Annotated in this window: 42 protein-coding genes and 13 tRNA genes; 23 read left to right on the top strand and 32 right to left on the bottom strand. The window is 46.7% G+C overall.

What is annotated here, in order from left to right:
• Positions 1-236: 236 nt before the first annotated feature.
• Together KV201_RS19720 and KV201_RS19715 are read right to left on the bottom strand one after the other, a co-directional pair.
• The gene (locus tag KV201_RS19720) at positions 237-2,387 is read right to left on the bottom strand and encodes a M3 family metallopeptidase (protein ID WP_226060309.1); all 2,151 of its coding nucleotides are present in this window, start codon (positions 2,385-2,387) and stop codon (positions 237-239) included.
• 201 nt (positions 2,388-2,588) lie between these two features.
• Positions 2,589-4,694, bottom strand: a complete 2,106-nt coding sequence (locus KV201_RS19715) for a cytochrome C (protein WP_226060308.1) — start codon at positions 4,692-4,694, stop codon at positions 2,589-2,591.
• A 542-nt stretch (positions 4,695-5,236) separates the two neighbouring features.
• Here KV201_RS19715 and KV201_RS19710 point away from each other — a divergent pair.
• From KV201_RS19710 to KV201_RS19700, 3 genes are all read left to right on the top strand, one after another.
• On the top strand, positions 5,237-5,815 hold the full coding sequence (locus tag KV201_RS19710; protein ID WP_006082333.1) for a thymidine kinase: 579 nt from the start codon (positions 5,237-5,239) through the stop codon (positions 5,813-5,815).
• Positions 5,816-6,242: 427 nt separating this feature from the next.
• Complete coding sequence (locus tag KV201_RS19705) at positions 6,243-9,320, top strand: transglycosylase domain-containing protein (protein ID WP_226060306.1); 3,078 nt, start codon at positions 6,243-6,245, stop codon at positions 9,318-9,320.
• 819 nt (positions 9,321-10,139) lie between these two features.
• Complete coding sequence (locus KV201_RS19700; RefSeq protein ID WP_226060304.1) at positions 10,140-10,712, top strand: hypothetical protein; 573 nt, start codon at positions 10,140-10,142, stop codon at positions 10,710-10,712.
• Between the two features lie 324 nt (positions 10,713-11,036).
• Here the strand turns inward: KV201_RS19700 and KV201_RS19695 are convergent, their stop codons facing one another.
• The 13 genes from KV201_RS19695 to KV201_RS19635 form a co-directional block, all read right to left on the bottom strand.
• Positions 11,037-12,257, bottom strand: a complete 1,221-nt coding sequence (locus KV201_RS19695) for a PQQ-dependent sugar dehydrogenase (RefSeq protein ID WP_226060302.1) — start codon at positions 12,255-12,257, stop codon at positions 11,037-11,039.
• 187 nt (positions 12,258-12,444) lie between these two features.
• Positions 12,445-13,203 (bottom strand): sulfite exporter TauE/SafE family protein, encoded by a 759-nt coding sequence (locus KV201_RS19690; RefSeq protein WP_226060300.1) that lies wholly within the window; start codon positions 13,201-13,203, stop codon positions 12,445-12,447.
• A gap of 237 nt (positions 13,204-13,440) precedes the next feature.
• Positions 13,441-13,758, bottom strand: coding sequence for a cytoplasmic protein (locus KV201_RS19685; RefSeq protein WP_226060299.1), 318 nt, complete (start codon positions 13,756-13,758; stop codon positions 13,441-13,443).
• A 38-nt stretch (positions 13,759-13,796) separates the two neighbouring features.
• A complete protein-coding gene (locus tag KV201_RS19680) occupies positions 13,797-14,399 on the bottom strand; it encodes a DJ-1/PfpI family protein (protein WP_006082327.1) in 603 nt (200 codons plus the stop codon).
• Positions 14,400-14,487: 88 nt separating this feature from the next.
• Complete coding sequence (locus tag KV201_RS19675; protein ID WP_006082326.1) at positions 14,488-14,868, bottom strand: hypothetical protein; 381 nt, start codon at positions 14,866-14,868, stop codon at positions 14,488-14,490.
• A 364-nt stretch (positions 14,869-15,232) separates the two neighbouring features.
• On the bottom strand, positions 15,233-15,889 hold the full coding sequence (locus KV201_RS19670; protein WP_006082325.1) for a 3-oxoacid CoA-transferase subunit B: 657 nt from the start codon (positions 15,887-15,889) through the stop codon (positions 15,233-15,235).
• A gap of 127 nt (positions 15,890-16,016) precedes the next feature.
• The gene (locus tag KV201_RS19665; RefSeq protein WP_006082324.1) at positions 16,017-16,721 is read right to left on the bottom strand and encodes a CoA transferase subunit A; all 705 of its coding nucleotides are present in this window, start codon (positions 16,719-16,721) and stop codon (positions 16,017-16,019) included.
• 84 nt (positions 16,722-16,805) lie between these two features.
• Positions 16,806-17,729, bottom strand: a complete 924-nt coding sequence (locus KV201_RS19660; protein ID WP_226060298.1) for a hydroxymethylglutaryl-CoA lyase — start codon at positions 17,727-17,729, stop codon at positions 16,806-16,808.
• 1 nt (position 17,730) lies between these two features.
• Positions 17,731-19,773, bottom strand: coding sequence for an acetyl/propionyl/methylcrotonyl-CoA carboxylase subunit alpha (locus KV201_RS19655; RefSeq protein WP_226060296.1), 2,043 nt, complete (start codon positions 19,771-19,773; stop codon positions 17,731-17,733).
• Positions 19,773-20,633 carry an enoyl-CoA hydratase-related protein gene (locus KV201_RS19650; RefSeq protein ID WP_226060294.1) on the bottom strand — a complete coding sequence of 287 codons (861 nt, stop codon included), beginning with the start codon at positions 20,631-20,633 and terminating at the stop codon, positions 19,773-19,775. The genes KV201_RS19655 and KV201_RS19650 overlap by 1 nt, the downstream gene beginning before the upstream one ends.
• A 43-nt stretch (positions 20,634-20,676) precedes the next feature.
• Positions 20,677-22,284, bottom strand: a complete 1,608-nt coding sequence (locus KV201_RS19645; RefSeq protein ID WP_226060293.1) for a carboxyl transferase domain-containing protein — start codon at positions 22,282-22,284, stop codon at positions 20,677-20,679.
• A gap of 116 nt (positions 22,285-22,400) precedes the next feature.
• The gene (locus KV201_RS19640) at positions 22,401-23,570 is read right to left on the bottom strand and encodes an isovaleryl-CoA dehydrogenase (protein WP_011847234.1); all 1,170 of its coding nucleotides are present in this window, start codon (positions 23,568-23,570) and stop codon (positions 22,401-22,403) included.
• Positions 23,571-23,751: 181 nt separating this feature from the next.
• Positions 23,752-24,159: a MerR family DNA-binding transcriptional regulator gene (locus tag KV201_RS19635; RefSeq protein WP_006082318.1), complete on the bottom strand. Its 408-nt coding sequence runs from the start codon at positions 24,157-24,159 to the stop codon at positions 23,752-23,754.
• A gap of 290 nt (positions 24,160-24,449) precedes the next feature.
• On the opposite strand from KV201_RS19635, the gene KV201_RS19630 reads away from it, so the two are divergent.
• The 3 genes from KV201_RS19630 to gndA all read left to right on the top strand — a co-directional run bounded on the left by KV201_RS19630 (position 24,450) and on the right by gndA (position 28,819).
• Complete coding sequence (locus tag KV201_RS19630; protein WP_226060291.1) at positions 24,450-26,408, top strand: propionyl-CoA synthetase; 1,959 nt, start codon at positions 24,450-24,452, stop codon at positions 26,406-26,408.
• A 362-nt stretch (positions 26,409-26,770) separates the two neighbouring features.
• Positions 26,771-27,085: a quaternary ammonium compound efflux SMR transporter SugE gene (sugE, locus tag KV201_RS19625; protein ID WP_226060289.1), complete on the top strand. Its 315-nt coding sequence runs from the start codon at positions 26,771-26,773 to the stop codon at positions 27,083-27,085.
• 207 nt (positions 27,086-27,292) lie between these two features.
• Positions 27,293-28,819, top strand: a complete 1,527-nt coding sequence (gene gndA, locus KV201_RS19620) for an NADP-dependent phosphogluconate dehydrogenase (RefSeq protein WP_226060288.1) — start codon at positions 27,293-27,295, stop codon at positions 28,817-28,819.
• A gap of 144 nt (positions 28,820-28,963) precedes the next feature.
• On the opposite strand, the gene KV201_RS19615 is transcribed toward gndA, so the two are convergent.
• Complete coding sequence (locus tag KV201_RS19615; RefSeq protein WP_226060287.1) at positions 28,964-29,863, bottom strand: LysR family transcriptional regulator; 900 nt, start codon at positions 29,861-29,863, stop codon at positions 28,964-28,966.
• A 162-nt stretch (positions 29,864-30,025) separates the two neighbouring features.
• Here KV201_RS19615 and KV201_RS19610 point away from each other — a divergent pair, with 162 nt between their 5' ends.
• Together KV201_RS19610 and KV201_RS19605 are read left to right on the top strand one after the other, a co-directional pair.
• The gene (locus KV201_RS19610; protein ID WP_226060286.1) at positions 30,026-30,508 is read left to right on the top strand and encodes a DoxX family protein; all 483 of its coding nucleotides are present in this window, start codon (positions 30,026-30,028) and stop codon (positions 30,506-30,508) included.
• A 61-nt stretch (positions 30,509-30,569) separates the two neighbouring features.
• Complete coding sequence (locus tag KV201_RS19605) at positions 30,570-31,385, top strand: class III extradiol ring-cleavage dioxygenase (RefSeq protein ID WP_226060285.1); 816 nt, start codon at positions 30,570-30,572, stop codon at positions 31,383-31,385.
• Between the two features lie 175 nt (positions 31,386-31,560).
• On the opposite strand, the gene KV201_RS19600 is transcribed toward KV201_RS19605, so the two are convergent.
• Entirely contained in the window at positions 31,561-32,436 is an 876-nt protein-coding gene (locus KV201_RS19600) for a 1,4-dihydroxy-2-naphthoate polyprenyltransferase (RefSeq protein ID WP_226060284.1), read from the bottom strand.
• Positions 32,437-32,802: 366 nt separating this feature from the next.
• Here KV201_RS19600 and KV201_RS19595 point away from each other — a divergent pair, with 366 nt between their 5' ends.
• The 4 genes from KV201_RS19595 to KV201_RS19580 all read left to right on the top strand — a co-directional run bounded on the left by KV201_RS19595 (position 32,803) and on the right by KV201_RS19580 (position 39,873).
• On the top strand, positions 32,803-33,741 hold the full coding sequence (locus tag KV201_RS19595) for an SDR family NAD(P)-dependent oxidoreductase (protein ID WP_226060283.1): 939 nt from the start codon (positions 32,803-32,805) through the stop codon (positions 33,739-33,741).
• A 240-nt stretch (positions 33,742-33,981) separates the two neighbouring features.
• A complete protein-coding gene (gene tesB, locus KV201_RS19590) occupies positions 33,982-34,848 on the top strand; it encodes an acyl-CoA thioesterase II (RefSeq protein ID WP_226060282.1) in 867 nt (288 codons plus the stop codon).
• Between the two features lies 1 nt (position 34,849).
• The gene (locus KV201_RS19585) at positions 34,850-35,251 is read left to right on the top strand and encodes a YbaY family lipoprotein (protein ID WP_006082308.1); all 402 of its coding nucleotides are present in this window, start codon (positions 34,850-34,852) and stop codon (positions 35,249-35,251) included.
• 725 nt (positions 35,252-35,976) lie between these two features.
• Positions 35,977-39,873, top strand: coding sequence for a S8 family serine peptidase (locus tag KV201_RS19580; protein ID WP_226060280.1), 3,897 nt, complete (start codon positions 35,977-35,979; stop codon positions 39,871-39,873).
• A 97-nt stretch (positions 39,874-39,970) separates the two neighbouring features.
• On the opposite strand, the gene KV201_RS19575 is transcribed toward KV201_RS19580, so the two are convergent.
• On the bottom strand, positions 39,971-40,852 hold the full coding sequence (locus KV201_RS19575) for a LysR family transcriptional regulator (RefSeq protein ID WP_226060278.1): 882 nt from the start codon (positions 40,850-40,852) through the stop codon (positions 39,971-39,973).
• A 152-nt stretch (positions 40,853-41,004) separates the two neighbouring features.
• On the opposite strand from KV201_RS19575, the gene KV201_RS19570 reads away from it, so the two are divergent.
• Together KV201_RS19570 and KV201_RS19565 are read left to right on the top strand one after the other, a co-directional pair.
• Positions 41,005-42,252 carry an MFS transporter gene (locus KV201_RS19570; protein ID WP_226060276.1) on the top strand — a complete coding sequence of 416 codons (1,248 nt, stop codon included), beginning with the start codon at positions 41,005-41,007 and terminating at the stop codon, positions 42,250-42,252.
• Between the two features lie 90 nt (positions 42,253-42,342).
• On the top strand, positions 42,343-42,483 hold the full coding sequence (locus tag KV201_RS19565; protein WP_226060275.1) for a hypothetical protein: 141 nt from the start codon (positions 42,343-42,345) through the stop codon (positions 42,481-42,483).
• Positions 42,484-42,542: 59 nt separating this feature from the next.
• Here the strand turns inward: KV201_RS19565 and KV201_RS19560 are convergent, their stop codons facing one another.
• A complete protein-coding gene (locus tag KV201_RS19560; RefSeq protein ID WP_226060274.1) occupies positions 42,543-43,481 on the bottom strand; it encodes a LysR family transcriptional regulator in 939 nt (312 codons plus the stop codon).
• 96 nt (positions 43,482-43,577) lie between these two features.
• Here KV201_RS19560 and KV201_RS19555 point away from each other — a divergent pair, with 96 nt between their 5' ends.
• Together KV201_RS19555 and KV201_RS19550 are read left to right on the top strand one after the other, a co-directional pair.
• Entirely contained in the window at positions 43,578-44,012 is a 435-nt protein-coding gene (locus tag KV201_RS19555) for a DMT family transporter (RefSeq protein ID WP_006082301.1), read from the top strand.
• A 9-nt stretch (positions 44,013-44,021) separates the two neighbouring features.
• Positions 44,022-44,471 (top strand): DMT family transporter, encoded by a 450-nt coding sequence (locus KV201_RS19550; protein ID WP_012197363.1) that lies wholly within the window; start codon positions 44,022-44,024, stop codon positions 44,469-44,471.
• Between the two features lie 81 nt (positions 44,472-44,552).
• On the opposite strand, the gene KV201_RS19545 is transcribed toward KV201_RS19550, so the two are convergent.
• From KV201_RS19545 to KV201_RS19485, 13 genes are all read right to left on the bottom strand, one after another.
• On the bottom strand, positions 44,553-45,932 hold the full coding sequence (locus KV201_RS19545) for a sigma-54 dependent transcriptional regulator (protein ID WP_006082299.1): 1,380 nt from the start codon (positions 45,930-45,932) through the stop codon (positions 44,553-44,555).
• A 4-nt stretch (positions 45,933-45,936) separates the two neighbouring features.
• The gene (locus tag KV201_RS19540; RefSeq protein ID WP_226060273.1) at positions 45,937-47,733 is read right to left on the bottom strand and encodes an ATP-binding protein; all 1,797 of its coding nucleotides are present in this window, start codon (positions 47,731-47,733) and stop codon (positions 45,937-45,939) included.
• A gap of 129 nt (positions 47,734-47,862) precedes the next feature.
• On the bottom strand, positions 47,863-49,260 hold the full coding sequence (locus KV201_RS19535) for a TRAP transporter large permease (RefSeq protein ID WP_006082297.1): 1,398 nt from the start codon (positions 49,258-49,260) through the stop codon (positions 47,863-47,865).
• A complete protein-coding gene (locus KV201_RS19530) occupies positions 49,260-49,916 on the bottom strand; it encodes a TRAP transporter small permease (protein WP_006082296.1) in 657 nt (218 codons plus the stop codon). Before KV201_RS19530 ends, KV201_RS19535 begins: the two co-directional genes overlap by 1 nt.
• Before the next feature lie 59 nt (positions 49,917-49,975).
• Positions 49,976-50,995 (bottom strand): TRAP transporter substrate-binding protein, encoded by a 1,020-nt coding sequence (locus KV201_RS19525; RefSeq protein ID WP_071939600.1) that lies wholly within the window; start codon positions 50,993-50,995, stop codon positions 49,976-49,978.
• Between the two features lie 466 nt (positions 50,996-51,461).
• Positions 51,462-51,692: a hypothetical protein gene (locus KV201_RS19520; protein WP_006082294.1), complete on the bottom strand. Its 231-nt coding sequence runs from the start codon at positions 51,690-51,692 to the stop codon at positions 51,462-51,464.
• Between the two features lie 171 nt (positions 51,693-51,863).
• Positions 51,864-51,939, bottom strand: a tRNA-Val gene (locus KV201_RS19515).
• Between the two features lie 28 nt (positions 51,940-51,967).
• Positions 51,968-52,043: transfer RNA gene (locus KV201_RS19510), tRNA-Val, on the bottom strand.
• Between the two features lie 28 nt (positions 52,044-52,071).
• Positions 52,072-52,147: transfer RNA gene (locus tag KV201_RS19505), tRNA-Val, on the bottom strand.
• Positions 52,148-52,175: 28 nt separating this feature from the next.
• Positions 52,176-52,251, bottom strand: a tRNA-Val gene (locus KV201_RS19500).
• 48 nt (positions 52,252-52,299) lie between these two features.
• Positions 52,300-52,375: transfer RNA gene (locus tag KV201_RS19495), tRNA-Val, on the bottom strand.
• Between the two features lie 39 nt (positions 52,376-52,414).
• Positions 52,415-52,490: transfer RNA gene (locus KV201_RS19490), tRNA-Val, on the bottom strand.
• A gap of 74 nt (positions 52,491-52,564) precedes the next feature.
• Positions 52,565-52,640, bottom strand: a tRNA-Val gene (locus KV201_RS19485).
• Between the two features lie 615 nt (positions 52,641-53,255).
• Here KV201_RS19485 and gltX point away from each other — a divergent pair.
• The 7 genes from gltX (at position 53,256) to KV201_RS19450 (ending at position 55,846) form a co-directional block, all read left to right on the top strand.
• Positions 53,256-54,665 carry a glutamate--tRNA ligase gene (gltX, locus tag KV201_RS19480; RefSeq protein ID WP_063884724.1) on the top strand — a complete coding sequence of 470 codons (1,410 nt, stop codon included), beginning with the start codon at positions 53,256-53,258 and terminating at the stop codon, positions 54,663-54,665.
• Between the two features lie 104 nt (positions 54,666-54,769).
• Positions 54,770-54,845, top strand: a tRNA-Ala gene (locus KV201_RS19475).
• A gap of 134 nt (positions 54,846-54,979) precedes the next feature.
• Positions 54,980-55,055 (top strand) — tRNA-Glu (locus tag KV201_RS19470).
• 131 nt (positions 55,056-55,186) lie between these two features.
• Positions 55,187-55,262 (top strand) — tRNA-Glu (locus KV201_RS19465).
• Between the two features lie 104 nt (positions 55,263-55,366).
• Positions 55,367-55,442, top strand: a tRNA-Ala gene (locus tag KV201_RS19460).
• A gap of 134 nt (positions 55,443-55,576) precedes the next feature.
• Positions 55,577-55,652: transfer RNA gene (locus KV201_RS19455), tRNA-Glu, on the top strand.
• Between the two features lie 118 nt (positions 55,653-55,770).
• Positions 55,771-55,846: transfer RNA gene (locus KV201_RS19450), tRNA-Glu, on the top strand.
• The last annotated feature ends 6 nt before the right edge of the window (positions 55,847-55,852 follow it).

Here is a 55,852-nt window from a genome sequence, read left to right as displayed (position 1 = left end):
GCGAGCGAGTGCTTCTGAGAGTTGCATAAAAAAATCCGATGACATGAGGTCATCGGATTTTGATCTTTTCAGCGAGATCGTCAAGCGATCTGTCTTAACTGATCGGCATTAAGCATTATGCTGGCTGATTTTTTTGGTTAACGCTCTATCTCTATCTCTATCTCTATCTTTAACCTAATCGCATTAAGGCTATCAGTACTTAACTTAGGCTACTTGCCGCTTAGGTTTTTTGTAGCTTAGAGTGCTTGGTCTAGCCCGCGGCGTTTAAGCAATCCTTGTGTGGTTGGCTCTTGTCCGCGGAAGTTTTTGTAGGCTTCCATTGGCGCAATACTGTTGCCCACTTCACGAATGGTTTTGCGGTACTTCATGCCGATTTCACGATTGAGCCCGCCTTGAGTTTGCACATAGGCAAAGGCATCCGCCGCTAAAATCTCACTCCACATATACGCGTAATAACTTGCCGAGTAACCACCGGGGAAGGCGTGGGCAAAGTAGGTCGATTTATAGCGTGGCGGCACGGCGCTGATGTTTAAGCCGTGCTTTTTCAGGGCATTGGCTTCAAAGGTGGCCACATCTTGCAGTGGTGCATCTGGGCTTAATGAATGCCACTCCATATCCACTAATGCGGCGGCCATGTATTCCAGGGTGTCAAAGCCTTGGTTGAAGCTGCCAGATTTCAGCAGTTTTTGCAGCAGTTCGTCGGGAATCGGTTTGCCGGTTTCATAGTGTTTGGCGTAGTTGGCCAACACTTTGGGATGAGCCGCCCAGTCTTCTTCGAAGGTTGATGGGAATTCGACAAAGTCGCGGGAAACCGAAGTGCCCGCCAGACTTGGATATGTCACTTTGGAGAACATGCCGTGGGTGCCGTGGCCCATTTCATGGAACATAGTAGTGACTTCGTTATAGCTGACGAAGGTCGGTTGTCCCTCTGGCGCCTTCTTAATGTTCATTACGTTGACGACCACAGGTTTAGTACCTTCAAGGAAGGATTGACCGACGAACGAACTCATCCAAGCGCCGCCACGTTTACCTTCACGGGCAAAATAGTCGGCGTAGAAAATGGCCATGCTTGAGCCATCGGCATCAAACATTTCGTAGGCTTTCACATCGGGATGATAAACCGGTAAATCTGGGCGAGGTGTTAGGGTGACGCCATAGAGTTCTTTGAGTGTGTAGAACACGCCATCTTCGAGGACGCGGTTAAACTCAAAGTATGGGCGAATGCTATTACCATCAAGGGCGTATTTTTCTTGGCGGACTTTCTCGGCGTAGAATTCCCAGTCCCATGGCGCCAGTTCAAATTTGCCGCCAGTCTTGTCGATCATGGCTTGAATATCGGCCGCTTCTTTCTCTGTATTTGCGACTACGGCTGGCACCATAGAGCCAAACATGCTGTAAACCGCTTCTGGTGTTTTGGCCATTTGCGGCGCTAGGCGATAACTCGCCCAGTTTTCATAACCTAATAGCGTGGCGCGCTCAGCGCGCAGTTGTGCTAAACGAGACACTAGCGACGCCGTTTCGTTTTCACCACTTAAGCCACGGTTAGCCGAGGCTTCCCAAATGCGTTGGCGCAGTTCACGGTTTTCCAGTGACGCCAATACGGGCTGACGAGTGGTGTTGGTGATATTGATCAGATACTTGCCATCATGACCTGCAGCTTTAGCATCGTTTGCGGCCGAAGTGATGTCGCTGTCAGTTAATCCTGCAAGCTCATTCTTTGATTCTACGATAACGGCGATTTCTTTGGTTAAGCGCAGTAAACGTTGGGAGAACTCGTTGGTCAGTGTTGATTGTTCTTCATTTAATGCGCGGATTTTCACTTTTTGTTCGTCGGTGAGTTTTGCGCCCGCCATGATAAAGCGTTGATGATAGACCTCAACCAAACGCACAGCTTCTGGGGTTAAACCTAGGTTGGTGCGATCGTTATAAATGGCTTCGATACGGGCAAATAGCGCTGGGTTTAAGTTAATGTTGTCCGAGTGGGCCGCCATTTTGGGCGCCATTTCACCTTGAATTTTACGCAGCTCTGGATTGCTGTTCGAACCCGCTAAATTATAAAACACACTCGATGCACGGCTGAGCAGGGCGCCACTTTTCTCCATAGCCACAATCGTGTTATCGAAGGTCGCCGCTGCGGGATTATTCGCAATCGCGAGGATTTCTTGATAGTGCTCGGCCATGCCTTGCTCTAGGGCAGGCGTAAAATGCTCATTCTTGATGAGGCTAAAGTCGGGCGCTTGATATTGCAGACTACTGACTTGAAACAAGGGGTTTTGGGCTTGTACCGACATGGCGTTAGGGGCTTTGCTTTCTGTGTTGCTACAACCTGCCATAAATCCGGCGGTGAGTGTGGCGCCGATGGCGATGGCAATAAAACGTTTACGCATAATTGAGTGACTTCCTTTGAATTGTTGTTTTTTTAGGACTGTAACGTTAGTAACTTAAATGGGACTGAAAATGGCTTGTATGGGGCTGTATCTAAATAAAAAGGAGTCCCGTGTTGATGAGACTCCTTGGCGATTTCCTTGCAGGGAAAATCGGTACCGCTTTTTACTGACTATTTAATCATGCGATGATGAAATGACTAATTAGCGAGTAAACTTGTGGTATTTATCAATACCAGAGCTTCTACCTGTGTTATGACATACTGCACAGGATTCAGTCGTTGGTTGTTTAAACCAATCTGCCACGCTAGGAACGCTGATCTCACCACCGTTGCTCACCATGTGCGCTTTCGCTGAATCAATCGTATGGCAGGCATAGCAGTTTGCAGAAACAGGGCTGGTCATTTTGTTACCTGGCTCAAGAATGTATTGATTTGGAATGTTATCTAAATCAATCGCTTTTTCGTGACAGGCAACGCAGCTAGTAGAGGCTTCAATCGCACCTGCACCGTTAGCCGCATTCGCTTGAGTTCCATCCGCTTTCATCTCACCGACTTTAGCGCCATTACCCCAGTGCCAGCTGTGAACCATAGGGCCAAAACCTGCGCCTAAGGCGGCTGATGTCCGCGCCATGCCGTTGTCATGGCAAGCAATACAGCCATTACCGCCGTCATCGAAGGCCCCATTTTTGTGGAATGCAGTGGCATCGTTATGACAAGTAGTACAGCTGTTAGCGCTCACTATCTCACGACGCTCGAAGCCAGAGACTTTTTGAGTCGTGACTGGGTTAACGACGTCTGAGTAGGCGGTAAAGGATACGCCCATAGAACCGTCATAACCTGTCGCTCTTAGGCTGCCATTACTTTGATAACGTTGATTGCCATCATATTCCATCCAACCTGCGGTACTGAATGTCACGCGGGCAGAGTAAACATAGTTAGCATTCACTGCGCTGATATCCGTCAGTAAGTGACAGATATTCTTAGTGCCGTCGGTGTTGTAACCATAGTAATAGTTAGTACGGTTACCTGGGCGGCCCACTAAACTGCCATTGTCATAGGCGTGCAGATAGGCACTGGCATAGACCAGCGGTTTCTTGGCATCAAACACCAGCGGATCTGAGTAGTTGAAGTTATCTTTGATACTAAAGATATTGCCATCAACATCCTTTACAGTAAGTGTTGTACACCAGCCTGGGGCGGCGACTGCGGCGGCAGCACCTGTTGGCGCATAGTGATCTGTTTTCGTTGATATATCATCGACTTTAACTGGGGCCGCTAATGTCACTTTGTACTTAGCGCGAATAGCTTGGCGTTCAGTAATACCAGACTTACCTTCATGCATAGTACGGACATCGGCACCATTACTTGGGATAATGACGCCTGGCACACCACCGCTATCATGGCAATCGATACAACCGGGTCCTGCAACGTTGATGTTAGTTGGAGCTTCAACGTGACAAGATGTACAGTTTTGTACTGAAAAGTCTTTAGTAAAATCTTGGTGATTAACATGACCAATCTTAGACAGGGTGTTAGTCGCATAGCCACCTACAGAGAAACCTTCCGCATTGACAGCGCCGCGACTCACGGAGCCGTGACACGCTAAACAGCCTTCTACGAAGGTGACTTCACCGTCCATACCGGTTGCAACATAGCTTGCATGGCGGCGAGGACTGGTTGCGTAATCGACGTGACACGAATAGCAACTATCGGTTGTGGTGGAATGAGTGCCTTCGGGTTTATTGACAACTAAGGGGGCTGAACGTGCGATACCTGTTGCGCTATTGCCGCCAACGCGTAACCACACAATACCTTCAGTGCTGGGATTTACCCCTAACATTGGGGCCACAAAAGTGTAGTGACCGTCGCCTAAAGAGGTCAGTGTGGCGCCTTCTGTCGCTTGAGTTGCCGCGCCACCAATATGCACATTGTCTGCAACGCCATTAAGATCACTTTCGGTACGGTTATTGATGAAACCTTTATCGGTTAACGCCGCGACTTTAGCCTCTGCGTTTTGCAGCCCGTTGATTAAATTATTATTCTCATCGGTAATTTCAAATTCGTAACTGATACTGCCTTCGCCAAAGCTGTAGTTGATCACTTTGACTTTCGTCAGCGTCGAGCTGGTGACTGGTGGCGGTGTTCCAGGTTCCCCGGGTGTGCCAGGCGTACCTGGGGTTCCCGGAATACCGGGCGTTCCTGGTGCGCCATCGACACCATCTTTGCCATCATCGCCACAACCAACAAGGGCACCAGTTAGTGCTAAAGCCACTAAGTATGCCAGTTTTCTAGAGGTGAAAATTCTCATCATTATCTCCATTTGATCCAATATGCGCATAAAGGACGGAGTGGAGCACTAAAGTTTGCAGGGTAGATTAGTGCTTTGACCGTTAGCTTTAATTTGCAAGCTATCGAATACTTTCTTTTTTTAAATTGAGCACGTTTTGTCTCGAATGAAATACTACTGTTAACGTTATGTTTGTTTTTTGAGCACAACCCCATTAACACCTAATACTTTGGAGGTAGATCTCACTTTTGAAATTTAGCTTTATTCACTATTTCCTTATAAAACAATATTTAAGGTTCAGTTAAGCTTACGTTAACAAAATTTAATCATTTGGCTGTTGGTGATGGTTTTTATCGTGGAGAGCATTAAATAAAGTGGGCTAGAGATGTTTAACTCGACGATGGGTGAGTAAAACGCTGGTTAAGTCGGCGCCGATGCAGAATTTCATGATAAAAGCTTAGTGGCTGCTAGTGTTCTGATGTGAAGCGCAATGTTAGACTAGCGCCCAATTTGGCTCTGGTGGCAGACGCGTAAGCGTTAACGTTTTTTAAAGGGTATAAGTCTTGGCTCAATTGTATTTTTATTATTCGTCGATGAACGCGGGTAAATCCACTTCCCTATTACAGTCATCCTATAACTACCGAGAACGCGGTATGAATACCTTGGTGATGACAGCCTCCATAGATGACAGATATGGCAAAGGTAAAGTGGCTTCGCGTATCGGCATTGAAACCGAAGCACAGGTTTTTAGTAGCCAAGATGATCTGACTCAGATGATTAGCGATGTGCATCAAGCCACGCCATTAAGTTGTGTGTTGGTGGATGAGTGCCAGTTTTTGAGTAAAGAACAGGTAAAGCAGCTGACGCATGTGGTCGATAATATTGATATTCCCGTACTCTGCTATGGCCTAAGGACCGATTTCCAAGGTGAACTCTTTAGCGGCAGTCATTATTTATTAGCGTGGGCCGATAAGTTGGTTGAGCTGAAAACCATTTGCCATTGTGGCCGCAAAGCCAACATGGTGGTGCGCCTCGACGGTGACGGCAAAGTGATGCGCGAGGGCGAGCAAGTGGCGATTGGCGGTAATGAAAGCTATGAGTCCGTTTGCCGTAAACATTTTCGTGAGTTTATCTGGGATTAGTCTTTGCTAACTGGGTATTGTTGGCGGCTAAATATTTTTTGTGTGGCTTATGGGCTCGTTCTGTTTCTCGGTCACAGTGTTTATGAGCCACATTGCTGCTGAGTCACAGTGTCGGCGAGCTTAATCGTTGAAAATACCTGTGTATCAACAAATTAAGACTTGGCGAAATTTACTCTTTGCTTAAAAATAGTATAAGTGGCCAGCTTAACATTAGCGTGAGTGATTGGCGGTTGTGGATTATGGATACCACTCTTTTGGGTGAAACATGGTTTGAGAAAGTGTGGATATACTATTCCACTATATAGAACGGATAGCTAAGGCCGAATGAACGTAATGGTTAATGAGTTGATGTCTTGCTTTACTGAGTGGCAACGGATTTGCTGAGTTGCATGAAAGATATTTATTTTAGTGTTTTTTTGGAGCTGTTTTGCCTAATTCCCCGTCAGAGATGAAGTTCGAAAATTATCGTCCTCGTCCACCACAACCCGAACCTAAGGTGAAGGTTAAGACTCCGCGTAAAGCCAGATCAAAGGGCAGAGTCTGGTTCTTATTTTTTATTTTGATTTGCTGTATCGCATTATTGATTGGCCTTGAAGTGAAAACCTCGTTTTATCAAGCCAAATACATCAATCAATATGCTAAGACGCTCACCTATGAATTAGAAAACTCACCGAGCACAGCGGTGATTTATCCAAGTTATGGCCCCTTTGATGAGCGCCATGGTTATAGTAAGTTACCCCAGTATATCGACCGATTAATGCAACGGAATTTTCAGGTGACGCAGCAAGTGGCGTTTTCGCCTGCCTTGCAGGAATACGCGCAGCTGGGATTTTTCCCGCCTTATCACGAAAAGGCGCAATCTGGCTTAACGCTGCTCGATTGTCGCAATACCGATTTGTACGAGTTCGCCTATCCCAAACGGGTTTATCAGGACGACGATAAGATCCCCAATGAAATCGTTAATACCTTATTATTTATTGAAAACCGCGAGTTATGGACCACGGAAGATAAACTCAATCCCGTGATCGACTGGCCACGTTTTGTGGTGGCGGGGATGAGCCAAATTGCAGAGATGGTCGGCATGAATGTGTCTACCGCCGGTGGCAGTACGCTGGCGACTCAGATTGAAAAATTCCGCCATTCTTCCCAAGGCTTAACCTTAAGCATCAAGGATAAGTTATTACAAATTGGCTCGGCCAGTGTGCGCGTGTACCAGCAAGGTGAGAATACCGAACCCGCTCGTAAGCGCATCGTCCAAGATTATTTAAACACTGTGCCATTATCCTCGGCGCCAAATCATGGTGAAGTGCATGGTATTGGTGATGGGCTGTGGGCTTGGTTTGGCACCGATTTCGATACCGCAAACAAGCTGTTAGCATCGCCACAAATCAAGGGTAATGCCGCCAAGCGTGGACAAGTATTCCGCCAAGTGGTCGCGCTGATGATTGCCCAGCGTCGCCCTTCATACTATTTATTGCAAGGTCATGAAGATCTTGAAAATTTAGTCGATAGCCATATCCGCTTACTCGGCCAATATTACCTTATTGACCGTGGTCTGCGTGATGCCGCACTCGCGCAGAAATTGCAGTTTAGGGTCACAAAGCCGCAACGAAATACGCAATCGGGCGCCGATAAGGGCGTGAATACAGTGCGTATTCGTACTGCGGGCATGTTAAATGTGGGGCTCTACGATTTAGACAGGCTCGACTTGACGGTCAACAGTAGCTTACACAGTGATTTACAGCAGCAAGTGAGTCACTACTTACGCAGCCTGGCGCAAGTGTCGACCGCTGAGCAAGTGGGTTTATTGGGTGAGCGTTTACTCGAGCCAAGCCAACTGCAAAACGTGCTGTATAGCTTTACGCTTTACGAGCGTACCGACACCGCCAACCGAGTTCGTGTGCAGACCGACAGTACCGACCAACCCTTTGATATTAACGAAGGCAGTAAGTTGGAACTGGGCTCAACTGCTAAATTACGGGTGATGGCGACCTACTTAGAAATCATCGCTGAGATCCACGAAAAATATTCGAAAAAACATGGTATTGAACTGGAATCTATCATTATCGAACCTAGGGACCACTTAACCCGCTGGGCGATTGATTACTTGATTGTGAATCCTGACAGACGTTTAGATCGCATGTTAGATGCGGCGCTACAGCGGGAATATTCTGCCTCAACCAGTGAGCAGTTCTTTACCGGTGGTGGTTTGCATGTGTTTAATAACTTTAAAAAATCGGAAGATGTTAAGACTCCGACACTTTATCAAGCTTTGCAGGATTCGATTAACTTGCCGTTTGTGCGCCTCATGCGCGACATAGTCAATTACAGCAGCAGTATGCAAAATGAGGGCAATATGGCCCAGTTGCTGCGTAACGATAAAGATCCGCGCCGCGACGAATACCTGCGGGTATTTGCCGATAGAGAGGGCAATACCTTCGTCACTAAGTTTTATCGCAAGTATAAAAAAGTGGCCGCGAATGAGCGTTTTGGGATGTTCTTCGACGGTTTATCCCAGTCGGAGCAACAATTAACGTCGGCGTATCGCTACCTCTTACCCGATGAACCTATGTCGGCATTTAAGGCTTTTCTGCAGCAAAGATTGCCGCAGGTGAGTTATACCGATGGTCGTATTAAGAGCTTATATAACAAGTACGGCCCTGATAAATATAACCTGCCGGATCAAGGTTATATCGCACGGGTGCATCCGTTGGAATTGTGGGTGCTGGATTATCTTAATCACAATCCCGAGGCGAATTTGAACGATGTGAAACAGGCGAGTGAAGCACAGCGCCAAGAGGTTTATCGTTGGTTGTTTAGGACGCGACATAAAAACGCCCGTGACGTTCGAGTGCAAGTGATGCTTGAAGTGGAAGCCTTCCTCGACATACATCAGCGTTGGGCGCGTTTAGGTTACCCCTTTGATGCTATGGTGCCATCCTTAGGTTCGGCGCTCGGCAGCTCGGGTGATAGACCTGCGGCTTTAGCCGAACTCATGGGCATTATTCAGAATGATGGCTATCGTTTGCCTACCGTGCGTATCAATCAGCTGCATTTTGCCGCGGATACACCATACGAAGTGACGCTGGAGAATCAGAACACCCAAGGTGAGCGAGTCATGCGCCATGAAGTCGCGCAAGCCCTAAAAGCTGCACTGGCGAACGTAGTGCAAAACGGTACTGCCCGTCGTTTGAAGGGCATTTTTACCGATGCAAAAGGCGAGATGTTAGCCATAGGCGGGAAAACCGGCACCGGTGATAACCGTATCGTGACTCAAATGCAGCAAGGTAAAAAAGTGGCGACGACTGCCATGAACCGCACCGCGACCTTCGTGTTTTATCTGGGGGATAAATACTTCGGCACTTTAACTGCCTTCGTGCCCGGCAGTAAATCCGATGATTTTAGTTTTACTTCGGCGCTGCCATTACAAGTGATGAAAGGCATGATGCCTATTCTGTCTCCCTATGTGAAAACAGAGCAGGGGATGTGCGTGGTAAACGAATAAAGGCAGGAGGTTAGTGCCGCGCTAACAACTGCAAGTTAGCAAAGCTCGTTAATAACAAAGAGTGTTCCTGATGAACACTCTTTGTCGTTTTAAGGCTTAAATTCTCTACCGATTCTTGTAGGAGAATTATAACGTCTCATACCAAACGATAAAGATTTATTATGAATAATTAAATTGTCCGCCTAAATAGCAGTAATTTGGGCTGATTAAAGGCATTTTTTGACTCGAAAATGCCCCAAAGCAAGGCCACTGAGTTACGCAGCATTAATTGTCATTGTTTCCCCAGTGACTCGCCATAAACTCGTCCCTGAGGGCTCTACTAAAACATCCATGTTTTAGAAGGTCACTGGTGCAACAATGCCAATCTTAACTAACACTTCTGCTGTTCGTTCAGCTAAAAGCTATTGCTCCAAAGCGAGTTAAAAAGTTGTCGATGGAGCAGTAACGAACGGACTTTCTGTCCTAGAAATTTTCATCGTTATACCCGTGTGATGTAATTCACTACTACCCATCAAAAAACTGGATAATTATATAGTCGTATTCAAATCATAAGGATTTTGAACGATTTGTATCCTTTATTTGTGCGCGTTTTCTCATTTTTGTTTAAATAAATAGCTTTAAAATTAATGGCTTATACTTTTCATTAAGTAGATACTAGGTTTGAAAAACGCGCATGTGCGTTTTTCTAGGTGGCGTATTTGAAGTAAAGCTGATAACTTCTTTGCAATACAATCAGTTAACAATGCGTGTTTTCACTGGTCTAACGTGATAAACAGCGCAGCGCATAAATACTAAGACGTTAGCTTCATGGATAAATCGATGCTTTTAGAAAAATTGCAGAATTCGTTAAGAGATGCATTTCAAGAATGTATAAGTTCAAATTATTCTAAGCCTAGATTATTTCATGCAGCTAGAAGTAAAGCTTGGGTGAAAAATATCGCAGCATCATTTAGAGAAGAATATGTTCAAACTGAATACAGAGTTTTTTCAGCAGATTATTCTGATAATAGAAGCGAATTTAAATTAAATGAATTGCTTTTTGATATTAGTGTTGTGAATGTTAAATCTATACCTTCTGCGTCAAACAAGAAGCAGCTAATCTATGTGAATAAAATGGAATGGGCTATTGAAAGTGAATTTCAAAGAAGCGATAGTCGCGCTTCTATAATCGATTTTAGTAAATTCGCCATGGCTCGATCAGAAAATAAGCTATTGATACTCTCTCAAAGTAAAAGTATAAAAAATTGGGCGTTATCAATACTGAGTGGTGCTGTACCGGAAGATGGTGATAATTACTTCTTAGCATTTGTACCTCATCCTGAAAGTTGGGATGAAGACATGAAAGTGGAACTATATTCTCATGGTAAAGATGGCTGGGAAGCAAGAAGCTAACAAGGCAAGGCACAAGACCTCCGGCGTGTGCTCGCGGCGTTACCCATAAAAATTTTAATTCGAAACTTACTAATTCGAGCTAAAAGGCTAACTCGAAAATGTCCCAAAATGAGTTATCTTGAGTATGAAACTTTAATTACTTAATTACTTAATTACTGTTCGATTTATGCACCTAAGCGCAGATGAGTATGATGCTTTATTTTGCCACGTATTCAATCTGACGGTTTAGAATCAAGCACATGTGACGATTCAGTATAGAACTTTATTCCTCTCCCACCATTGAGCTTGTTGCATTGGTTAAAAGGCTGTGGTTAAAGCGAGTGCTTAATATTGCTGCGGTGAGATCTGGTAAATTTTTGATTTCGCTTCATCGGTCACAAGATAAATCAACCCATCAGGCCCTTGCACGACTGAGCGTAATCTTTGCCCCAATTCATTTTTTAGCAGCCGTTCTTCTTTAATAATCTTGTCGCCATCAAGCACTAAACGTACTAGCGTTTTTTCCTTTAGGCTGGCGAGTAAAATATTATTTTTCCACTGCGGAAATTTATCGCCTGTGTAAAACATAAAGCCCGCCGTGGCAATAGAGGGAACCCATTTGTAGACGGGTTGCTCCATTCCAGCCTTGTGGGTGCCTTCGCCGATTTTGCCGCCGCCGTAATTCTCACCATAGGTAATCACAGGCCAGCCATAGTTTTTGCCCGCCTCATCAATGTTGAGTTCATCGCCGCCCTGCGGTCCATGCTCGCCAGTCCATAATACTTTGCTGGTGGGATTAATGGCCGCGCCTTGCATATTGCGATGACCAATAGACCAGGTCTCGGGTAAAGCGCCCGCCGTATTGATGAAGGGGTTATCCTTAGGCACTGAGCCATCGGCATTAATCCGCACCACTTTGCCTAAATGATTGTCTAATGTTTGGGCGCTATCTTTTTCGCTGTAACGATCGCCAAGTGTGATAAATAAAGTGCCGTCAGGCGCCCACACCAAACGAGATCCAAAATGGTGGCCGCTGTTGATTTTGGGTTGCTGACTAAAAACGCGGCTGAGATTTTTAAGCTTGTTGCCATTGAGAGTAGCAAAACTCACCGCTGTGCTATTGAGATCGCTTGCATCACCTTCAGCGGGTTCTGAATAACTGAAATAGATTTTTTTGCTGCTGGCAAAATCTGGCGCAAGCACCACATCAAGTAAACCACCTTGACCTTTGGCATATAGCGGTGGCAAACCCGTTAAGGGTTCGCCCACTTTACCTACGGCGCTGACAATGCGCATTCTGCCGGCGCGTTCAGTCACGAGCATGCTGCCGTCGGGTAAAAATGCCATACCCCAGACATTTTCTAACCCTTGGGCTATGGTTTTTACCTGAATGTTACCCGTTTCCGTTTTGACGCTAATGCTTGTTGCGCTAGTGTTTTGCGCGTAAATAGCGGGTGAGCTTGCAACAAGACACAGGGCAAGACTTAAGGTACTGAGCTTCAAGGCCTTTAGCTTCAAGCTGCATAGTTTCTTCAAGCTGCATAGTTTAAAGGTGATCCGTTTCATCGCTATCCTTAGTCACAGTGCTTTCCTAAATGATGGCTCAGAGTAACAAGCCAGCAACCTAAGGGCAATTTATCGATGTGACCTTGTATCGAAACTCACAGTCTTGTTCTATTGAGTCCAAGAACTGCGCGTTGGCTAATGCATTCAAAGGCTAACGTATTAAAACCTTGCTTCACGCATAAACAGCTCAGCGCATGAAAAAGCCTAAAGCCATCGCTAAACCGACAATCACAATAAAGCCGCGCAGCAAGGGCTGTGAAATACGATAGGCCAGCGCCGCGCCCACATAGCCGCCGATAATCGCCATCACAGCAAGCAGCAACAGATATTGCCCATCGATAACATTGCCCGCGGCATAAACCACAACGGCGATGGCGGTGAGCAGAGCAGAAATGAGATTTTTAAGACCGTTCATCCCATGCAGATTGGTTTGCCCCATCAGCCCAAAACTTGCGAGCAGTATAATGCCTAAGCCACCATTAAAATAACCACCATAGATACACACTACCGACAGTATTATCAGTGCTGTCATCCGACTTAACATTGGCGTTGAGGTGTTTTCGCCTTGCTCAGCGATTCTTCGTTTGAGCAACCAAGGGCCAATGATAAAGGCCGCGGTGGCCAGTAAAATTAGCCACGGGATCAGTTTTGCGAAGACTTGCTCGCTGGTGGTCAGCAAAATGCCTGCGCCAATACTGCCGCCAATAAGGGCAATCAAGATCAGATGCTTAAGGCTAAGACTCGCCGGATATTCGATATCTTTTCTAAAACGCCAAGCACTGGCGATATACCCGGGCAGCAGCGCGGCTGTCCCCGTTGCATTCGCCGCAATCGGTGGAACCCCGACAAACACTAACGCCAAAAGGGTAATAAAGCTGCCACCACCGGCAACCGCATTGAGCATGCCGCCTAAAAAGCCAGCGAGTGCAATAATAAGCCAGTCCATAGATACCGCTCCTTTGGGCAATGAGAGAGTTAAACAGAGTGCTAAGAATGAGTCTGTTCTCGTGAGTCAATCGAAGTACGTCACCCTAACAGGATGATTTCGATATTGAAAGTCGAGCAATGATTCGTTACATAATCGAAAGTCGCGTAATAGAAAGTCGCGTAATGGATAGTCACATACAGCTATTCGTAAATGTGAACACACAGAATGAGTGAACAGGCTTTTACTTGCTTAGTGCTAGGGGACTTGATCCCAAACACCAGACATAAAAATAACTGCAGCTATGGCTTCACTTTGCTCGGTAAAGACATCTTCTCCCCAACAGTTTTGCCCACGTTCTTGATAGTAAACTTCAAAGGTACTGAGCATAGGTGTTCGAATGCAATACCAACCATCGAAGGTATTCTGGGCAAAATGCACCCAATGCCGCGCATCGGCAGTTTGGATTTGCTGTACGAGTATTTCATTCTGAGCCAGTAAAGCCGCAAGTTCACTCTGGGTGGTGATCTGGTGCTCGGCTTTTACTGCCCCGAGAAGATTTTTCAGTCTAATCACGCAGTCCCTTGCTTCTGGCTGCGAACCTGAACCACTCGCTAGCGAATTGCAGCTGCTATTGATGATTGGATCAGCGTCTCATAAATATCAGCTTGGCCTGCAGGAATAAGCTGCCTGTGTATTTCGCGGCGTTTTGCACTGTCGAATAAGCGCTCAGCGACCCAGCCGGTTAAATAGAGTGAGGACAGGCAGCCACCCGCGGTGGCAATATTGCCATTGATAACCAGAGCACAGTCTTCTACATCCACGCCCATGGCCACTAATGCGGGTTTTGCATCGGGGTGAGTCGTTGCCGAGAGATTGTCGAGTAGCCCTAATTTGGCAAAGAAGAATGACCCCGCGCAGATACTGCCAAGCAATTGCCGTGTGGGATCTAATTTAAGGGCAGACATAAACTCAGTATCTTCGAGCGCGGCTGGCACGCCTTTGTAGCCACTGCTAAATAACACCACGTCGGCATCAGTGACTTCGGCCACATGACCATCGGTTGCAACCGTCATCCCCAAACTCGACCTGTGGCTAGGCTTTGTCCCGAGTACTTTTACTGTCCAATCGGTTTTTGTACGGCCGAGAATATCGCGCATTAAGAAGAAATCGATATCGGTAAATTCATCAAATATCACAATCGCAATCTGGTACATAAGCTTTCCTCTGGCTTTGTGCTGATAGTTGTTTTAGATACGCTTCTCGAATTGTGTAATTTATACAATTATTTGGCGATTTTTAGGGTTAAGGCTTTTTCGATTTTGCGGGTAAGTGATGCCAATTAACTGCGTATCGATATAGGGCTAAACACTGCGGAATGGTCAGCATTAGGATGATCACATAGCCGATATTTGAGCTTATATCTGGTGGATTTGTCGTATTACTGGCCCAATTGATGCCTACATACATCAAGCTCCATACGCAGAATATGGGGAAGAATCGTTGCCACACTTTTTGTGAGAAAAACCGCAATTTATAGACTTGGCCTTGAAGGCCAATTAATCCCTGCAACATCACCAGCCAATTGATAACATCGTACCAAGCGACAGTGGACATCATAGCCGCGCGGTAATTCATGATTAATTGCAGTACACAAAACCAGAAATAGATCCTCCATACCCGCATACCGCTCTCCGTGTTACCCATACCTTAAACTTTTATCGCTATGAACGGTTTGCGAACGACAAATAAGGTATTCGTTCTGCATCCTTATCACGATTTGCAATGAGCCATAGCCTACAACTTGCCGCGTATTATCGCTTTTTAAAGAGGTAATTTGCTCAAATCTAACGAGTTAATCAGGTAATTCATACTAATGAATGAGTGGTGCCATTGACTTGGATTAGCTCTCAAGTCGCAGCGCTAGCTAATTGCTAGATAAACAAAAAGCCCAGAATTATCTTCTGGGCTTTTAAGGTATAAAACTTAGTGCATCAAACTGGAGCATTGATGTTAAGAAGCAAACTTAAACTCTTAGGTTAGAGAACGCTTAAAACACCATTTCGGGTACATGCTCAGGTACGATTAACTTACCGGCGGTTTTGCTGACGATTTCTTCTACGCTGACGCCTGGGGCGCGCTCTAAAAGATGGAAAGCGCCATCTTTGATTTCGATAAAGGCTAAATCTGTGACAACGCGTTTAATGCAGCCGTAACCAGTTAGCGGCAATTCGCACACGGGTAGCAGCTTAGAATTACCGTATTTATCGGCGTGCATCATAGTCACGATAATGTTTTCAGCGCCGGCGACTAAATCCATCGCGCCGCCCATGCCTTTGATGAGTTTGCCGGGGATCATCCATGAGGCGATTGAGCCGTTCACATCGACTTCAAAGGCGCCGAGTACGGTTAAATCCACATGGCCGCCACGGATCATGGCAAAGCTTTCCGCCGATGAGAAAAACGACGCGCCTTTGACTGCGGTAACGGTTTGTTTACCCGCGTTGATTAAATCGGGATCTATGGTGTCTTCGGTAGGGAATTCGCCCATGCCGAGTAGGCCGTTTTCCGATTGCAACATCACTTCCATGCCGCTGGGAATATAGTTAGCGACCAGTGTTGGAATACCTATGCCGAGGTTGACGTAGTAGCCATCTTTTAATTCTTTGGCGACGCGCTGAGCCAGTTGTTCTCTTGATAATGCCATGATATCTATCCTTTCTATTTGGCTTTGACGCTTTGGCCTTTACTCTTAGGTTTTTACCCTTAGTTTTTACTTTAGGGAGCTAAGTGCCAATTGCGTTAACTGTGTTTCAAGGTTTTGCCAGCGCCTTTTATTTCGCGGCTTTTACCGTGCGCTGCTCGATACGTTTCTCGAACGTGCCTTGAATAACGCGGTCAACATAGATGCCCGGCGTGTGGATATGATCTGGGTCTAGCTCGCCTGGCTCAACAATAAACTCGGCTTCAACCACAGTGATTTTGCCCGCGGTCGCCATCATAGGGTTAAAGTTGGCGGCGGTTTTACGGAACACCAAATTACCCATGGTATCGGCTTTCCATGCGCGCACTAAGGCAAAATCTGCGGTCAGCGACTCTTCTAACACGTAATGGCGGCCTTTGATTTCGCGGGTTTCTTTGCCATCAGCTACCGGCGTGCCGTAACCCGTTGCAGTGAAAAATGCCGGAATACCTGCGCCACCTGCGCGGATTTTTTCCGCTAATGTGCCTTGTGGCGTTAAAATTACGTTCAGTTCGCCAGAGAGCATTTGTTGCTCGAAAGTGGCATTTTCGCCCACGTAAGAGGCGATCATAGTGGCGATTTGGCGATGTTTTAACAGTAAGCCAAGGCCAAAGTCGTCAACGCCAGCGTTGTTTGATATCGCCGTTAAACCGTTAACGCCCATCTTAACCATTTGATTGATTAAGCCTTCGGGAATGCCGCACAGGCCAAAGCCGCCGACCATAATGGTCATGTCGTTTGATAAGCCGTTTAACGCTTCTTCATAGCTGCTGACGACTTTATTGAGTCCTGCCATTGTGATGTCCTTTTATGCTGTATAAAACGCGCGGGAAATAACGCGCGTTTTCAATAACGGTTGTTGTCGTTAATTATTGTTGTTCTATTTTGCTAACAGGGCCGTGGCCACTTTCGAGCCGTTGTTGCGATTCAACTGCGTGCTAATGACTTGTCCTGCTAAAGCGAGTTTTTGTAAATCGATACCCGTTTCGAATCCCATGCCGTGCAGCATATACACTAAGTCTTCGGTGGCAAGATTGCCCGACGCGCCTTTGGCATAGGGGCAGCCGCCAAGACCCGCAACCGAGGAGTCAAACACCCGCACACCTAAGTCTAAGCAGGCCAAAATGTTAGCTAATGCTTGGCCATAGGTGTCGTGAAAGTGTAGCGCCAGTTTGTCCATAGGCACATGTTCAGCCACTGTTTGCAGCATTCTACGGGCTTTTTGCGGCGTGCCGACACCGATAGTGTCGCCGAGCGATATTTCGTAACAGCCCATTTTGTAAAGGATTTCAGACACGCGAGCCACTTCACTGACCGCTATCTCACCTTCGTAGGGGCAGCCGAGCACGCAGGACACATAACCGCGCACCGGAATATTGTGCGCTTTTGCTAATTCCATCAAAGGGATAAAGCGTTCAATCGACTCTTCAATCGAGCAGTTGATATTGCGTTGACTAAAGCTTTGTGAGGCGGCGCCAAATATCGCTACTTCGGAAGCTTTTGCATCCAGTGCCAGTTCAAAGCCTTTGACGTTGGGCGTGAGCGCGCTATACACCACGCCGCTTTGACGCTGTATTTGCTTGAGCACATCGGCAGAGTCGGCCATTTGTGGCACCCATTTAGGTGATACAAAACTGCCCGCTTCGATGCGTTTAAGCCCTGCATCTGCCAGCGATTCAATCAAGGCGATTTTAGCTGCCGTCGGCACGGCGACTTCGTTTTGTAGGCCGTCGCGCGCGCCCATCTCGAAGATGCTGACCCTGTCTTTGGCGTCCGCTGCTTGGCTTAGATTGACTAAAGACATCTTAGGCTTCCTTGGTCGCGGTTGGCTCGTCTGTCTCTAACGGCTCAACGTTAAGCAAGGTTGCGCCATCGGTCACCAGCTCGCCCGCCTTAAAGTAGAATTCACTGACTATGCCATCAAAGGGCGCTTCTATGGTGTATTCCATCTTCATGGCTTCCATCACTAGCAAACCTTGGCCCGTTTTCACTTGTGTGCCGACATCGACTAAATGGGTCACTACCGTGCCGTTCATGGGGGCTTTTAACTTGTCAGCATTGCTGGCTTGTTCTTCGACCACTAGCGTTTGCACTGCTTTGAAGTGGTAACTGCCAGAGGATAAAAACAGCGTAAAGTCATCACCTTGTGCGCTAACCGGCACTTTACTCTTATGGCCGTTGATTTCGGCGAGCAGTAAGTCTTGTTTCAGTTCGCCATTGAGCAACCAATCTTGGCCGTGCAGTGGCAACTGATACATGCCGCCTAAATCGAGCATCACCAACTGCTGTAATTCATGGGCGTCATCAAGCAGTGCAATATTGTGTTGGCTACAACTGTTGAGTCTAAAGCCGCTCACTTGACCCCAAGGTGAGTAAGGATCGGCGCTGTTGATCGCTTGCGCTTTGGCGGCTTCTTTACGGGCAAGTACTTGATACAGCGCGGCAAAGGCGAGTGCAGTGTCGGCTTCGCTTGAAGCTGTACCAATCAGGGTATCGCCATAACGGCCAATAAAGTCAGTGCTAAAGTCGGCATTGGCAAACGCTGGGTGCTCGGCAATGTTCGCCAAAAACTCAATGTTGTGCTTAAGGCCGCTGATTTGATACGACTCTAAGGCATGCACTAAACGTTGCAGGGCGCGCGGGCGCGATTCATCCCAAACAATAAGCTTGGCAATCATAGGATCGTAGAAGTTACTGATCACATCGTTTTCGCGAATACCCGAATCGATACGCACATATTTACTTTGCTCGGGTTCACGCAAAAAGTTGAGCTTACCGCTGGCGGGTAAAAACTCATTTTGCGGATCTTCGGCGTAAATACGTACTTCAAAAGAATGGCCGTGAATACGCACTTCATCTTGCTTAAGGGGCAGTGGCTGACCGCTGGCGACCAGTAATTGCCATTTCACTAAATCTTGGCCTGTGACCATTTCGGTGACGGGATGCTCAACCTGCAGACGGGTGTTCATCTCCATGAAATAGAAGCTATTGTCCGTATCTAACAGAAACTCTACCGTCCCCGCGCCAACATAATCTATAGCTTTAGCTGCCGCGACGGCCGCATAACCCATTTGGGCGCGCAGTGCATCACTTAAGCCCGGTGCCGGCGCCTCTTCGACCACTTTTTGGTGGCGACGTTGAATCGAGCAATCGCGATCCGATAAGTAAATCGCGTTGCCAAAGGTGTCGGCAAACACTTGTACTTCGACGTGGCGTGGTTGGCGTAAATAACGCTCCATCAATAACTTATCGTTACCAAAAGAAGAGGCCGCTTCACGACGCGCCGAGTTAACGGCTTCCATGATTTCGCCTTCATTCTCGACGATACGCATGCCTTTACCGCCGCCACCATAAGCCGCTTTAATCAGCATAGGGAAGCCGATTTTCAGTGCCTCCGCTTTTAAGGTCGCATCGGTTTGGTCATCGCCGTGGTAACCCGGCACTAACGGCACATTTGCCGCCGTCATAATAGATTTGGCGGCGCTTTTACTGCCCATGGCATCGATAGCATCGCTACCTGGGCCAACAAAGACGATGCCTGCGGCTTCACATTTACGGGCAAAGTCGGCGTTTTCAGATAAGAAACCGTACCCAGGGTGAATGGCTTGGGCGCCGGCTTTTTTGGCGATATCGATAATCAAATCGCCCTTTAAATAGGAGTCTGCCGGCGCACTGCCACCTAGATAGAAAGATTCGTCGGCCATGGCGACATGGCGCGCTTCTTTATCGGCATCGGAATATAGGGCAACGGTGCGAACACCCATGGCATGGGCGGTTTTGATGATGCGACAGGCGATTTCACCGCGGTTAGCAATCAATAGCTTGGTAAACATTTGCTTGGTTAACATCAAAGGGCTCCTTGGGTATCACTTGGCTTTTGCGTGGGAGTTGAGAGCGCTTGTTGCCAGTTAGGCAGACGTTTCTCAAAAAAGGCGTTTAAGCCTTCTTGGCCCTCGGTTGATACCCGAATGCGGGCGATACGCTCGCTAGTGTAATCAATGGTGTTTTGGTCTATCACGCCATCTTCAAGATGCGACAGCAGTGTTTTTGCCCATGCCATACCTTGCGGACTATTGGCCAGCAGCGCGCCAATCATTGGCTTTGCGGCGGCATCTAAGTCATCGCTGATCTCATGAATGACATTAAGCTTTAATGCGGTGTCGGCACTAAAACGCTCAGCCGTTAACATGTAGCGGCGCGATGCACGGTTACCCATAGCGCGGGCAACGTAAGGGCTAATTACCGCAGGAATTAATCCGAGTTTCACTTCGCTCAAGCAAAAACTGGCGCGCGTCGTTGCGATAGCGATATCGCTGGCGCAAATCAGCCCCAGTGCGCCGCCAAAGGCTGCGCCTTGCACTAATGCAATAGTGGGTTTTGGAAAGGTATCTAAATCCTGCATCAGTTTTGCTAAGGCTTTGGCATCATTTAGATTTTGCTCAAAGTCCATTTTGGCTTGTTTGCGCATCCAATTGAGATCGGCGCCGGCGCTGAAGTTTTTGCCGTTCGCTTTGAGTACCAGCACTTGGCATTGCTTGTGCTCAGCAAAATAGCTAAGGACGCTAATCATCTCGCTAATCATCACTTCATCGAAGGCGTTGTGTACTTCTGCGCGATCAAGGATTAACTCGGCAACGCCGTTATTGAGTGCGTAGCTCACGTGCTGCAAGTTGCTTAATTCCTGTGGCGTTATTGGTAAATTTGTCATAGTTGTTTCCCTATCTTATTGATTTGTTGTGTATACGTATGGTTTACATACGGAACACACCAAAGCGGGTGTCTTCGATAGGGGCGTTTAACGCCGCTGATAGGGCAAGGCCGACCACATCGCGGGTTTGCGCTGGGTCAATAATGCCGTCATCCCATAAACGGGCGCTGGCATGATACGGATGACCTTCTTTGTCGTACTGGGCGACAATCGGCGCTTTAAAGGCTTTCTCATCCTCTAATGACCAATCTTCGCCTTTACGGGCCAAACCGTCGCGGCGCACTGTGGCGAGAACGCCAGCCGCTTGCTCGCCGCCCATCACAGAAATACGGGCGTTAGGCCACATCCACATCATGGTCGGTTCGAACGCGCGGCCACACATGCCGTAGTTACCCGCGCCATAGCTGCCGCCGATAATCACAGTAAATTTAGGCACATTGGCACAAGAAACCGCGGTTACCATCTTAGCGCCATGTTTAGCTATGCCTTCGTGTTCGTACTTTTTACCCACCATAAAGCCGGTGATGTTTTGCAGGAACAGCAGCGGAATTTTGCGCTGGCAGCACAGTTCAATAAAGTGCGCGCCTTTTTGCGCCGACTCTGAGAACAAAATGCCGTTGTTGGCGACAATGCCGACTGGGTAGCCGTGAATACGGGCAAAACCGCACACTAAGGTTGCGCCATAGTTGGCTTTAAACTCATCAAAATCAGAATCATCGACGATACGGGCGATCACTTCTTTGACATCAAAAGGCTTTTTAAGATCGGTGCCGACAATGCCGTACAGTTCGCTAATATCGAATTTTGGTGGCTTGACAGGGCTCAGCAGTGATTTGATTTCTTTTTGATGATTCAGGCGTGATACCGCGCGGCGCGCAAGCTCTAACGCGTGCTCATCGTTTTGGGCTAAATGGTCCGCCACGCCGGAAATTTTGGTGTGCACGTCGGCGCCGCCTAACTCTTCGGCGCTGACTTCTTCGCCTGTGGCCGCTTTGACTAATGGCGGGCCGGCTAAGAAGATAGTGCCTTGATCTTTTACGATAATGGATTCATCCGCCATGGCGGGCACATAAGCACCACCTGCGGTACATAAGCCCATCACCACAGCGATTTGCGGTATGCCCTTAGCGGACATTTGCGCTTGGTTGTAAAAGATACGGCCGAAATGGTCGCGGTCGGGGAAAACTTCATCTTGGCGGGGCAGGTTAGCGCCGCCCGAGTCGACTAAATAGATGCAAGGCAAGTGACAACGGCTGGCAATATCTTGGGCGCGAAGGTGTTTTTTAACGGTAATCGGGTAATAAGTGCCGCCTTTAACTGTCGCGTCGTTGGCGATGATCATGCATTCCACGCCACTCACACGGCCGATACCGGCGATAATGCCTGCTGCGGGCACTTCTTCGTCGTAGACTTCAAACGCGGCAAATTGCGACAGTTCTAAAAAGGGTGAACCTGCATCGAGCAGCTTTTCAACCCGTTGACGTGGCAGCAATTTACCGCGGGATAGATGGCGCTCTAACGCCACAGGGCCGCCGCCGAGTTCGATTTTATTGAGTTTAGTTTTAAGATCGGCCACTAGGGCGGCCATATCGTCGGATTTTGCTTTAAATTCATCGCTACGGGCGTTGATACGACTGCTTATTTGCGTCACTTTGATTGTCCTTATAAAGCGGAAACTCGGTATCACCTTGCTCGAATGGGTGGCGCAAACTGTAAATTACAGTGAGGGGCTACCCATTCACTTGTGAGAGATTATTTGAACGCGCGTTATTTCGACTCATTGAACAGTTCGCGGCCAATCAGCATGCGGCGAATTTCTGAGGTGCCCGCGCCGATTTCATACAGCTTGGCATCACGCAGTAAACGGCCGGTGGCGTATTCGTTCACATAACCATTACCGCCCAGCAGTTGGATTGCATCCAGTGCCATTTTAGTGGCGAGTTCTGCGCTATAAAGAATGGCGCCTGCGGCGTCTTTACGGGTGGTTTCACCGCGATCGCAGGATTTTGCCACCGCATACACGTAGGATTTGGCGGCATTCATGCCGGTATACATGTCGGCTAATTTGCCCTGTACCAGTTGGAATTCACCAATCGATTTACCAAATTGCTCACGCTCGTGGATGTAAGGCACAACGATATCCATGCAGGCGTTCATGATCCCCAGCGGGCCGCCAGATAGCACGACGCGCTCGTAATCTAGGCCGCTCATCAGCACTTTAACGCCGTTGTTGAGGCCACCTAAAATGTTTTCTTCTGGCACTTCCACATCTTCAAACACCAGTTCGCAGGTGTTAGAGCCGCGCATGCCGAGTTTGTCGAGCTTTTGCGCTTGGCTAAAACCTTTCGAATCACGTTCAACGATAAAGGCGGTAATACCGTGTGCACCTTTGGTTAAGTCAGTTTTGGCGTAAATCACATAGGTGTGTGCATCGGGGCCGTTGGTGATCCACATCTTGTTACCGTTTAAGATGAAACGGTCGCCTTCTTTACGGGCGTGTAACTTCATTGATACTACGTCAGAACCTGCGTTTGGCTCACTCATGGCGAGTGCGCCAATATGTTCACCGCTCACCAGTTTGGGCAGATACTTGGCTTTTTGCGCAGCATTACCGTTACGGTTGATTTGATTCACACACAGGTTTGAGTGGGCGCCGTAGCTTAGGCCGATAGAGGCCGATGCACGGGAGATTTCTTCCATCGCCACGACGTGGGCAAGGTAGCCCATGTTCGCGCCGCCGTACTCTTCAGCTACGGTCACGCCGAGCAGTCCCATACTCCCCAGCACAGGCCAAAGTTCATTGGGAAAGGCGTTGTCGTGGTCCACTTTCGCGGCAATCGGGGCGATTTCGTGAGTGGCAAAATCTTGCACCGCATCGCGCAGCATGTCGACGTCTTCGCCTAGGCCAAAATTCAGACTTGTGTAGAGAGAGTTCATTGCTTGTGTCCTTTCAGATGTTCTAATTTCAGATGATTAAACTCTGATGTTTAAATTTATAGTTTTTATGATTTTTAGGTGCTTGAGTCTTTTAAATCTTGTATTTAATCCTAGTGCTAACATCCTGCGTCTTGAGATGCGCGAGCCAATCATATTGACTTGATCTTGTTGCCACTGGGATTTAGGCTTTTGCCGTTTTGTTATCTTCTAAGGCTAAGCGGCATTGCTGCTCGGCGGAATTGAGTTCCATCAACACGACTTTAATGTCGTCCATTTGCTGCTGTAGGGCGGATTTCTTTTCTTCCACTAGCGCCAGCATGGTATTGAGCTGTGAGGTGCTGCTCTTGTCGGCATCGTATAATTCGAACAGGCGACGGGTTTCTGCCAACGAAAAGCCCAAGCGTTTACCGCGAAGAATGAGCTTGAGGCGCACTCTGTCTTTGAGGCTATAAATACGGGTTTGGCCGCGGCGTTTAGGCTTAAGTAAACCTTGGTCTTCGTAAAAACGAATACTACGAGTAGTGATATCAAACTCTTTTGAGAGATCACTGATCGAGTAAGTCGTTTGTGGTGTGTTCGTTGCGCTCATTCATGCACCCTAAATAATCAGTTTTAAGCAAGATATATGAAGTTTACGTAAAGGTAAAGATTTGGCTTTTATTCTGTTGGCAAAAAAGTGTCAATCCCAATTGCCATCAGCCTGTGCAGCGAGATTAAAACGAGTGCTTTAAATTAGTGTTCTCACATAAAACCACAAATCTTTTCTGGTTATAGGCTAACGTCTAATAGTGGGCTTGATGCCCCCCTGTTAATAATGGTTGTTGGAAGGGGTAGTTATTGCGGCTGACGATTTTAGCCGCAGTCCTGATTGGAGGACATATGTTGACCGAACAGCAAAATGCATCTGTAGCGCAAGCCGCAAATCAAAAACAGAACCAACAAAAACATCAAGCGTTGCACCAAGCATCCTTGCTTAATAAAGCCGAATTCTGGGGAGAAGCGGCGAAGACGCTCGATTGGATTAAACCTGCGCACACCGTGCTCGATGAGTCGCAGGCACCGTTTTATCACTGGTTTACCGATGGTGAGATGAACACTTGTTATAACGCCGTTGATCGCCATGTGTTGGCCGGACGCGGTGATCAAGTGGCGATCCAATATGTGAGCCCAGTGACAGACACTGAATACGGCATTAGCTATGCGGAGTTACAGGCTCAAGTGAGCCGACTCGCGGGCTTTATGCAATCTATTGGGATAGTGAAGGGCGACCGTGTGGTGATTTATATGCCTATGGTGCCGGAAACCGCCTTCGCTATGCTGGCATGTGCTCGCATAGGTGCGATTCATTCTGTGGTTTTTGGTGGTTTTGCCGCCAATGAACTCGCGACTCGGATTAACGATGCTAAGCCTAAATTGGTACTGTCGGCATCCTGCGGCATTGAGCCCTCGGGCGTCATTCCTTATAAGCCTTTGTTAGATAAAGCATTGGAACATGCTGTTCATCAGGTGGAGTATTGCCTGATTTTAAATCGCAGCCAGTATCAAGCCGATTTGCAGGAGGGCCGTGACTTAGATTGGCAAGCCGCATTAGCGACTGCACCTAAGGCCGATTGTGTTTCTCTTAAGGCCACTGATCCCTTGTATGTGCTTTATACCTCAGGCACCACGGGTCAGCCTAAAGGTGTGGTGCGCGATAATGGCGGCCATGCAGTGGCACTGGCTTGGTCGATGCAACATATTTACGATATTCAAGCGGGCGATGTGTTTTGGGCCGCGTCTGATGTGGGCTGGGTTGTGGGTCACTCTTACATTGTGTACGGACCGCTGCTGGTGGGCGCTACAACCTTAATGTATGAAGGCAAACCTGTTGGTACGCCCGATCCCGGTTCTTTTTGGCGCACGATTGCCAAATATAAGGTTAAAAGTTTTTTCACCGCGCCGACAGCCATTCGGGCAATCAAGCGTGAAGATCCTGATGGTGAGTATCTACAAGGTGTTGATTTAGCTTGTCTTAAAAATGTGTTTTTGGCAGGTGAACGTTGCGATCCCGACACTTTAGTTTGGGCACACACTAAACTCGCTAAACCTGTCATTGATCACTGGTGGCAAACCGAAACGGGTTGGCCAGTCGCGGCAAATTTGATGGGCACTGCGCCCGTCGACATTAAGCCAGGCTCGCCCGCTTTACCTGTGCCTGGCTATGCGGTTGAAGTGGTGGATGAATTGGGTGAGCAAGTTGCGCCCAATACCTCGGGGAATGTGGTGATCAAGCTGCCTTTGCCGCCGGGAACCTTGACGACACTGTGGCAAAATGATCAACGCTATCAAGATAGTTACTTGTCTATGTATCCAGGTTATTACTTAACTGGAGATGCAGGTTATACCGATGAAGACGGTTATCTCTACATTATGAGTCGTATCGATGACATCATAAATGTGGCGGGGCACAGGTTATCGACTGGACGTTTTGAAGAAGTCTTGTGTCAACATCCTGATGTGGCCGAAGCGGCTGTGATTGGTGTGGATGATCAGCTTAAAGGTCAGGTGCCTTTAGGATTAGTGGTGCTGAAAAAGGGCGTGACGATCAGTGATGAAGAGCTGCATAAACAGCTCATTACTCTAGTTCGTCAAGAGATTGGTCCCGTCGCCTCCTTTAGGTTAGTGAGTGCGATTCAAAAATTGCCCAAAACGCGCTCTGGTAAGATTTTACGTGGTACTATGCGAAAAATTGCCGATAATCAGCAATATACCGCACCAGCGACCATAGAAGATCCACAGACCTTAGAGCTAGTGCGCACCGCGCTCACTCGCATGGGTTATGCCGATGCCTTAATCTAAGCTTGCGTTTAGTGAATGGGGATTTCATGTAGGAAATTCCCATTCTAAAAATCGCTTGCTGTTGCGAATTGAAACAAATATCCCCGCTAAATTTGAACAATAGTCCATTATGATTTGCTATTCTTGCCGCGTATTTATTGAATGTTTTTGCTACTTAATTGCATTATTTTGAGTCGTTTATATGCGGGAATTGAGCATTAGCAATTGTTTAATTCATTCAACTAAAACCACCACTAAAAGCAATGTGTATCTATGGATATTTTAGATACACATCACTGACTACTTTATATTCTCACCGGCTTAGGGACGACCCTAAACATGCCTTAATTTGGTAGGGGACGACCCCTAATTAGGAGTTCACTATGAGTTGGTTCTTATTAGTCCTTGCGGGTTTATTCGAAATTGGTTGGGCCATAGGGCTTAAATATACCGAAGGTTTCACGCGTTTGTGGCCAAGTATCTTTACAGTGGCGTCGATGGCCGTGAGTGTTGTGCTACTAGGACTCGCGGTTAAGCAGCTGCCTATCGGTACGGCTTACGGCGTGTGGGTCGGTATTGGCGCTATGGGCACCGCTATCGCGGGAATTATCCTGTTAGGAGAAGGAGTTAGCTTACTTAAAGTTGCCAGTTTGATACTGATATTACTGGGCGTTTTAGGGCTTAAACTCGCAAACTAAGTTGTCGATAAACGTGCCAATACAAGTATCACTTGGGCTAAGTCCTAACTAACCCGTTTCGCAATACGGGATTGGCAATCTCACTGTAATCGAGATTGCCAATCGTATACATCGCCTTTTCTCTCTGGTAATTAAGTTACAAAGATCGGTATAATTACCCCTCAAAATTGGTTAGCTCTAACCTCTGTGACCCGTGGGAATTATATAATGCAAAACCACAGCAATCTTAATGATATCGGCGTAATTGGCCTTGGCGTTATGGGTAAAAACCTCGCGCTAAACATCGCGGATAACCAATATCACGTCAGCGCATTTGACCTCGATCCTGTTAAAGTTAATGGTGTTATACAGCAAGAAAAACAGGAACGCGCTGGACTCGAACCTCGCATTCTTGGCTGTGCTAATCTTACCGAAATGTTAGCCAGTCTCACAAAACCCCGCATTCTTGTGCTTTCTGTTCCCGCGGGCGCACCCGTCGATGGTGTCTGTAGTGCTTTGATTTCTGCCGGAATTGAGTCCGATGATATCGTTATCGATACTGGTAACAGCCTATGGACTGACACTGTTGAGCGTGAAGCGCGCTACAAAGGTCAGTTTGTATTTTTTAGCTCTGCGGTTTCGGGCGGTGAAGTCGGTGCGCGTTTCGGTCCATCACTTATGCCAAGCGGCGATATCGATGCATGGCATCACGTTGCACCTATTTGGAAAGCCATTGCCGCTAAGGTTGATGCGAGTACAGGTTTACCCATAGAGCGCTTTGAGCCGGGTAATCCAGTGACAGAAGGCGAGCCATGCACGACTTATATTGGTCCTGCGGGTTCTGGCCATTACGTGAAGATGGTGCACAACGGTATTGAATATGCTGATATGCAGTTGATTTGCGAAGCCTATCAAATGCTGCATGACGGTTTAGGCATGAGCGCTGCAGAAGTGGGCGATGTGTTTGAACGCTGGAACAAAGGCAGCTTAAACAGCTATTTGATGGGGATCAGTGCCGAAGTCTTAAAACAGGCCGATCCATTAACGGGTAAACCGTTGGTGGAAATGATCTTAGATAAAGCGGGCCAAAAAGGCACGGGTTTGTGGACGGCCGTAAGCAGTTTACAAATTGGTTGTCCGGCACCGACGATTGCTGAAGCTGTATATGCTCGCGCCGTAAGTACCCAAAAATCCTTACGTTTACAACTTAGCCAGAAATTGGCTGGGCCAAATGCACCAGCTATCGATGATGCGCAAAAAGCGCAGTTGATTGAAGCTTTAGAAAGCGCGTTATATTGCGCGAAAGTGTGTTGTTACGCGCAAGGCTTCCAGTTGATGGCGATGACGGCCCATGAGCAAAAATGGCAGTTAAACTTTGCTGAAATTGCAAAAATTTGGCGTGCGGGTTGTATTATTCGCGCGACGTTCTTGCAATCAATCACTCAAGCCTATGAAGACAATGCCGAGCTTAGCAATCTGTTGATGGCGGACAGTTTTGCGTCAGCCTTATCTGAAAAGCAAGGCCTATGGCGCACTGCGGTAGCGACAGCGGTAATGCAAGGCATTCCAGCGCCGTGTATTAGCTCAGCACTGGCGTATTACGACAGTTATCGCTGCGAAACATTACCTGCGAACTTGCTCCAAGGTCAGCGTGACTTTTTCGGCTCTCATACCTTTGAGCGTATCGATACGCCAGCTGGCGAGAAATATCACTTAGATTGGAGCGCCAAAGAGCGCACCTTAGCTAAGGTTTAATCTAAGGTTCTGCCTGCTAACAAAATGAAAAAACGCCCCTTGATAAGGAGCGTTTTTGTTTATGGGCGATGATTATATAACGGCTTATGAATTTTTGACTTCAATTCATTTTAAGTCACTAAGCTAAATCTTAAGCTTGAATTCCTAAGCATTCAGCTCAGATGCAAAAGCGATCAGCTTTTGCCAGAGTGCTTGGGCGACAGGGCCCAAAGGTGAGTGAGGTTTTCGCATCACATAGTAATCGAGTTGAATGTTGTTTTGTCTTTCGCGTAGATCCAGTGCGATTAATGCACCTTGTTTGAGTGAATCTTCAATCATATAGTGCGGCAGTTTGCCCCAGCCCATGCCACTTTGAATAAGCATTTTCTTGGTATAAAAATCATTAACATACCAACGTCGTTGCCCCGCCTGTACCCCAAACTCAATATTCGCAGTGCCTGAGCCCGTATCTTGGATCACGATTTGATATTCGTTAACGAGCTCTCGTGCGTAGCTCAGTGTCGGATGACGCTCAAGCATGCGCGGCGCGGCGACATCGAGCAGGCTACCGGAAAAAAGATAGGCTAATTCTAAATGGCTCGAACGTATGGGTTCAATTCCGCCCGCAGAGATGATGATTTCAGCTTTATCTTGATTCAACGCTTCGAGTGCACCAGTTAAAAATTCTTGTTTGAGAATAATTTGGGTATAGGGGAACTCATTTTGAGTCAGTTCTAAAATCGGTAGAATTCGAGCGAGATTGAAAGAAGCTTCAAAAGCTAAGGTGATACTCGCTTCGTTGCCTTTGGCTAAATGTTTCGCGACTTGCTTCATTTCCTGCGCTTCATTGAGTACCCGCTGGGTATGTTGCAGCAGTTTTCGGCCTTGCTCTGTGATGGCGAGTCGATAACCTTCACGGTTAAATAAGATGAGGTCGAGTTGAGATTCTAACTGTTTGATACTTTGACTAATGGCGGGTTGGGTTTTATGTAGCTTGTCACTGGCGGCTTTGAGTGAGCCCGCCTCAGCCACGGTTTTAAACATCAGCAGTTGGTCTAAGGTCACTGGGATTGCTCGCAAGTAATAAATTATTAGTTTATGAGATATTAGATTTTATTCCATATTTATTTATCTTTTATCGGCTCATAATCTACTCCATTCTCGCTCGTCGTCTGCGCATTTATGCCCAAGACTGACGGCAATATTAAGATCAATGGGGTGTGTGCGATGCGATTTTCAAACTTATGTGGTGCTAAGGGCTCAAGTATCAATGGCTTAGTTGCTGAGGCCGATTCGCAGAAGCTATTCCTTTGTGCCAATACACTCAATCGCGCCGCCGCAACCGTCACACTGGCGATGAGCATAGTGTTTTTTATCTCGGGATTTGCCAAGTTATTTGGCGTGCCTATGTTCCATGTTCCGTTTACTTTGATGAATCTTCCCACCGGATTTGGCTATTTTATTGGTTTGATGGAAGTGATTGGCGCCCTTGGATTGTGTCTACGTGACTACCGAGTGCTATCGGCGAGCGGTTTGCTGGCGATTATGATGGGGGCGATTTATTTCCACTTTAACTATGAAGCGGCGATTAATGCACTGCCTGCATTGAGTTTATCGGCTGGACTCTTTCTAGTTATCAAACTGGATGAAATTATTGAGCGTTTAGTGCAATTTCAGCGGCAGTTGGCGCTAAGTCGCTCCGCATTTTAAGTGATAAAAATAGAGTCTGAAGTCAGTCGTACCGATATAAGTTAATCAACAAGAGAAAGCCATGATGCAAGTTAAAGCGAGTCGTATGCCTGTGCTATTTGTGCCCCACGGTGGTGGTCCAATGCCTTTGCTAAATGATGCCAATCATAAAGAGTTGTGTGCTTTTTTAACCTCAGTGACCGCGCCCATTCCAACCCCTAGGGTGATTGTGCTGATCACCGCCCATTGGGAAGAATCTGTGGTGACCTTGTCGAGTAGCCCTAAGCCCGGCATTTTATATGACTACTATGGTTTTCCACCCGAAGCATATCAGCTGACGTATCCTGCACCGGGTGAGCCAGAATTAGCGGCACAGATTGCGAATATGCTTGCGGATAAAGGTATCGCCGCCCGCTTAGATAGCGAACGCGCATTTGATCACGGCACTTTTGTACCACTTAAGTTGATGTATCCCGAGGCGAATATTCCCGTAGTACAAATGTCGTTAGTCCACAGTCTCGATCCTGAAACCCATATAGCGATTGGCGAAGCTTTAGCGCCGCTGCGGGATCAAGGGGTATTGATCGTGGGCTCAGGGATGTCGTTTCACAATATGCGGGCGTTTTTTTCAAGCGATCCCACGGTCCAAAGTCGCAGCGCAGAGTTTGACTATTGGCTGACGCAAACATTAACCGCAAGCGTGAACACTGCCGAGACCAAAACAGCACTGACTCACTGGCAAGCGGCTCCTGAGGCGCGGTTTAGTCATCCGCGGGAAGAACATTTATTGCCTCTGCATGTGTGTTTCGGCGCTGGTCACAGTGACTCATCCCAAGCGCTACGTAACTTTAACGGCATTTTGCTAAATACTCTGATCTCAGGCTATATCTGGCAATAATCTGGCAATAATCTGATGTTGGATTGCCGTGGTCGAACATGACAGTAAACCTAAGGCTAAGCATATTTAGCCAATAAAAAAGGTTCGTATCTGTTGAAGATACGAACCTTTGTTGTATTCAGGATTAAGCTGTGTGCATGTAGCGACCTGTTGCATTAGCCTAGCGGCTTTACTCTTATGCGGTAAACACTAAACCCACGCTAAACAAGGTACTGAAAATCATGGTTAACTTAGCCGTGCGGCCGAGTAACGGATTTAACGCTTCACCAGACACCGCATAGAAATCGCTGCTGAGTTTACGGGCGATAAGCAGTGACAAACCCGCGAGCAATACTGGTAACCCAGGTAAAATACCCAGTAGAAAGCCTGCAATCACTAAGCCGAAGGGCAGGTAAATCAGCGCTTGATATAACACTTTTGATTGCGCTTCACCGATACGTACTGCCAATGTGTGTTTGCCCGCTTGGGTGTCGGTGCGAATATCGCGGGTGTTATTGACCAGCATGATAGCCGCATTGAACAGCCCAATGGCGCAGCCTAATAACCAAGCATTGATTGTTGTATCGCCCGCCTGCAGATAATAACTCCCCACGACGGCGACTAATCCGAAAAAGATAAAGGCCGCGACTTCGCCCAGCCCATGGGAAGCGAGGGGATAGGGGCCACCACTGTAACCGAGTGCACCTAAAATGGCGGCCGCGGCGAGAATCGCGATAGGCCAACCCCCGTGCCAAATTAAATAGGAACCCACAGCAAGTGCCATTAATAGGCAAAATATCATGGCATTGCGGACGCTCGTTGGTGGAATTAAACCACTTTGCGTCACGCGAACGGGTCCTAAGCGTTCGACCGTGTCTATGCCGTTTTTAAAGTCAAAATAGTCGTTAGCGAGATTGACGGCAATTTGTAATAGCACAGCGCACAGCATAGAAGTGGCAGCGATTAACCAGCTGTAACTCTCAAGATGCAGGGCGAGAATATTGCCTATCAATAGGGGACCTATGGCCGCGGGTAGCGTACGGGGTCTTATAGCTAAAATCCAAGGATTCATGGCGTCCAGTCGTTATTGGTAAATGGGAATGGTATCGAACAAGGGCTCAATTAGCGCATAGCATAACAAGATTTAACACGAAAGTGAGCACTATCTAATAAACGCATTTAACAGAGTTTGAATTGGCGCACATATGTTCACTGATGTAGGCAAAGATTTGTCGTCAAGCTCAAAGAAAATCAAAAAAGTCTGTGTTTCTATAGCTGATGTTGTTGGAGACGCTGCACTGCTCAAGACATAGGCGTAACGCTAAATCCTATGTTCAACTGGAGATACCACAGGTGCGAGTCGCCTTATGCGGGTTGTTTTTGTGCATTCATTGGCGGCGTTTTGCCGCTACTGTTATGCCGATAAGGATATATTTGGATGCGTTTCGATAATCAGGTGGCGTTAGTCACTGGGGCGGGAGCTGGGCTAGGTCGAGCCTATGCCATCATGTTGGCTGAGCGGGGCGCGAAGGTGGTGCTCGTTGATCAGCCGTTATCGTCATCCGAGTCTATTTCTACCTATGGTGCTCAAACAATGCCGGCCAACTTAGCATTGATGCAAACCTACTGCAGCATTATTAAACTCGGCGGTGACTGTCTCTACTTTGTGCTTGATGTTAGCCAGCGGGATGAAGTAAACCGCATGGTCGAAGAAGTGATCCTACGTTGGCATCGCATTGATATCTTGATTAATAACGCGGGGATCTACGGTGCTTGTCCGTTCGAGCACATTAAGCTTGAGCAGTGGCAACGGCAATTGGATGTCGATCTCAATGGCAGTTTTTATCTGACGCAAGCCGTTTGGCCCTATATGCAACAACAGGATTATGGTCGGATCATGATGACGACGGGAGCTTCGGCCTTATTTGGTGATTTGCATCAAGTCGGTTTCAGCGCGAGTAAAATGGCGCTGGTGGGCATGGTGAATTGCTTATCGATAGAAGGAGAAATTCATAATATTCGCGTCAATAGTTTATGCCCGCAGGCCGTCACAGCGATGACCGCCAAACATTTAGCAAGTGCGATTCAGCCGTTATTTTCCTTTGAGTCATTAACCGCCACAACGGCTTTTTTGGTGAGTGAACAGGCGCCCAATGGTCAACACTTGCTCGCAGGTGCGGGCAGCGTCAGCCATGGCATGTTTGTCGAGTTTCAGCCGATGTATTTTAATGAGGGGCTTTTTACGCCGGATAATCTTGCGCAGCAGTGGCCACTGCTATACCAATCCTTTCCTGTCACTTTGCACTCCAGTGGTGAGGATAAAGTCTTGTCTTGGTCTCAGTTAAGCGCGCTAGAACACCATATTAAAATTGATTGATGAGTGATACTGGTAACCATAACTCAGCCCATGACCTCTGTTATTAAACCGCGTTAACGGGTCAAGTAAAACCCTTCGCAATATGCAGATGACATCCGCACTGAACTTGAGTCAAGCCTCGTTTAAATCCTGTATCGTGGGAGTAATGATTTCATTGTGAATAATCGATAGAAGACTGGTCAGCTTAAGGCGAACTGAGTTACCCTTTAGCATTAATGGCTAATTATGCAGTAGGATCCCATGAGTCAGGTATTAGACGATCTTTTATCATTACTTTCCCTTGAGCAAATTGAAATCGGCCTCTTTCGTGGTCAGAGCCAAGATCTGGGATTTGGGCATGTGTTCGGTGGTCAAGTGATGGGGCAAGCGCTGAGCGCCGCTAAACAAACCGTCCCCGCTGAGCGTAAGGTCCACTCATTACACTCCTACTTTTTACGTGCCGGTGACGAGAAGTTACCGATTGTGTATGAAGTCGAAAATATGCGAGATGGCGGTAGTTTTAGTGCCCGCCGCGTCAGTGCAATCCAAAAAGGTCGACCGATTTTCCACATGACCTGTTCCTTCCAAGAACCTGAAGAAGGATTTAGTCATCAAGCGATGATGCCGCAAGTACCAGGACCTGAAGGTTTATTGAATCAGCAGGAATTAGCGCTGACTATGCGGGATAAAGTGCCGCCGAGCATACTCGAAAAGTTTATGGCCGATGCGCCCATTGAGATGCGACTGGTTAATCCATTACATCCCTTTGCGCCTAAAGAAACTGAGCCGTACCGTCATGTGTGGATGAGGGCCAATGGTCCCATGCCAAATGACGCCCATATTCATGAATATTTACTCGCCTATGCCTCGGACTTTAACTTTCTCGTGACAGCGGCTCAGCCCCACGGCGTGTCGTTTTTAAGTCCTGGAGTGCGCATGGCGACGATAGATCATGCGATGTGGTTCCATCGCTCGATTAATATGGGAGAGTGGTTGCTTTACAGTATTGATAGCCCCAATGCCAGCGGTGGCAGAGGTTACGTCAGAGGGCAGTTTTTCAATCAACAAGGTGAATTAGTGGCTTCTTCTACCCAAGAAGGCCTGATCCGCATGGTAAAAGGACGTTAATATGTATCTGAAAATAAAGTCGTTTGTATTGTTCTCGCTCATGGCAATTTTACTTAATGGCTGCGTGACGGTGAAACCTGAACCCCCGATTATTATCAATGGCGCAGCGGGTTATTTAGAGAAAATTCCCTTGCCTCAAGGTTGCCAAATCACCATTGCAATCATTGATTTGAATACCCCGGGTATTATCGTCGCACAGAAAACCTTTAACATCGCCAGAGCGCCAGTGCCGTTTAAATTTACGCTGCCTGCAAAATCGATCGATAAGAGTATCCAATATGGCGTAGTGGCGATGATCAAGTTCCAAGACCAAGTGATCTTCCAAACCTATGACAGGTTCCCTGTCGTCAATAATGATAAGTTCACGACAGAAGTGTTAATGAAGGCGGTCATGGCGAATTAATCACTCCTAATTATTGCCTGCGCATCATTTTTGTATTGCTGAAGATGTAGCCCTTTCAATTTATATTGGAAGGGCTTTTTTGTGGTTAATATTCGGGTATCCATGTTGTAAATGTAAAATCAAATATGATTTTGCTTTACACAGAGCTAAGAATATTAATGCATAAGTTAGTCTTTTTTATAATGAATGTCATTTTGTAAAAATGGCATTCACACTAATTTTGTTTGAAAAAAGCTAAAGAGAAGTTTAATTTGTGTTTAATTTTATTTTCGCAAATGTTTATTTTGTAACAGATGTTTTTTACGAATAATAATATTTTTACGGTCACTCGTTCTGTTTTTTGGTGCACTATCTTGGCGCTCAAACATTTAAGCGTTTTAATTAATATACTGATTTTAAATAACTATTTGTATTTCACATTTTTGTTTATGAGCTTTAATTTACCGGCTATTCAACCTGCGAAACAATCTATTTCTCTTTTTTAAGATAAATAGAAGCTGATATACGATTTACTGAGTAACGTTCTGTTAACTTGGTGTTTTAATTTGTATCTTTGCGTGTTACAAGTTATCGCGATAAAACTCAGTGATCATCATCACAGTAAATTGAATGGTTATTCATAAAAAATGTCAGTTACAGGTGACGTTCTTGGTTGTTGCAGTGTGTTCATGCCACCAACCTGAGTTTTATAAATCATACAACTTATAAGAATTAGGGAAGTCACAATGAAAACTAAAATAGCACTAGCAGTGTCTATGGCGCTGCTATCGTCGGCGGCAAATGCGCAAACAGTTTTATCACCTACGGGTGAAACCTTGCAGTTAGATATTCCAAGTGAACTACAAGCCACGTCATTACGCGGTAATGCCGCCGGAGCTGAAGTTAAGTTTGTACCAGAAGCGGATTTAGGCGAGGGTGAATTTACTTATATCGTTCGTTTACGTGACAGTTCAGTCGCCAATTATCAAGGAACGACTCCTGGCTTTAAAGCGACGAGCTCACAGAGAGTGCAGACAAGTGGCACTTCAAAAGTCGCTGTGAATGGCAAGCTCGATGCTTCAAGACCTGAAGTCAAAAGTTATGTAAGCTATTTGAAAGTCAAACAAAACCGATTTTTAGCTAACGCGAGTGCGGCAATTGGCACCAATCTGCAGCCATTAACGACCTATCAGTATGCGTTAAACGGTATGGCGGTTCGCATGACTCAAGCTCAAGCTAAGAAAATGGCTGAGTTACCTGAGGTTGCTTTTGTTGAGCGCGAACGCATGGAACAAATGGAAACCGACGTCAGCCAAGCGCTTATCGGTTCTCCAAATGTATGGGATGGCAGTGCAACGGGCACGAAAGCCATGGGTGAAGGTGTGATTGTCGGTATCATCGACTCAGGCATTAACTCTGACCATGCTTCATTTGCGGATGTTGGTCAAGATGGTTATGACCACACAAACCCATTAGGTCAAGGCATCTATATTGGTGACTGTAAAACTGATTTCGCCAGCATGTGTAACGATAAACTGATCGGTGTCCGTAGCTATCCAGAAATCACCAATAACTTTGATGACGTAAAAGTGTATGGTGACACCCCTCCGGCAAAAAATGGTGAGGATTACGGCGGACACGGTTCGCATGTCGCCAGTACAGCAGCGGGTAACATTTTAGTGAATGTCCCTTATGTGCAAGGTGAAACCGGTAAGTTAGAAGGTGATGGTATTGCGACGGGTCTTGAATTTGCGCAAATCTCAGGTGTTGCACCACATGCAAACATCATAGCTTATCAAATCTGTAATCCGGGTAATGCGGGCGACACTTATTCTGGCTGCCCGACCGCACCTATTTTAAAAGCGTTAGACGATGCAATCAAAGATGGCGTCGATGTGATTAACTTTTCAATCAGCGGTGGTGGAAATCCGTGGAATAGTGCAACAGAACAAGGTTTCTTAGCTGCGCGTAATGCGGGTATTTTTGCTGCCGTTGCTGCGGGTAACACACGTGCCGCGACAAACACTAGCCCTGCTATTAATCAAACACCTTACTCTACGCCTAAAAATGCGCCTTGGTATACTTCGGTTGCTAACTCGACCCACAATCGCGACATAGTTCGCGCCGTTGAATTTAATGGTAAAAACTACCACTACACTGCTGGCTCTGGCCCGGTTCAAACTGAAGTGCTCAAAGGTGTACCTGTTTATGCTGGCACAATCGATGCCGCTAATTTTGAAGCCTGTAAACCATTCGCTGCGGATGCTTTTAAAGACAAGATCGCTGTTTTAAGACGCGGTGGTTGTTCATTCGATATTAAAGTCGCTGCGGCGATGAAAGCTGGCGCTAAGGGTGTGATTGTTTTCAATAGAGATGGTGAAAATAATGCGCGTCTGACCATGTCTGGGCTAGATAAATTGGATATTCCAGCGGTATTTATTGGCGATATCGATGGCTTAGAACTGATTGCTGCTATGGCGGCAAATCCAGCGCTTGAAATCACGCTGTCTCCAACCCCTAAAGTGGTCAGTAAAGAAGCGGATGTTTTAGCTGCCAGCTCCTTGATTGGACCTAACCTGACTAACGATGTACTGGTGCCTTATGTTGCTGCACCGGGCAGTGACATCTACGCTGCTTATTCAGATCAACAGTTTGGCCATGATAAGACGGGGACTGATCCTGCTGATTTCACTTTGATGTCAGGTACTTCAATGGCGAGTCCTCATGTTGCCGGTGCTGGCGCGTTACTTAAATCGCTGCATAAGGATTGGACGCCAGATAACATTCGTTCTGCGTTAATGATGACAGCAACGACAGCCCAAGCCATGAAAAAAGCCGATGGTAAAACCGTTGCAGATCCGTTTGACGTAGGCGCAGGCCGTATTCGTGTGGATTTAGCGGCAAAATCTGGCTTAGTGATGGATGAAAGTGCTTTAAACTACGAGATTGCTAACCCTACAACAGGTGGCGATCCACGTAAGCTAAACATTCCAAGCATGGCTGATTCACGTTGTATCGATACTTGTACTTGGACACGTACTGTCACTGCAACGGCTGACGGTAGCTGGACTGCAAAAGGTGTTTCCGCAACAGATAAGTTCGCGTTAACTGTGACGCCAGAAAGCTTCAACCTGAAAAAAGGTGAGAGCCAAACTATCACAGTGACTGCTGATGTGACTGACGTGGGTGCAAGTTGGGGCTTTGGTAACTTAGTATTAGCTTCGGAAGCCTTCCCAACGGCTAACATGCCGATCGTGGCTAAGATTGCTAAACGCGACTTACCTGCGGTTGTTAATGTTTCAGCCTCACGTGATGCCGATGAGCGCAATTTAGCTCACTTAAAAGCGATTGATCTACCGGGTGTTGCGGCGACAGTGACTGCACTTAAATTAAGCGACACTTATGAATCAAGTGTGAAACAGGATTCAAATACCGATAGTGCATTTGATGATTTGGCCGATGGCGTAAAAGTATTTAGCTTTAACGTTGAAGACAAAGCGTTATTTTTCAATGCATCAATCGGTAATACCACGTCTCCTGACTTAGACATGTTTGTGATACTCGATAAGAAAGATGGTAGTAAGCTTTCTATGGCGGCATCTTCTGCGTTTGGTGGTTCAAAAGAAAGTGTGTCTATTAAGAACCCAGTGAAAGGTGAATATATCGTCGTGATACAAAACTATCAGGCATCAGCAGCCGATGCGGATGATGCTTTTAGTTTGAAACAAGTGACCTTATACGATGAAGCGGGTGATAACTTAACGGCAAATCTTACCGGTGATCATAAAGATTTCAACGTCAACTTAGCTTGGAAACAAGCGATGTTAGTGGGCGATGCAGGCTTGGCAATGCTGACTCTGACCACCACTGACGACAAAGTCGCACCGGTTAAAATTCCGGTTATATTTGAGCGCGTCAGTGATGATGTTTTACCGCCTCTAGGTAGCACTGTTTCTGGCGAGTTAACGCCAGGCGCCGCTAAAGTGATGAAGACCCGTGTCGAAGCGAACAAAACGCAAGAAACCCGCGTTTACACCTTAGAAGCGTTATTACCAGAAGGTCATGAAGTGGCTAATATCAGCCATCAAGGTACGCAAGTGGGCAATAAGATCACTTGGACTATCGAGATGGCCTCTGGTGCCGCGGCGCAAGATGTGACGTTTGACTTAGTGCCACGTAAGGCAAGCCAAGACAACCTTGTGACTTTGACCAACAAAGTGAACAACGAGTCGGCTGAAATCTTGAAGCAAGAATATCAATTTGATGTTCCAGAAGTAGCGCCAGTGGCAGTGATTGAAGCACCGGTGTCTGTTCAAGAAGGTAAACCACTGTTTATCGATGCGAGCAAGTCATCCGATGCCAACAATGATCCATTAACCTACAAATGGACTCAGTTAGGCGGCGCGAGCTTTAACTTTGACGCTAATGCAGCCAAGCTTAATCTAGTGGCGCCAGAAGTGAGTGGTACAGCTCAAACAGTGTCATTCCAACTTACTGTAGCGGACAACCATGGCAACAAAGATTCAAGTGTCGTATCTGTGTCTGTGACTGAAACACCAGCTAAGAAAGATGATGGTGGTTCATTAGGTTGGTTAAGCTTATTATTGCTACCGTTTGCCTTTGGTCGTCGTAAACAAGGCTAATCGCTCAGGGTTAAATCGAAAGGTTTAACAGTAATTTAATAGTAAATAGAGAAGGGCTGATATTGATATCAGCCCTTTTTGTTTTAATCGATTGAGGTTAGCGATTACTCATCAAAAAATCGACAAAGGCACGGTCTGCTTGACTGACGGGGCGTTGTTTTTTCCATGCGATATGCAGGTTCAAAAATACCGGTGGATCGAAGGGTTTAGCTAAAATGTCATCTTTTGAACTTATTGCCATTTCGAGCACGCTGGTGATCCCAAATCCTTGGGAAACAATCTGTTTGATAAGGTTGATCAGATTAGTCTCGAAGGCGACATTGGGCTTTTTCCCCAGATCCTTGGCTTGCGATAAGATCCACTCGCGGTGGAAATAACCTGTCTTGAACATCACTAATTCATGGTCGAAAAAATCATTGAGACTGACGGCGCTATGTTCCGCTAAAGGGTGTTCGGCTCCCATAGCGATCACCATTTGCTCACGGATCAACAGCTGACTATCAAATTCGGGTTGTAGGTCTTGGGCGGTAATGATCGCTATATCCACTTCTTCCTGTTGCAACATACGCAGTGCGTCCCGCGTCCCGCCTTCAAACAGTGATAGTTTTAACTCGGGGTATTTATGCCGAAAAGCCATTAAGCGCGAGGGCAGGTAGAAAGACCCCAGCATGCCCGGTACGGCAATGCGGACTTCCCCCGAGGTGAGATTGGCCATGGCACGGATTTGCGCTTCGGCCTGCTTCATCTGTTTCAGGATCAAAGTGGCATGTTGATGCAGGACTAAACCTTCGGCCGTGAGTGCGAGTAGCTTGTCATTCTTGTTGCTCGTACGATTGACCAAAGTCACGCCGAGTGCGACTTCTAAGCGCTTGATACTTTGGCTTAACGCCGGTTGGGCCATATTCAGTTTCTTGGCTGCGGCGGTAAAGCTGCCAGTGCTGGCAAGGGCATCTAAATGTTTGAGTTGGCGGATATCCATCAATCGGGCCCATACTGTTGAATAGTGGCAAGGTCGGTGCGTTGTGGCTATAACAAAAATCAATGATGGCGATAGATATTATCTATTATTGTTATGTTATGCCCAGTGATAACCTTTGTCTATCCTATGAGTGATGCTTTGTCGAGGCTCCTGTGCAAGCCGTGTTAGATACTATGATTGATCATAAACAGCGTGATACCCGACTGATGTGGGCGCTATGTGTTGCCTCTGTGGTGGTGTATATCAACTTGTATCTGATGCAAGGCATGCTGCCGCTAATTGCGGAGCATTTTGCGGTTTCAGGGTCTAAAGCGACGTTAATCCTGTCGGTAACCAGTTTTTCCTTGGCCTTTTCATTGCTCTTGTATGCGGTACTGTCAGACCGTATCGGTCGACACACACCGATTATTGTCAGCCTGTGGTTGTTGGCGCTATCTAACTTATTGTTGATTTGGGCACCGGATTTTAATGGGCTAGTGCTAGTGCGATTGCTGCAAGGTGCATTACTCGCTGCCGTGCCAGCGATTGCTATGGCGTACTTTAAGGAGCAGTTGTCACCGAGCACTATGCTCAAAGCCGCGGGCATTTACATTATGGCGAATAGCATTGGTGGCATTGTTGGCCGTTTACTCGGCGGCGTTATGTCGCAGTTTTTATCTTGGCAAGAATCCATGTGGCTGCTGTTTTTAGTCACCTTAGCAGGCGTGGCTTTAGTGAACTATTTGCTGCCTTCACTTGCCGATGCGCAGGCCATGTCAAAGAGTAAAACTGAGCCCTCTTTATCAAAACGCGCCCGTTTAGCCCAAGATCTTCATGGCTTTAGCCATCATCTCACCGATGCACAAATGCGCTTGGTCTTCGCGATTGGCGGCTTAACCTTTATGATGATGGTGAATCAATTTAGTTTTATTCAGTTGCATTTGATGGCGGCGCCCTATGAATGGAGCCGCTTTCAAGCAACCTTGATTTTCCTGTGTTATTCCAGCGGCACTATTGCGTCGTATTTCACCGCGAAATGGCTTGCCAAATTTGGCCAACATAAGTTATATCAGTGGTCTTGGTGCGTGATGTTGCTCGGAAGCTTACTGACCCTGTTTGATACCACTTTAACCATTAGCTTAGGTTTTTTGATGACAGCCTGTGGCTTCTTCCTCACCCACAGTTGCTGTAATTCCTTTGTCGCGATGCGCGCCAGTCGCGATCGGGCTAAGGCGACATCACTGTATTTATGCTGTTACTATTTAGGCGCGGCGATTGGCGGCCCTTATTTGATGATGTTTTGGCATGAGGCGCAGTGGCGCGGCGTGGTAATGGGGTCGTTAACCTTACTGGCTTTGATTGCCTTGGCCATCACTCGTTTGGACTACCATCAAACCAATGATGTTCGTGCGCTTGCATAGGCTTTGACAGGGCTATTGTTGTTAAAGCAAGAAACGTAAACGTAAACGTAAACGTAGTCGCTAAGCTATTATATCAAGTGATTAAATCAAATGAATGAAGGCCAACATCAACTGTTGGCCTTCGTTTTTGGTGTGGGTCGTTTGATCAGCTGGCTCAAACCTGCAAATCATACTCGTTATGCGGAATGTGGGGCTGAGTTTCATGCCTTGAGTCTTATGGTCGATATTTAAGCTCATCCACTAAGCGTTCTGATTTAATGCATCTGTTGCAGCTTAAGTGCAGCGATTTATTAACCTTGATATTTCCAATAGGGCGGATTGCCATACACCTCAAGAAAGTAGTCAATCACAGCGCGGACATTCAATGAGGGAGTGCGAGAATTTGGGTAAATCGCAGTAATATAATGCTGATCAATTTTTATCGCTGATTCGCAATCCGTGAGCAATGAAATAAGTTGTCCATTTTTAAGAGAGTCACCGATTAACCAGTCAGGAAAGAGGACGATTCCCATATCATTTAATGCGGCTATGAGTAATGTTTCCGCATTATTTGAGGTGAGGATTGGGGTGATAGGCTGATGCAGCCATGTCGTCTTGTTCTTGTTAAAAAACCAGCGATTTTGACCCGAAGATCCGCTATAGACTAGGCATTGATGGTTTTTGAGATCGGCGGGTTCAGTGGGCATGCCATGCAGTGCTATATACGCTTTGGACGCCGCAAGATGATAGGTTTGGCTTCCCAGTATTCTTGAGTGGAGTGATGAATCAACCAAAGTGCCAATACGAAAGATAATATCGGCGGCACTAACATGCGGATCGATATAATCGTCTGTTTGTGTGAGTTCCACTTGTACCTGCGGATATCGCCTTAAAAACCCCGCTAACCAAGGCGCAATATGTCGCTGCCCGAAAAAAACCGGGGCATTAATTCTGATCAATCCCTTAGGTTCTATCGTCCTACCTAATAATTCATTGCGGACTTCATTCAGTTGATCTGCCATGGAACGCGCATATTCAATGAAAATCCTGCCCGATTCCGTGGGTATGATTGCTCTGGTATTTCGATAAAACAGCTGCTGTCCCAGAGAATCTTCTAATTGGCTGATGACTCTGGAAATCATCGAGGGAGAGACGCCTTCCTTTCGAGCCACAACAGAATAGCTTTTGCTGTCATAAACGCCGATAAAAAACTTTAACGCTCGCATATTGATTGAGTTTATATCATTCATTTTTGCAAATTCTGCACAGGTGTTTCCTGCATTGTCTCATTTATTGGTTTTATCGACTAGGGTACTCTTGCTGCCCTTAATCACAGGAGCTTATGTATGCAGTTTTTAATGATTTTTTTTGTTGTGCTAGGAGGGGCGGGATTATCCGTTGAAGCGGGCCTCCTAGGACCTTTAGGTGCTGAAGTCGGGGAGTTATGGGCAACCTTTAGCATTTTCGGTGTCGGCGCAGCACTCACCTTTATCTTGATGCTGTTTTTCAGTCCTCGAAATAGTCCCTCATTTTTCGCGCAACCCTCCTGGACATTAACGGGCGGCGTGCTGGGCCCTATTTATGTGGTGATACTGACTATCGCAACCCCAGCAATTGGGATTGCTATGACAATGATCGGTATTTTAGCGGGCCAAGTTGCGAAGAGTTTGCTGATTGACCACTACGGTTTATTTGGTACAGCGCATAGACGAATTGATACTAAACGTATTGTTGCACTGCTATTTATCGTTGCAGCATTAGTGCTGATGGCGCAAAGTTAAGGGCGAGTTATGACATTGATTATGATTATGTTGGCTGTGATTGGCGGTGCTACCTTGAGTATGCAAGCAGCGATAAATGGACAGCTGGGGAGTAAAGTGGGGGTGTTTCGCAGTGCATTTTTAACTTTTTCGACTGGAGCCTTGATCACTGGATTGTTAATTTTTTATTTTGAACCACCTCAAGCAGTGACACTGTTGGATGTGCCTAAATGGCAGTTATTAGGTGCAATGTGTGGCGTGCCTTATATCGTCATCATGGTGTTAGCCGTTCAGCGGATAGGTACGGCCGTCGCAACCGTTGCGGTTATTTTTGGACAGCTACTAATGAGTATGTTGATTGATAATTTTGGCTGGTTTGGCAATGAAACGATTCACTTTTCTACAAGTCGAATCGCCGCCGTAATCTGTTTGGCGATCGCACTGTATTTTATACATTCAAGTAATAAAACGTCGACGTAATACGTGATTCAGACTCGTTTTTACGCTGTGGTAGCGAACCCAGCTCAAGCTGGGTTCGCACTCTTTTGTCATCGAAATGAGCTAGTCATCGGAGTTAATGTATTGCTTGCGGTCTAAATCATATTTACGCATTTTGTCGTAGAGGGTTTTACGGGGCAGTTCCAGCTGCTCCATCGTTTGCTTAATGCTGCCCTTGTTGTGGCTGAGCGCTTCTTCAATCAGTACCCGTTCAAAAAACTCGACTCGTTGCAGCAAGGACATACTCGAGTGCAGGCTTGGGGTGTTGCCCAAAGTGCCAGCAAAGGCGGCTTCTCCGCCGAGCAGTACAAAGCGTTCGGCAAGATTACGTAACTCACGCACATTACCCGGCCAGTCGTGGGAAGTGAGAATGGCGTTTTGCTCTGCATTTAAGGCAATAAGCGCTTTGTGATAACGTGCCGATGCGACGCGGGCAAAGTGCAGGAACAGCAAAGGAATATCTTCACGGCGATCCCGCAGGGGAGGGATAGGCACAGTCACCAGATTTAAGCGATACAACAAGTCTTGGCGAAATTCCCCCGTGTCACACAGGCTCTTTAAATCCACCTTAGTGGCGGCGATTACCCGTATATCAAGGCTGATGCTTTTGTTTGACCCTAAGCGTTCAACTTTACGATCTTCAAGTACCCGCAGCAGTTTTACTTGCAGCGACAGTGGTGTACTTTCAATTTCATCTAAAAATAATGTGCCGCCGTTGGCGTATTCAAACTTACCAATGCGCATCTTATCGACGCCGGTAAAGGCACCTGCTTCGGCGCCAAAGAGCTCACTTTCAATTAAGTTTTCGGGGATCGCACCACAGTTGATGGCGACAAAGTTGGCTTGGCTGCGGCTGCTGTGATCGTGTAAATAGCGGGCGACGAGTTCTTTACCTGTGCCTGTTTCACCTTCGATTAACACGTCAGCGGGGGTATCTATCACTTGATCTATGATGTGGCGCATGCGGTTGATGCCGACGCTGTTACCCAAAATGCGAGGGCCCGGTACGCTCTGGCTTTCGAGATCCTTTTTAAGCTTACGGTTCTCTAGGGTCAGGCTGCGTTTATCTAAGGCGCGCTTGACCACATCGAGTATATGCTCGTTATTAAAGGGCTTTTCGAGAAAGTCGTAGGCGCCTTGCTTTAGGGCATTGACTGCCATGGCGATATCCCCAAACCCTGTCAATAGCACAACGGGGAGGTCGGGGTCCTGCAGGCGGATTTGTTGCATTAAGCTGATGCCATCTAATTGCGGCATGTTGACATCCGATATCACCATTCCCGCCCAATCCTTATGCAGGTGCTTAGCGATCCCTTTAGGCTCTGTGGTGGCGAGCGCCTTAATGCCCTCAAGTTCAAATAGCTGAACGAGAACTGTGCCTATGTGCGGCTCATCGTCGATGATGAGAACAGAATAATCTTGGATGGAATTGGGCACACTCATGAGACTAACGTTCCTCAAGCAAATAAATAGGTAAAATAATCTGGAAAATGGCGCCACCCTCTTCGGCATTGGCAACGTTAATTTGGCCTTGCATGGATTCGATAATACGCTGTGAAATCGATAAGCCCAGCCCTAATCCGTGGCGCTCGTTAGTGGTAAAGTAAGGTTCGAATATTTTTTCCATTTGGCTTTCACGCACGCCAGGGCCAGAATCTTGGATGCTGATGCAGAACTTATCTTCACTGGTCACGCGGATGACCAAGCTGCGTTTAACCGATTGTTGCATAGCGACAATGGCGTTGCTCATGATATTGACAAACACTTGCTGTAATCGGACTTTATCGCCCCAAACCTGATAGTTGCCATTGGGTAACTGCACATCGAGTTCAACGCCTTGCTTGTCTATTGCGGGCTGAACTATGGTCAGCGCTTGTTTGATACAGCGGCCAATATCGGTGGCGCTATCCGTGCCTTGGCTCTTGCGAGTGAAGCTTTTAAATTGGCCGACAATATCGGCCAATCTATCGGTCAGTTCAATAATAATCTTGATATTATCCAGTGCCTTATCTTGCATATTACGGGCTAGAAAGGTTTGAGTATTTTGGGCGTAGCTGCGCAGTGCTGCAAGCGGCTGATTAAGTTCATGGTTAATGCTGGCAGATAAACTGCCGATCACTGTCAGCTTTGCCGCTTGAATGAGTTCATCCTGAGTGTCTTTCAGTTGATGGTTCGCCTGCTGCAAGTCCTGAGTCCGTTCTTCGACTCGCTGTTCTAACAGGCTTTGTGCCAGCTGCATACGCTGTAGGTTGCGGCGACGCTCGGCGCTAAACAAGATGCTGAGTGCCAGCAACAGATAAATACTGGCTGACAGTAACATTAGTGCAGGTAAAGACGACAGCAAGGGTTTGATGGGCGCTAAGATGTGCACCCGCCAGCCAGCTTTGGCCATTAACTGGTGATTATCCATGTATTGCTCATGATCTCTGCCCGTTTGCAATTGGTAGAGCATGGCTTGGCTGCCACTCTCATAGGGTGGTTTCATCAACAGTTCACCTATGGGGCGTTCCGCGTAACGCTTTGATGCATTAAGCGCATATTGTTTGGCTTGGGTAAGTGGAGTGAGTGACTTTAACCGCCACTCATCGACGCTAGAGATAAAAACAATGTCTTCAGGGTCGCTGATAAGGAATTGATATTGACCCGCAATGGCAATACTCGTGCTTTGCTGCTCGATACCGCTAATGTCCACTTTGACAATGATCGCGCCGAGTATGCCTTTACCGCCTTGCTGATATATAGGGTAAGAGAAGTAAAACCCACGCTTATCTGAGCTGGTGCCCACTGCATAATAACGGCCTAGATTGCCCGAAATAGCATCGGTGTAATAGGGTCTAAAGGAATAATCCTTGCCAATAAAAGAGAAACTCTGTTGCCAGTTACTGGCGGCAATCGCAATCCCTAAGGCATCAATCAGATAGATATCGGACGCCTCAGTGACATGCTGGATTTCTTCGAGATATAAATTAAGTTCTTGGATCTTATCGGGGTTTTGTTGATCGTTCAGTACATTGGCGAGCATAGGGTTCGTCGAGAGCACGTGGGGAATACTTTCGTAGCGCGATAATGCACCATCGAGAAAGCTGACTAACTCCTTCAGTTGTTTCTCCGATTGGGTTTGGATCTCGATTTTACCTTGATGCAAATGCACCCAATAGGTCAGTTTGAGCGTTGCAAATAGGCCTGCAAGTAACACTACAGTGAGAAAGAGGCGTTTCTTGGCCTTAGGCGTCATGGGCAACATGGTGGCTATCCTGATAAAGCGACGGTATCAATCACTGAGATTGTGCATCATAAAACAAAGCGAGCCTGACTAGGCTCGCTTAAAAACTAACTGTAATCAAGGGGTAATCTCACAACCTTGCATTGCAGATTAATATCCACGCATCGAATCCAACCATTCAGGTAAGAAGAGCGAAATCTGTGGCACGTAAGTGATCAAGGTTAAGAAGGCTAACATCAGCAGTAACCAAGGCAGAACCGATTGAATGACCCAGCCAATACTCTTACCCGTGATCCCCGCGGTAACAAAGAGGTTGAGCCCCACCGGCGGCGTGAGCATACCTATCTCCATGTTCACCACCATGATGATACCTAAGTGTATAGGATCAATGCCTAAGTGAGTCGCGATAGGGAAGAGGATCGGCGCCATAATCAGTACAATTGCCGATGGTTCCATAAAGTTACCGGCAGCAAGCAGCAGTAAGTTAACGATGATCAGGAAGCCCCAAGCGGGTAAACCCATGTTAACGATATGCTCAGCGATAATATGTGGAATACGCTCAGTGGTTAATACATGCGCGAACAACATAGCGTTAGCTATGATAAACAGCAGCATGATACTGACCTTAGCACCATCACGCACTACGTTACGTATGTCTTTGTCGATAGGCGTTTTAATTAGCCCAAGGAACATGTGACCTAAGTTACGTGCGGCGGCTTTAGGTAAGCTTTCACCTTGATTGCGCCAAGCCACCTCTTTTAATGGCCCAATATCACGGTAACCAAATACCGCAATAAAGTACGCATACATACAAGCCACAGCTGAAGCTTCAGTCGGGCTAGCAACGCCGCCATAGATAGAGCCGAGTACGATAAGGATGAGTGCTAATCCACCCAAAGCTTTAGCGCTTGAAATCCCCAGTTGTTTAAAGCCTGGAAAAGGACGCGAAGGCAGGTTCTTAAAGCGGGCGACGATGTAGATAACGATCATCAGGATGAATCCCATCATTAAGCCTGGAATTAAACCTGCCATAAACATTCTTGCTGCGGACACTTCGGTCGCTGCCGCATACACCAACATCACAATGGACGGTGGGATCAAAATACCAAGTGTGCCTGAGGTCGTGATAACCCCCGCCGCAAACTTCTCGGGATAACCCGCTTTAACCATGCCCACAATCACGATTGAACCAATCGCCGCTACGGTTGCGGGTGATGAGCCTGAAACCGCCGCAAACAGCATACAGGCCATAACAGATGCCATCGCTAATCCACCACGGACATGTCCAATACTGTCCATGGCAAAATCGATAATCCGTCTCGCGACGCCACCGGTTGAGAGGAAGGCGGATGACAGAATAAAGAAGGGGATAGCGAGTAGAGTGTAATGCTCCGATGAAGACTCATACAGTTTGAGTGCCACTGAGGCTAAGGAGTCATTCGAGAAAAACAAAATGGTGAGCATGCTGGAAAAACCTAACGCGATAGCGATAGGCATACCGAGAAACATACACACTAATAGAGCGGTAAATAGGGTTGCAATCGCCATTATTTAGTCTCCTTTTCGTCAGAGACGGGTTCTTCATTGGCGTTTTTAACGCTTTCATCGATTAAATGCATACTTTCTTTCGCTTCATCGGCAAATTGGAAGCCAGTGACTTGGTCACGTAGGATGGCAATAAAGAGTTCGGCGAATCGCCAAGTCAACATCGAAAAACCAATGATCAAGATGCTCTGGGATAACCAAATTGGTACCGCGCCATCTTCAACATCAATCCTTAAGGTGTTCCAAGCAAAGTCTGGATCGAGGCTTTTTAAGAAAAATTGGGGGAAATTAATATCTTCCATAGGCACACCAATTTGATACATCTGGCTTAAGTAATCCCAACTGCCTTTTAAAAAGAGTCCGCAATAGACAATACAGACAAAGGCGGTAACGAGGGACGTTATCTTTTTGGCCCGAGGCGCTAAGTTTTTAACGAAGGCATCGACACCAATGTGCGCGCCAACTTTTACCCCATAAGACATACCAAACAACACAAACCAACCGCAAAAGGTCAGTGTGAGTTCTTGGATCCACAGAAAACCCGTATTGAAGAAGAATCGTGCCACGACTTCTGAAAACACTAACAACGTCATCAGAGTGATCAATAAATTGAGCACACCTTCTTCAAAATAACCAAATATTCGCGATATCACAGCCATAATCCCCTCGCTGAAATGGCCGCTTAACCTCGGTTGAGGTTAAGCGGCTATCATCATTATTATTTATTTGCAGCTACAGCAGCTTCAATCACATCTTTACCGATTTGATCTTCAAACTTAGCCCAAACGGGTTTCATCACATCGACCCATTTTTGACGTTCAGCAGGCGTTAAAGTCACTAACTGTGAACGTTTAGAATCTAGGATTAACTGTTTGTCTTGGTTATCTTTCTCAGCGGCAATTTTATTACCTAATGCGATAGATTCATCTAAAGCTTCTTTGATGATCTTACGTTTGTCAGCGGGTAAGCCTTTCCAGAAAGTGTCAGAGGTCACGACCATATAGTCGAGCACACCGTGGTTACTTTCAGTGATTTGGCTTTGCACTTCATAAAACTTTTGTGAGTAAGTATTTGACCATGTGTTTTCTTGACCATCGATAGCGCGGGTTTGCAGCAGGGTAAATACTTCAGAGAAGGGTTTTTTCACTGGGATAGCGCCTACAGCATCAAACTGAGCCGCCAAAACATCAGATGCCATTACGCGGAACTTCAAGCCGTTTGCATCAGATGGATTTTTAAGTGGCGTGTTAGCCGAGAACTGTTTCAGGCCATTGTGCAAATAACCTAGACCGACAATCCCTTTACGGGTCATAGAGTTCAGCAGTGTTTGACCTGCTTCACCTTGTTGGAAACGGTTTACCGCATCCATATCATTGAAGAGGAAAGGTAAATCGAATACTTGTAGGCGTTTAGTGTAACGTTCAAATTTTGAGAGTGACGGCGCAACAAATTGCACGTCGTTTAACAGTAGTGCAGCTAACTCGTTGTTATCCCCAAATAACTGTGAGTTAGGAAATACACTGACCTTGTATTCACCCGGTAAACGTTGTTCAACGAGTTCTTTAAACTTAAGTGCCATTTGGCCTTTAGGTGTATTTTCTGCCACAACGTGCGAAAACTTAATTTCAATAGGTTCTGCAAACACGTTAAAGCTGGTTGCGAACACGGAGGCAACGGCGAGCATTTTGACTAAGGTTTTGAGTGGACGGGTCAATCCAGTTTGTTGATTCAATGTCATCTTGAGTTCCTTTTTCTGTTGTTAGGATTTGTCCTCAGTCTTGGTTAGTTTGTTACCAAGTTTGAGTAGGAATACAGCCTTGATTTCCCTGAGGTCTGTCTTACTAAAGGCAAATACCACGCCAACTTACACTGACTTCTGTAAGTGTTTGGTTACTAAAGTGTAGTTCATTTGATGTTTGTCACACTTTTAGTTTTGTGGGTGAGATCTCGCTCACAGTGATTTTCTGTTTGGGTGGAAACCCACCCATGGTGCGGATCTGCCTCAAATAGACGGCCCTCTTAGGTGCAGGTTTATTAAACAAACTTAGTTATTTTGAGATCAAAAAATGCCGCAAAAGTATGCGCTACGCTGAAAATGCGTGATGGATTATTTTGGGATAAGCCGTGTAGGCTGATTGTATGGTTAATTGTGGTCAAGTCGATGGCGTTTGTCGTCAATCAAGACAAAGGGGCAGTTGGTGCAGTTAATCATCATCTAAAAGGATACGTTTTAGGATCGCATCGCTAGGCAACAATTCTAAGTGGCCTTGTTCGTCAAAGTACCAACCGGTAATAAAGCCCTTTTGGCGCATACTGACAAGATTATGCATGACTTCCCGTGCTTCCTTGAGTGCCGTTTGCTCATCGCAAGCGTGGGTATGCTTTAAATAAGCGGCAATATTGGCAAGAGAAGCGGATTGACTGACGCTGGCCATAATGTTGATCTCCAAACAATGCTAAAAGCAGAATGAAATCAGGCTGAGTGTCGATAGAGCTTGGTATTTTACGGATTATAAAAGGCGAAATAGTAAAAATTTAGCACTCGCTGATTGAGATCAAGCATAGTTGAGTCAGCGTGTTGGTAAAGTTTATTGGGGGGATAAATATGGTGGTCGCTACTGGGCTCGAACCAGTGACCCCCTCCTTGTAAGGGAGGTGCTCTCCCAGCTGAGCTAAGCGACCTGGGATGTAACTTGTGTATTGCAGAATATGGTGGTCGCTACTGGGCTCGAACCAGTGACCCCCTCCTTGTAAGGGAGGTGCTCTCCCAGCTGAGCTAAGCGACCTGGGATATAACTTATGTATTACAGAATATGGTGGTCGCTACTGGGCTCGAACCAGTGACCCCCTCCTTGTAAGGGAGGTGCTCTCCCAGCTGAGCTAAGCGACCTGGGATATAACTTGTGTATTGCAGAATATGGTGGTCGCTACTGGGCTCGAACCAGTGACCCCCTCCTTGTAAGGGAGGTGCTCTCCCAGCTGAGCTAAGCGACCTGGGAATTCTGATGTTACACAATTATTAAGTCATTATTCACTGAAGAATGGTGGTCGCTACTGGGCTCGAACCAGTGACCCCCTCCTTGTAAGGGAGGTGCTCTCCCAGCTGAGCTAAGCGACCTGGGAATGACTTTCACACAATGAGGTACATTAAGTTGTATGGTGGTCGCTACTGGGCTCGAACCAGTGACCCCCTCCTTGTAAGGGAGGTGCTCTCCCAGCTGAGCTAAGCGACCTGGGATATAACTATTTTGTACAGCCATTATCTCTTTACAAATTATGTATAAAAACAATATATCTATAAAAACAATGGTGGTCGATACTGGGCTCGAACCAGTGACCCCCTCCTTGTAAGGGAGGTGCTCTCCCAGCTGAGCTAATCGACCTCGCTGTGTGGAGCCGTATTATAGGGAGGTTCGATCTAGTGTCAACGCTTTTTAGTGAAAAAAGCATTGGTCGCGCTATTTTTGTTCGCATTGGCTTAATGCTAATCACGCCGCCGATCAAAGTGTTAGTTTATTCGCCTGTCAATGGCGTGCAATTTGGGTGTTTGGGATGCCGCGATAGCTAGACTCATGTTATTCGTGAGCATTTCGGACGATAAAATGACAGGGTGTGAGTGACTCACAATGATTAGATGTTAGAGATTGAGTGGATAGAGGTGTATAGGCGTTGCGCCAAAGACACACTATTTATAGCTGAAGGCATGATAGGGGCAAAAGTAGGGCAGGGATCTAAGCGTAGCGAAAATCAATCCATGAGTCTTAAGTCAGATAAATGGGGCGCAGGTTTGCGGGTGATAGCTGTGGCATCACTTTATATGTGCACCTTTATATAGGCTTCTCTATATAAGGAGGGGATTTTGCGTCACGATTTTACTAGATAAGTGATACTGCAGAGCTTGTCCCATTTGCAGCGCCTGCTTTGACTGTTAGAATAAGCCCACTTTTTTATCGTGATTGTCTTTATCTAGACGACTTTATATAGGTTAGTGTCCCATTATGACAACTAAGACGCGTTTTGCCCCTAGTCCTACTGGTTTCTTACATGTTGGTGGTGCCCGTACAGCACTTTATTCTTGGTTACAAGCTCGTGCCAATAACGGTGAGTTTGTATTGCGCATTGAAGACACTGATATTGAGCGTTCGACTCAAGCCGCCTGCGATGCGATTTTAGAAGGTATGAACTGGTTAGGTTTGACATGGGACGAGGGCCCGTATTACCAAACTAAGCGTTTTGATCGTTATAACGAAATTATTGCCCAAATGTTAGAAAAGGGCACTGCATATAAATGCTATTGCTCACGTGAGCGTATTGATGCGTTAAGAGAAGCACAAGCCGCCAACGGTGAAGCGCAAAAGTACGATGGTTGCTGCCGTGACTTACCCGCTCGTGATACTGATGAGCCATTTGTCGTGCGCTTCAAAAATCCTATCGGCGGTTCAGTGGTATTTGATGACCATGTTCGTGGCCGTATCGAATTTTCTAACGATGCATTAGATGACTTGATCATCGCCCGTACCGATGGTGTGCCAACTTATAACTTCTGTGTGGTCGTTGACGATTGGGATATGGGAATTACTTGTGTGGTTCGTGGTGAAGATCATATCAACAATACGCCGCGTCAAATTAATATCCTTAAAGCATTAGGGGCGCCGATCCCAGAATATGCTCACGTCTCTATGATTCTCGGTGATGATGGCGCGAAATTATCTAAGCGTCATGGCGCAGTGAGCGTAATGCAGTACCGTGACGATGGCTATTTGCCAGAAGCACTGTTGAACTACCTAGTACGTTTAGGTTGGTCACATGGCGATCAAGAAATCTTCTCATTAGAAGAAATGAAACAATACTTTAAGCTCGGTGATATCAATAAAGCCGCTTCTGCCTTTAATACCGATAAACTGGTGTGGTTGAACCAACACTATATAAAGAGTCTTGCCCCAGAATATGTGGCAACACACTTACAATGGCACATGGACGATCAAAAAATTGATCTGTCAAACGGCCCAGCATTAGCTGAAGTGGTTACTGCATTAGCTGAACGCGCTAAGACACTAAAAGAGTTAGCCGCTTCTAGCCGCTATTTCTATGAAGACTTTGCAGAGTTTGATGAAGCCCAAGCGAAAAAGCATTTACGTGGTGTTGCGTTAGAGCCATTGCAACTGGTTCAACAAAAATTAGCCGCATTAACTGAGTGGACTGTAGAAGCTATCCATCAGGCGATTGAAGACACTGCAACAGAATTAGATGTGGGTATGGGCAAGGTTGGTATGCCTTTACGTGTCGCTGTAACAGGGGCAGGGCAGTCACCAGGCCTTGATATCACATTATTTTTAATTGGAAGAAGCCGTTCTGAGCAAAGAATATCCAAAGCGATTGAATTTGTAGCAGATAGAATAAATTCCTAAAAAACGAGTTGACACTTTTAGGTGCGCTGCATAGAATGCGCCACGCAGTTGAGACACAGACGAGCAAATGCTTGTAGTGCACTTAAATGTAGTTTAATAAGTTTGGGGCTATAGCTCAGCTGGGAGAGCGCTTGCATGGCATGCAAGAGGTCCACGGTTCGATCCCGTGTAGCTCCACCAAACTTACTGCAGATGTTAAGCAGGAACGTGAGTTCGAATTAATATGTCTGAGGTCATCTTCCTTCTTTAGAAGAAAGCGCCTAGGACACCGTAGATGTTAAACGGGAACAATAAGTTCAAATTAATATGTCCGGGTCCCCTTCGTCTAGAGGCCTAGGACACCGCCCTTTCACGGCGGTAACAGGGGTTCGAATCCCCTAGGGGATACCATCTATTTTTTATAGAGAGTGGTTCCTAGCAAATAACTAACGAGTTGTTTGGTAAGAACAAAGCATTTACTTCCTAGCCTACTGAAGTGAATGTGTTACAAAGCTCGGTTACGAGTTAAATCATAAGTCCGGGTCCCCTTCGTCTAGAGGCCTAGGACACCGCCCTTTCACGGCGGTAACAGGGGTTCGAATCCCCTAGGGGATACCAAGTATTGGTTCCTGTCGAATAACTAACGAGTTGTTTGGTACGAACAAAATCTAAATTTCTGCTGATACGCATGCTATTAAAGCTAGCAGTGTCGACAAAAATTTGGGGCTATAGCTCAGCTGGGAGAGCGCTTGCATGGCATGCAAGAGGTCCACGGTTCGATCCCGTGTAGCTCCACCAATTTACTGTAGATATTAAGCAGGAACGTGAGTTCGAATTAATATGTCTGAGGTCACCTTCCTTCTTTAGAAGAGAGTGCCTAGGACACCGTAGATGTTAAACGGGAACAATAAGTTCAAATTAATATGTCCGGGGTCCCCTTCGTCTAGAGGCCTAGGACACCGCCCTTTCACGGCGGTAACAGGGGTTCGAATCCCCTAGGGGATACCACATTTTGGTTCCTAGCAGATAACTAACGAGTTGTTTGGTAAGAACAAAGCATTTACTTCCTAGCCTACTGAAGTGAATGTGTTACAAAACTCGGTTACGAGTTAAATCATAAGTCCGGGTCCCCTTCGTCTAGAGGCCTAGGACACCGCCCTTTCACGGCGGTAACAGGGGTTCGAATCCCCTAGGGGATACCAAATTTT

The organism is Shewanella sp. SR1, assembly GCF_020447145.1.
In the GTDB taxonomy this organism is placed as follows: Bacteria; Pseudomonadota; Gammaproteobacteria; order Enterobacterales; family Shewanellaceae; genus Shewanella; species Shewanella baltica.
Note: the sequence above shows the minus strand (reverse complement) of the source record. Positions and strands in the feature narration are given on the sequence as shown.

Coding starts and splice junctions, on each gene's coding strand:
- KV201_RS19720 (WP_226060309.1), bottom strand. CDS start 2,387: ATGCGTAAACGTTTTATTGCCATCGCCATCGGCGCCACACTCACCGCC.
- KV201_RS19715 (WP_226060308.1), bottom strand. CDS start 4,694: ATGAGAATTTTCACCTCTAGAAAACTGGCATACTTAGTGGCTTTAGCA.
- KV201_RS19700 (WP_226060304.1), top strand. CDS start 10,140: ATGCTTTTAGAAAAATTGCAGAATTCGTTAAGAGATGCATTTCAAGAA.
- KV201_RS19695 (WP_226060302.1), bottom strand. CDS start 12,257: ATGAAACGGATCACCTTTAAACTATGCAGCTTGAAGAAACTATGCAGC.
- KV201_RS19690 (WP_226060300.1), bottom strand. CDS start 13,203: ATGGACTGGCTTATTATTGCACTCGCTGGCTTTTTAGGCGGCATGCTC.
- KV201_RS19680 (WP_006082327.1), bottom strand. CDS start 14,399: ATGTACCAGATTGCGATTGTGATATTTGATGAATTTACCGATATCGAT.
- KV201_RS19675 (WP_006082326.1), bottom strand. CDS start 14,868: ATGCGGGTATGGAGGATCTATTTCTGGTTTTGTGTACTGCAATTAATC.
- KV201_RS19670 (WP_006082325.1), bottom strand. CDS start 15,889: ATGGCATTATCAAGAGAACAACTGGCTCAGCGCGTCGCCAAAGAATTA.
- KV201_RS19665 (WP_006082324.1), bottom strand. CDS start 16,721: ATGGCAGGACTCAATAAAGTCGTCAGCAGCTATGAAGAAGCGTTAAAC.
- KV201_RS19660 (WP_226060298.1), bottom strand. CDS start 17,729: ATGTCTTTAGTCAATCTAAGCCAAGCAGCGGACGCCAAAGACAGGGTC.
- KV201_RS19655 (WP_226060296.1), bottom strand. CDS start 19,773: ATGTTAACCAAGCAAATGTTTACCAAGCTATTGATTGCTAACCGCGGT.
- KV201_RS19650 (WP_226060294.1), bottom strand. CDS start 20,633: ATGACAAATTTACCAATAACGCCACAGGAATTAAGCAACTTGCAGCAC.
- KV201_RS19640 (WP_011847234.1), bottom strand. CDS start 23,570: ATGAACTCTCTCTACACAAGTCTGAATTTTGGCCTAGGCGAAGACGTC.
- KV201_RS19635 (WP_006082318.1), bottom strand. CDS start 24,159: ATGAGCGCAACGAACACACCACAAACGACTTACTCGATCAGTGATCTC.
- KV201_RS19630 (WP_226060291.1), top strand. CDS start 24,450: ATGTTGACCGAACAGCAAAATGCATCTGTAGCGCAAGCCGCAAATCAA.
- sugE (WP_226060289.1), top strand. CDS start 26,771: ATGAGTTGGTTCTTATTAGTCCTTGCGGGTTTATTCGAAATTGGTTGG.
- gndA (WP_226060288.1), top strand. CDS start 27,293: ATGCAAAACCACAGCAATCTTAATGATATCGGCGTAATTGGCCTTGGC.
- KV201_RS19610 (WP_226060286.1), top strand. CDS start 30,026: ATGCGATTTTCAAACTTATGTGGTGCTAAGGGCTCAAGTATCAATGGC.
- KV201_RS19605 (WP_226060285.1), top strand. CDS start 30,570: ATGATGCAAGTTAAAGCGAGTCGTATGCCTGTGCTATTTGTGCCCCAC.
- KV201_RS19600 (WP_226060284.1), bottom strand. CDS start 32,436: ATGAATCCTTGGATTTTAGCTATAAGACCCCGTACGCTACCCGCGGCC.
- KV201_RS19595 (WP_226060283.1), top strand. CDS start 32,803: ATGCGTTTCGATAATCAGGTGGCGTTAGTCACTGGGGCGGGAGCTGGG.
- tesB (WP_226060282.1), top strand. CDS start 33,982: ATGAGTCAGGTATTAGACGATCTTTTATCATTACTTTCCCTTGAGCAA.
- KV201_RS19585 (WP_006082308.1), top strand. CDS start 34,850: ATGTATCTGAAAATAAAGTCGTTTGTATTGTTCTCGCTCATGGCAATT.
- KV201_RS19580 (WP_226060280.1), top strand. CDS start 35,977: ATGAAAACTAAAATAGCACTAGCAGTGTCTATGGCGCTGCTATCGTCG.
- KV201_RS19575 (WP_226060278.1), bottom strand. CDS start 40,852: ATGGATATCCGCCAACTCAAACATTTAGATGCCCTTGCCAGCACTGGC.
- KV201_RS19565 (WP_226060275.1), top strand. CDS start 42,343: ATGAATGAAGGCCAACATCAACTGTTGGCCTTCGTTTTTGGTGTGGGT.
- KV201_RS19560 (WP_226060274.1), bottom strand. CDS start 43,481: ATGAATGATATAAACTCAATCAATATGCGAGCGTTAAAGTTTTTTATC.
- KV201_RS19555 (WP_006082301.1), top strand. CDS start 43,578: ATGCAGTTTTTAATGATTTTTTTTGTTGTGCTAGGAGGGGCGGGATTA.
- KV201_RS19550 (WP_012197363.1), top strand. CDS start 44,022: ATGACATTGATTATGATTATGTTGGCTGTGATTGGCGGTGCTACCTTG.
- KV201_RS19545 (WP_006082299.1), bottom strand. CDS start 45,932: ATGAGTGTGCCCAATTCCATCCAAGATTATTCTGTTCTCATCATCGAC.
- KV201_RS19540 (WP_226060273.1), bottom strand. CDS start 47,733: ATGTTGCCCATGACGCCTAAGGCCAAGAAACGCCTCTTTCTCACTGTA.
- KV201_RS19535 (WP_006082297.1), bottom strand. CDS start 49,260: ATGGCGATTGCAACCCTATTTACCGCTCTATTAGTGTGTATGTTTCTC.
- KV201_RS19530 (WP_006082296.1), bottom strand. CDS start 49,916: ATGGCTGTGATATCGCGAATATTTGGTTATTTTGAAGAAGGTGTGCTC.
- KV201_RS19525 (WP_071939600.1), bottom strand. CDS start 50,995: ATGACATTGAATCAACAAACTGGATTGACCCGTCCACTCAAAACCTTA.
- KV201_RS19520 (WP_006082294.1), bottom strand. CDS start 51,692: ATGGCCAGCGTCAGTCAATCCGCTTCTCTTGCCAATATTGCCGCTTAT.
- gltX (WP_063884724.1), top strand. CDS start 53,256: ATGACAACTAAGACGCGTTTTGCCCCTAGTCCTACTGGTTTCTTACAT.